This window comes from Streptomyces sp. NPDC059455 (assembly GCF_042750115.1).
In the GTDB taxonomy this organism is placed as follows: domain Bacteria; phylum Actinomycetota; class Actinomycetes; order Streptomycetales; family Streptomycetaceae; genus Streptomyces; species Streptomyces endocoffeicus.
On sequence record NZ_JBHYVB010000066.1, the window covers coordinates 1 to 48,292 of the forward strand.

General features: G+C 68.4%; 49 protein-coding genes and 5 pseudogenes. 13 read left to right on the forward strand and 41 right to left on the reverse strand.

Features of this window, described 5'->3' with window-relative positions; translation table 11 throughout:
* Positions 1-99: 99 nt before the first annotated feature.
* From ACFXB5_RS23610 to ACFXB5_RS23640, 7 genes and pseudogenes are all read right to left on the reverse strand, one after another.
* Entirely contained in the window at positions 100-615 is a 516-nt protein-coding gene (locus tag ACFXB5_RS23610; protein ID WP_385211143.1) for a cupin domain-containing protein, read from the reverse strand.
* Between the two features lie 31 nt (positions 616-646).
* Complete coding sequence (locus ACFXB5_RS23615; RefSeq protein WP_385211146.1) at positions 647-1,447, reverse strand: alpha/beta fold hydrolase; 801 nt, start codon at positions 1,445-1,447, stop codon at positions 647-649.
* Complete coding sequence (locus tag ACFXB5_RS23620; protein WP_385211147.1) at positions 1,444-2,268, reverse strand: aspartate dehydrogenase domain-containing protein; 825 nt, start codon at positions 2,266-2,268, stop codon at positions 1,444-1,446. Before ACFXB5_RS23620 ends, ACFXB5_RS23615 begins: the two co-directional genes overlap by 4 nt.
* Positions 2,265-3,194: a VOC family protein gene (locus ACFXB5_RS23625; protein ID WP_385211150.1), complete on the reverse strand. Its 930-nt coding sequence runs from the start codon at positions 3,192-3,194 to the stop codon at positions 2,265-2,267. Before ACFXB5_RS23625 ends, ACFXB5_RS23620 begins: the two co-directional genes overlap by 4 nt.
* A 125-nt stretch (positions 3,195-3,319) precedes the next feature.
* A complete protein-coding gene (locus tag ACFXB5_RS23630; protein ID WP_385211153.1) occupies positions 3,320-4,798 on the reverse strand; it encodes an aldehyde dehydrogenase in 1,479 nt (492 codons plus the stop codon).
* A 150-nt stretch (positions 4,799-4,948) separates the two neighbouring features.
* Positions 4,949-6,061: an integrase core domain-containing protein gene (locus ACFXB5_RS23635; protein WP_385211156.1), complete on the reverse strand. Its 1,113-nt coding sequence runs from the start codon at positions 6,059-6,061 to the stop codon at positions 4,949-4,951.
* Between the two features lie 79 nt (positions 6,062-6,140).
* Positions 6,141-6,377: pseudogene (locus ACFXB5_RS23640) on the reverse strand (LysR family transcriptional regulator); the annotation flags it as partial.
* 90 nt (positions 6,378-6,467) lie between these two features.
* Here ACFXB5_RS23640 and ACFXB5_RS23645 point away from each other — a divergent pair.
* The 3 genes from ACFXB5_RS23645 to ACFXB5_RS23655 all read left to right on the forward strand — a co-directional run bounded on the left by ACFXB5_RS23645 (position 6,468) and on the right by ACFXB5_RS23655 (position 8,363).
* On the forward strand, positions 6,468-7,220 hold the full coding sequence (locus ACFXB5_RS23645; protein ID WP_385211158.1) for an alpha/beta fold hydrolase: 753 nt from the start codon (positions 6,468-6,470) through the stop codon (positions 7,218-7,220).
* A gap of 493 nt (positions 7,221-7,713) precedes the next feature.
* Entirely contained in the window at positions 7,714-7,965 is a 252-nt protein-coding gene (locus tag ACFXB5_RS23650) for a DUF6233 domain-containing protein (RefSeq protein ID WP_385211161.1), read from the forward strand.
* A gap of 41 nt (positions 7,966-8,006) precedes the next feature.
* Positions 8,007-8,363, forward strand: a complete 357-nt coding sequence (locus ACFXB5_RS23655; RefSeq protein WP_385211164.1) for a hypothetical protein — start codon at positions 8,007-8,009, stop codon at positions 8,361-8,363.
* 14 nt (positions 8,364-8,377) lie between these two features.
* Here ACFXB5_RS23655 and ACFXB5_RS23660 read toward each other — a convergent pair whose 3' ends face one another.
* The 20 genes and pseudogenes from ACFXB5_RS23660 to ACFXB5_RS23755 form a co-directional block, all read right to left on the reverse strand.
* Positions 8,378-9,298 carry an IS3 family transposase gene (locus ACFXB5_RS23660; protein WP_385211167.1) on the reverse strand — a complete coding sequence of 307 codons (921 nt, stop codon included), beginning with the start codon at positions 9,296-9,298 and terminating at the stop codon, positions 8,378-8,380.
* A complete protein-coding gene (locus tag ACFXB5_RS23665; RefSeq protein WP_385211169.1) occupies positions 9,286-9,573 on the reverse strand; it encodes a transposase in 288 nt (95 codons plus the stop codon). Before ACFXB5_RS23665 ends, ACFXB5_RS23660 begins: the two co-directional genes overlap by 13 nt.
* 292 nt (positions 9,574-9,865) lie before the next feature.
* The gene (locus tag ACFXB5_RS23670) at positions 9,866-10,567 is read right to left on the reverse strand and encodes an alpha/beta hydrolase (RefSeq protein WP_385211171.1); all 702 of its coding nucleotides are present in this window, start codon (positions 10,565-10,567) and stop codon (positions 9,866-9,868) included.
* Complete coding sequence (locus tag ACFXB5_RS23675) at positions 10,564-11,106, reverse strand: RNA polymerase sigma factor (protein ID WP_385211174.1); 543 nt, start codon at positions 11,104-11,106, stop codon at positions 10,564-10,566. Before ACFXB5_RS23675 ends, ACFXB5_RS23670 begins: the two co-directional genes overlap by 4 nt.
* 195 nt (positions 11,107-11,301) lie before the next feature.
* Positions 11,302-11,994, reverse strand: coding sequence for a hypothetical protein (locus ACFXB5_RS23680; protein ID WP_385211176.1), 693 nt, complete (start codon positions 11,992-11,994; stop codon positions 11,302-11,304).
* Between the two features lie 71 nt (positions 11,995-12,065).
* Positions 12,066-12,359 (reverse strand): transposase domain-containing protein, encoded by a 294-nt coding sequence (locus ACFXB5_RS23685; RefSeq protein ID WP_385211179.1) that lies wholly within the window; start codon positions 12,357-12,359, stop codon positions 12,066-12,068.
* Between the two features lie 141 nt (positions 12,360-12,500).
* Positions 12,501-12,605: pseudogene (locus tag ACFXB5_RS23690) on the reverse strand (enoyl-CoA hydratase/isomerase family protein); the annotation flags it as partial.
* Positions 12,606-12,612: 7 nt separating this feature from the next.
* Positions 12,613-13,716, reverse strand: a complete 1,104-nt coding sequence (paaE, locus tag ACFXB5_RS23695) for a 1,2-phenylacetyl-CoA epoxidase subunit PaaE (RefSeq protein WP_385211182.1) — start codon at positions 13,714-13,716, stop codon at positions 12,613-12,615.
* Positions 13,716-14,231 carry a 1,2-phenylacetyl-CoA epoxidase subunit PaaD gene (paaD, locus tag ACFXB5_RS23700; protein ID WP_385211184.1) on the reverse strand — a complete coding sequence of 172 codons (516 nt, stop codon included), beginning with the start codon at positions 14,229-14,231 and terminating at the stop codon, positions 13,716-13,718. Before paaD ends, paaE begins: the two co-directional genes overlap by 1 nt.
* Complete coding sequence (gene paaC, locus ACFXB5_RS23705; RefSeq protein ID WP_385211186.1) at positions 14,225-15,055, reverse strand: 1,2-phenylacetyl-CoA epoxidase subunit PaaC; 831 nt, start codon at positions 15,053-15,055, stop codon at positions 14,225-14,227. Before paaC ends, paaD begins: the two co-directional genes overlap by 7 nt.
* Before the next feature lie 9 nt (positions 15,056-15,064).
* A complete protein-coding gene (gene paaB / locus ACFXB5_RS23710) occupies positions 15,065-15,364 on the reverse strand; it encodes a 1,2-phenylacetyl-CoA epoxidase subunit PaaB (RefSeq protein WP_385211187.1) in 300 nt (99 codons plus the stop codon).
* A complete protein-coding gene (gene paaA, locus ACFXB5_RS23715) occupies positions 15,361-16,326 on the reverse strand; it encodes a 1,2-phenylacetyl-CoA epoxidase subunit PaaA (RefSeq protein WP_385211190.1) in 966 nt (321 codons plus the stop codon). Before paaA ends, paaB begins: the two co-directional genes overlap by 4 nt.
* Before the next feature lie 24 nt (positions 16,327-16,350).
* Complete coding sequence (locus tag ACFXB5_RS23720; protein WP_385211193.1) at positions 16,351-17,157, reverse strand: enoyl-CoA hydratase/isomerase family protein; 807 nt, start codon at positions 17,155-17,157, stop codon at positions 16,351-16,353.
* On the reverse strand, positions 17,148-18,002 hold the full coding sequence (locus ACFXB5_RS23725) for a 3-hydroxyacyl-CoA dehydrogenase family protein (RefSeq protein WP_385211196.1): 855 nt from the start codon (positions 18,000-18,002) through the stop codon (positions 17,148-17,150). The genes ACFXB5_RS23720 and ACFXB5_RS23725 overlap by 10 nt, the downstream gene beginning before the upstream one ends.
* Entirely contained in the window at positions 17,999-18,745 is a 747-nt protein-coding gene (locus tag ACFXB5_RS23730; RefSeq protein ID WP_385211199.1) for an enoyl-CoA hydratase/isomerase family protein, read from the reverse strand. The genes ACFXB5_RS23725 and ACFXB5_RS23730 overlap by 4 nt, the downstream gene beginning before the upstream one ends.
* A complete protein-coding gene (locus ACFXB5_RS23735) occupies positions 18,742-19,965 on the reverse strand; it encodes a thiolase family protein (protein ID WP_385211201.1) in 1,224 nt (407 codons plus the stop codon). The genes ACFXB5_RS23730 and ACFXB5_RS23735 overlap by 4 nt, the downstream gene beginning before the upstream one ends.
* A gap of 692 nt (positions 19,966-20,657) precedes the next feature.
* Positions 20,658-21,347 carry an ABC transporter ATP-binding protein gene (locus ACFXB5_RS23740; RefSeq protein WP_385211275.1) on the reverse strand — a complete coding sequence of 230 codons (690 nt, stop codon included), beginning with the start codon at positions 21,345-21,347 and terminating at the stop codon, positions 20,658-20,660.
* Positions 21,254-22,366, reverse strand: coding sequence for an ABC transporter permease (locus ACFXB5_RS23745; protein ID WP_385211204.1), 1,113 nt, complete (start codon positions 22,364-22,366; stop codon positions 21,254-21,256). Before ACFXB5_RS23745 ends, ACFXB5_RS23740 begins: the two co-directional genes overlap by 94 nt.
* Complete coding sequence (locus tag ACFXB5_RS23750; protein WP_385211207.1) at positions 22,330-23,175, reverse strand: ABC transporter permease; 846 nt, start codon at positions 23,173-23,175, stop codon at positions 22,330-22,332. The genes ACFXB5_RS23745 and ACFXB5_RS23750 overlap by 37 nt, the downstream gene beginning before the upstream one ends.
* The gene (locus ACFXB5_RS23755) at positions 23,172-24,158 is read right to left on the reverse strand and encodes an ABC transporter substrate-binding protein (RefSeq protein ID WP_385211210.1); all 987 of its coding nucleotides are present in this window, start codon (positions 24,156-24,158) and stop codon (positions 23,172-23,174) included. Before ACFXB5_RS23755 ends, ACFXB5_RS23750 begins: the two co-directional genes overlap by 4 nt.
* Before the next feature lie 103 nt (positions 24,159-24,261).
* Here ACFXB5_RS23755 and ACFXB5_RS23760 point away from each other — a divergent pair, with 103 nt between their 5' ends.
* The 3 genes from ACFXB5_RS23760 to ACFXB5_RS23770 all read left to right on the forward strand — a co-directional run bounded on the left by ACFXB5_RS23760 (position 24,262) and on the right by ACFXB5_RS23770 (position 27,963).
* Positions 24,262-25,365 carry an alpha-hydroxy acid oxidase gene (locus ACFXB5_RS23760; protein ID WP_385211213.1) on the forward strand — a complete coding sequence of 368 codons (1,104 nt, stop codon included), beginning with the start codon at positions 24,262-24,264 and terminating at the stop codon, positions 25,363-25,365.
* On the forward strand, positions 25,362-26,804 hold the full coding sequence (locus tag ACFXB5_RS23765; RefSeq protein ID WP_385211216.1) for an FAD-dependent oxidoreductase: 1,443 nt from the start codon (positions 25,362-25,364) through the stop codon (positions 26,802-26,804). The genes ACFXB5_RS23760 and ACFXB5_RS23765 overlap by 4 nt, the downstream gene beginning before the upstream one ends.
* A 460-nt stretch (positions 26,805-27,264) precedes the next feature.
* The gene (locus tag ACFXB5_RS23770; RefSeq protein ID WP_385211219.1) at positions 27,265-27,963 is read left to right on the forward strand and encodes a GntR family transcriptional regulator; all 699 of its coding nucleotides are present in this window, start codon (positions 27,265-27,267) and stop codon (positions 27,961-27,963) included.
* Positions 27,964-28,026: 63 nt separating this feature from the next.
* Here ACFXB5_RS23770 and ACFXB5_RS23775 read toward each other — a convergent pair whose 3' ends face one another.
* From ACFXB5_RS23775 to ACFXB5_RS23785, 3 genes are read right to left on the reverse strand one after another with little or no spacing between them, the layout of a single operon-like run.
* A complete protein-coding gene (locus tag ACFXB5_RS23775) occupies positions 28,027-28,497 on the reverse strand; it encodes a fumarylacetoacetate hydrolase family protein (protein ID WP_385211222.1) in 471 nt (156 codons plus the stop codon).
* A gap of 8 nt (positions 28,498-28,505) precedes the next feature.
* Positions 28,506-29,318: a hypothetical protein gene (locus ACFXB5_RS23780; protein ID WP_385211225.1), complete on the reverse strand. Its 813-nt coding sequence runs from the start codon at positions 29,316-29,318 to the stop codon at positions 28,506-28,508.
* Between the two features lie 29 nt (positions 29,319-29,347).
* Complete coding sequence (locus ACFXB5_RS23785; protein WP_385211228.1) at positions 29,348-29,890, reverse strand: SigE family RNA polymerase sigma factor; 543 nt, start codon at positions 29,888-29,890, stop codon at positions 29,348-29,350.
* A 667-nt stretch (positions 29,891-30,557) separates the two neighbouring features.
* Between ACFXB5_RS23785 and ACFXB5_RS23790 the strand changes: the two genes are divergently transcribed.
* Positions 30,558-31,244, forward strand: coding sequence for an IS630 family transposase (locus tag ACFXB5_RS23790; RefSeq protein ID WP_385211277.1), 687 nt, complete (start codon positions 30,558-30,560; stop codon positions 31,242-31,244).
* 27 nt (positions 31,245-31,271) lie between these two features.
* On the opposite strand, the gene ACFXB5_RS23795 is transcribed toward ACFXB5_RS23790, so the two are convergent.
* Positions 31,272-31,793 carry an Lrp/AsnC family transcriptional regulator gene (locus tag ACFXB5_RS23795; protein WP_385211231.1) on the reverse strand — a complete coding sequence of 174 codons (522 nt, stop codon included), beginning with the start codon at positions 31,791-31,793 and terminating at the stop codon, positions 31,272-31,274.
* Between the two features lie 107 nt (positions 31,794-31,900).
* Here ACFXB5_RS23795 and pdhA point away from each other — a divergent pair, with 107 nt between their 5' ends.
* The 5 genes and pseudogenes from pdhA to ACFXB5_RS23820 form a co-directional block, all read left to right on the forward strand.
* Entirely contained in the window at positions 31,901-33,007 is a 1,107-nt protein-coding gene (gene pdhA, locus ACFXB5_RS23800) for a pyruvate dehydrogenase (acetyl-transferring) E1 component subunit alpha (protein ID WP_385211234.1), read from the forward strand.
* A 3-nt stretch (positions 33,008-33,010) separates the two neighbouring features.
* Positions 33,011-34,027, forward strand: coding sequence for an alpha-ketoacid dehydrogenase subunit beta (locus tag ACFXB5_RS23805; RefSeq protein ID WP_385211237.1), 1,017 nt, complete (start codon positions 33,011-33,013; stop codon positions 34,025-34,027).
* Positions 34,024-35,448: a dihydrolipoamide acetyltransferase family protein gene (locus ACFXB5_RS23810; protein WP_385211240.1), complete on the forward strand. Its 1,425-nt coding sequence runs from the start codon at positions 34,024-34,026 to the stop codon at positions 35,446-35,448. Before ACFXB5_RS23805 ends, ACFXB5_RS23810 begins: the two co-directional genes overlap by 4 nt.
* A gap of 44 nt (positions 35,449-35,492) precedes the next feature.
* Positions 35,493-37,190, forward strand: a complete 1,698-nt coding sequence (gene paaN / locus ACFXB5_RS23815; RefSeq protein WP_385211243.1) for a phenylacetic acid degradation protein PaaN — start codon at positions 35,493-35,495, stop codon at positions 37,188-37,190.
* Positions 37,180-37,979 (forward strand): annotated as a pseudogene (locus ACFXB5_RS23820) (thiolase family protein); the annotation flags it as partial. The gene paaN and the pseudogene ACFXB5_RS23820, both read left to right, overlap by 11 nt.
* Before the next feature lie 123 nt (positions 37,980-38,102).
* Here ACFXB5_RS23820 and ACFXB5_RS23825 read toward each other — a convergent pair.
* The 5 genes and pseudogenes from ACFXB5_RS23825 to ACFXB5_RS23845 form a co-directional block, all read right to left on the reverse strand.
* Positions 38,103-38,962, reverse strand: a pseudogene (locus tag ACFXB5_RS23825) (IS5 family transposase).
* Between the two features lie 441 nt (positions 38,963-39,403).
* Positions 39,404-39,994 (reverse strand): transposase, encoded by a 591-nt coding sequence (locus ACFXB5_RS23830; RefSeq protein WP_385211246.1) that lies wholly within the window; start codon positions 39,992-39,994, stop codon positions 39,404-39,406.
* Positions 39,991-40,506 carry a winged helix-turn-helix domain-containing protein gene (locus ACFXB5_RS23835; RefSeq protein ID WP_385211249.1) on the reverse strand — a complete coding sequence of 172 codons (516 nt, stop codon included), beginning with the start codon at positions 40,504-40,506 and terminating at the stop codon, positions 39,991-39,993. Before ACFXB5_RS23835 ends, ACFXB5_RS23830 begins: the two co-directional genes overlap by 4 nt.
* 10 nt (positions 40,507-40,516) lie before the next feature.
* On the reverse strand, positions 40,517-40,771 hold the full coding sequence (locus ACFXB5_RS23840) for a hypothetical protein (protein ID WP_385211252.1): 255 nt from the start codon (positions 40,769-40,771) through the stop codon (positions 40,517-40,519).
* Complete coding sequence (locus ACFXB5_RS23845; RefSeq protein WP_385211254.1) at positions 40,768-41,328, reverse strand: hypothetical protein; 561 nt, start codon at positions 41,326-41,328, stop codon at positions 40,768-40,770. Before ACFXB5_RS23845 ends, ACFXB5_RS23840 begins: the two co-directional genes overlap by 4 nt.
* 44 nt (positions 41,329-41,372) lie before the next feature.
* Here ACFXB5_RS23845 and ACFXB5_RS23850 point away from each other — a divergent pair.
* Positions 41,373-41,648: pseudogene (locus ACFXB5_RS23850) on the forward strand (MBL fold metallo-hydrolase); the annotation flags it as partial.
* A gap of 326 nt (positions 41,649-41,974) precedes the next feature.
* Here ACFXB5_RS23850 and ACFXB5_RS23855 read toward each other — a convergent pair.
* Genes ACFXB5_RS23855 through ACFXB5_RS23875 form a run of 5 tightly spaced genes read right to left on the reverse strand, consistent with a single transcriptional unit; the run spans position 41,975 to position 47,999 of the window.
* The gene (locus ACFXB5_RS23855; protein ID WP_385211257.1) at positions 41,975-42,829 is read right to left on the reverse strand and encodes a hydroxypyruvate isomerase family protein; all 855 of its coding nucleotides are present in this window, start codon (positions 42,827-42,829) and stop codon (positions 41,975-41,977) included.
* On the reverse strand, positions 42,826-44,430 hold the full coding sequence (locus ACFXB5_RS23860; RefSeq protein ID WP_385211260.1) for an FAD-dependent monooxygenase: 1,605 nt from the start codon (positions 44,428-44,430) through the stop codon (positions 42,826-42,828). The genes ACFXB5_RS23855 and ACFXB5_RS23860 overlap by 4 nt, the downstream gene beginning before the upstream one ends.
* Complete coding sequence (locus ACFXB5_RS23865; protein WP_385211262.1) at positions 44,427-45,344, reverse strand: fumarylacetoacetate hydrolase family protein; 918 nt, start codon at positions 45,342-45,344, stop codon at positions 44,427-44,429. Before ACFXB5_RS23865 ends, ACFXB5_RS23860 begins: the two co-directional genes overlap by 4 nt.
* A gap of 16 nt (positions 45,345-45,360) precedes the next feature.
* Positions 45,361-47,082, reverse strand: a complete 1,722-nt coding sequence (locus ACFXB5_RS23870) for a dihydroxy-acid dehydratase (RefSeq protein WP_385211264.1) — start codon at positions 47,080-47,082, stop codon at positions 45,361-45,363.
* A complete protein-coding gene (locus ACFXB5_RS23875) occupies positions 47,082-47,999 on the reverse strand; it encodes an NAD(P)-dependent oxidoreductase (RefSeq protein WP_385211266.1) in 918 nt (305 codons plus the stop codon). The genes ACFXB5_RS23870 and ACFXB5_RS23875 overlap by 1 nt, the downstream gene beginning before the upstream one ends.
* Between the last annotated feature and the right edge of the window lie 293 nt (positions 48,000-48,292).

Here is a 48,292-nt window from a genome sequence, read left to right on the forward strand (position 1 = left end):
GCCACCCCCCCGCCGCCCCCCTCCCCCCCCCCCCCCGCCCTCCCCCCGCCCCCCCCCCGGCGCCGGTGACGACGACGGTACGAGCGGGGTCGGCGGCCATCAGTCGCGGGTGACGCCGTGCATCGCCGAGGTCTCCGGGTAGGTGGGGACCTGCGGCTTCCGCGTGCCGATGATGACGCAGAAGAGCGCGTCGGTGTCGCCGGTGTTCTCCAGGCTCCGGGCGACCCCGGCCGGTACGACGATCATGTCGCGGTAACCGAGGGTGCGGTACTCGACCTCATCGCCCCGGTGGATGCCGACCTTGAGCGTGCCCTCCAGGACGAAGAACGCTTCCTCGGCGTCGTGGTGGGTGTGCTCGGGGCCCACGCCGCCGGACGGCATCAGCATGTTGGAGAAGGTGAAGCCGCCGGAGGGCAGGATGCGGTTGTCGTTCTCGTGGTTGCCGGTCGCGCCGGAGCCGACGTAGCGGATCTGGGCGCGGCGGAACTGGGGGCCGGCCTTCTCCTGGAAGGAGAGGGTGTTCCAGTCGGGCTCGCGGGACGCCTTGGTGGCGATAATGGAGTCGGTGAAGGCGGCGAGGTCGCCGGACTCGTATGCGGTGGTCTCGATGGGCATGGTGATGACTCCCTCTTTCGTTCTTCCGGTGTTACTCGGGGATGCGGGCCGTGATCCGCAGGTGGGACAGGACCCAGGCGTTGAAGGCCTGCGGCCGTTCCTGGTTGGCGAGATGGCCGGCTCCGTCGAGGACGACGAAGGCGGACTTGTGGATGGTCCCGGCGATGGACTGGCTCGCCTCGATGCCGGTGACCTTGTCCCGGTCGCCGCAGAGCACGAGGGTGGGTGCGGTGATCGAGGCCAGTTCGGGGCCGAGGTCGGTGGCGGCCATGGACTCCGCGGCGTATCCGTATCCGGGGTTGCGGACGGCGGCGGCCATGGTGTCGGTGACGCGCCGGACCAGCTCGGACGGCGCGGCCTCTGAGACCAGCCGGGGGGCCCGTGCCTCGGCGAAGGCGCGCGGGCCGAGCTCGGCGAGTTCGGTGGCACGCCGCCGCATCGCCGCCGCGCGCCGCAGGTCCGTACCCGAGCCCCGGCTGCTGTCGGCGACGACGAGGCCGGAGACCAGGCCCGGGTGGCGGGCGGCGAGGCGCAGCGCGATGACGCCGCCCCAGGAGACACCGAGTACCTGGGCGATGCCGCCGGTGCCGCCGTGCCGCCGGATGAGTGCGGCGGCGGTGTCGGCGTAGTCGTCGAGGTCCAGCGGGCCCTCGGGGTCGGCGGACTTCGCGTAGCCGGGCGCGTCCCAGGCGAGGATCCGGGTCCGCGCGGACAGTTCGGCGAGCTGCGGGGCGAAGGCGGCGGAGGAGGAGCCGATGCCGTGCAGGCACAGCAGCAACGGCCCGGTGTCGCCCGCCTTCTCCAGGTGCAGCCCGGCGATGTCGTACGTCACAGGATCTGTCCCGTCCGTCCGCTGATGGCGGCCAGGCTGCGCAGTACCGCGTGCGGCACGACCTGGCTGGTGGCGGGGTTGGCCGGGTCGGGTCGGTGCCGTACTTCGAAGCGGTAGCTGCCGTGGCCGCCGGACGCCTCGATGACATGGCAGGTCAGCTCGGCGGCGGGGTCGGCGACGACGATGACCTCGACCCGGTCGGGGTCCCCGGCGGCGAGCGCCACGGAGGCCGCGACGTTGGTCGACCGGGGGAACTTCACCGGTACGCTCCGCGCCGTGCCGCGCATCACTTCGACGGGACTGTCCGCCGTGCGCAGCCGGTGCAGCAACTCCTCGTCCATCCAGGGCTGTTCGAGGGTGGCGGGGAGCTTGGTGGTGGTGAGGACGACCCGGTCGAGGGGGCCCAGACCGCGTACGGCCTGGAGGAGGTCGAGGCCGCCGACCGCGCCGCCGGTGAAGTAGACCCGGCCGGGACCGGCCTTGAGCAGCCGGTCGGCCAGGGCCTGGTCGGTGAGCGCCCCGGTGGAGGCGACCAGCAGATCGGTGCCGGACTCCAGGACGCGCTCGCCCCATTCCCGTACGACCGCCTGACCGGCTGCCTCGACGATCAGGTCGCAGCGCCGCATCGCCTCCTCGAAAGGGAACTGAGGAGCGGGCGCGTCGGTGACCGGCCGGTTGTCGACGATACAGGCCAGCTCGGCTCCGGCGATCTCGCCGACGGCGAGGGCCTGGCCGACGACCCGCCCGATGGCGCCCCAGCCGACGAGTCCGACGCGACGCACCGGGACATGTGCGGGGACATGGACGGGGGCCTGGCTCATATCGAGGCCTCCTGGATCCGGGCGAGCGGGCCGGGGTCGGGCTCGCCCGCCATGTGGCTGCGGATCTCCGCCGAGGGCGCCCCGGCCGTGCCCCACAGGTCGGACAGCTCCGGGGTGCGCCGCCAGGTCCGGGCGATCCACGCGTCCTCGATGATCTGGTCGACCTCGGAGGTGTACTCGCACACGAGCCCGGCCGGGTCGGTGAAGTAGGAAAAGGTGTTGTTGCCGGGGCCGTGCCGCCCGGGTCCCCAGTGCGGGGTGATGCCGTGGTGGCGCAGCCGCCCGAGACCCCGCATGAAGTGGTCGATGGAGGTCATCTCGTAGGCGACGTGGTTGAGCGAGGCCCACTCGGCCTGGTTGAAGGCGATGCAGTGATGGTCGGTGTTGCAGCGCAGGAAGGCCATCTGGTGCTCGGACCAGTCGGAGACCCGCATGCCGAGCACCGAGGTGTAGAAGTCTACCGAGGCGTCGATGTCAGCGGTGTTGAGCACGGTATGGGTGACGCCGACCGGCACCGCGTTGTCCCGGCCGCGTGGTGCGACGGCGAAGACGTTGGCGCTGAGTTCGATGAGCCGGCCTTCGGGGTCGGTGAAGCGCAGCCCGTAGCCGCCGCCGACCTGGTTCAGCGGGCCCGGCCCGGCGACGGGCACGATGCCCCGGGCGAGCAGTCGCCGGGCGGCCTCGTCGATCTCGGCGGGGGTGGCGACGGCGAAGCTGATCCGGCCGAGTCCGTTGCGCTCGGCGTACTGGAGGCTGAGGGCGTGGTGCTCGGTGCCGCTGCCGCGCAGCCAGACCACGTCACGGTCGGACTCGACCACCTCCAGTCCCCAGACCTCGGTGTAGAAGTCGGCGGCCCGCGTGAGGGCCGGGGTACGCAGTTCGACGGAGCGCAGGGCTCGCAGCCTGGCCACCGGTTCGTGGTGCACGGTGTTGTCTCCTTGGGGTCTGGCGGTCGGGCGGGACTGCGGGGACTGGTGGGTCTGGGCCGCGGACTCGGACTCGGTCACGGACTCGGACTCGGACTCGGTCGGGGACTCGGGCTCGGACTCGGTCAGCCCAGGGCCCAGGGCAGGGGGGCGTTGTCGGTGGCCCAGTAGAGGCTCTTCTGCCGCTGGTAGGCGCGGATGCCGTCGCGGCCCTTCTCACGTCCGATGCCGCTGTCCTTGGTGCCGCCGAAGGGGGTGGAGATACTGAACTGCTTGTATGTGTTGATCCACACCGTTCCGGCGTCGATCCGTCGGGCGACCCGCCACGCGGTGCGGTGGTCGCGGGTCCACAGTCCGCAGGCCAGGCCGTAGACGCTGTCGTTGGCCTGGGCGACCAGGTCGTCCTCGTCGTCGAAGGGCAGCGCGACCAGGACCGGGCCGAAGATCTCCTCCTGGCAGACACGGGCGGTGTTGGGCAGTCCGTCCAGCACGGTGGGCAGGTAGTACGCCCCGTCGCGGTACTCCTCGCCGTCGGGGACCGCGCCGCCGCACAGCACGCGGGCACCCTCCTCACGGGCCAGGTCGACGTAGCCCGCCACGCTGTCCCGGTGCCGGTGGTGGACCATGGGCGCGACCTGGGTGGCGGGGTCGGTGCCGGGGCCGAGGCGCAACTTGGCCGTACGGGCGACGAGTTCGCCGACGAACTCCTCGTAACGGGACCGGGCCACGAAGAGCCGGGAGCCGGCTATGCAGCTCTGCCCGCTGGAGGAGAAGATCCCGAACATCACACCCGCCAGCGCCTGTTCGAGGTTGGCGTCCTCGAACACGACCGTAGGCGACTTGCCACCGAGTTCCAGCGACACCGGCATGACCTTGTCGGCGGCGGCATACGCGATCGTACGGCCGGTGTTCGTGCCCCCGGTGAAGGTGACCTTGCCGACGGCCGGGTGGCGGACGATGGCATCGCCGATGACACTGCCGAGCCCCGGCAGCACGGACAGCAGTCCGGCGGGCAGCCCGGCCTCGGTGATGATCCGGCCCAGCGCCAGAGCCATCAGCGGGGTCCATTCGGCGGGCTTGAGCAGGACCGCGTTACCGGCCGCGAGGGCGGGAGCCAGTTTCTGGGCGTCGCTGGCGATCGGCGAGTTCCAGGGGGTGATCGCTCCGATCACGCCGATCGGCTCGTGCACGCTCATCGTGACGTACGGGCCACGCGCCGGGGTGAGCACATCCTCGGCGGTCTCCAGCGCGGCAGCGGTGTACCGGAAGGTCCCGGCGGCGCTGTGCACCAGGGCGCGCGTCTCGGTGCGGCTCTTGCCGGTGTCCGCGGTCTGCAGCGCTGACAACTCGTCGGCGTCGCGCTCGATGAGGTCCGCGATCCGGTGCAGGACGCGTGCTCGCAGATGCGCGGGCAGGTCGCGCCAGGCGGGGTCGGCCGCGGCGTGCGCCCCGGCGCGGGCCGCCTCGTCCACGTCCTCGGCGGAAGCGGCATGGACCGTCGTCAGGACTTGGCCGGTCGCCGGGTCGACGGTCTCGATCGGCGTCCCGCGCCCCCGGCGCCACTCTCCCGCGATCAGCACCTCGTCCATCGGCAACCGTGGCATGGGCGGGCCTTCCTCGCATCCGGGCTTAATTGCTACAGCACCTAGAATCTAAGGGCTTAAATATTTTCTGGCAAGGCCCAATGCGCGGTACTCGGCCGGGCCGCAAAGGATTAACGTCTGCGAAACCCGTGAAGGGTGTCAATATTGCGATCAGGCAGCTGAGCTGGGCGTTTTCTGCGGATGATGAGGCAACCGGGGCGACGTGGTGCGGTACTCGTTGAGCAGCCCGCCAAGTACCTGGCGGCGTCTGACCGCGGCAGCGGGAAGAGGAATGACGTTCGGGTCGTCGTCAGGGGCACGTAGGTCCAGGCTGCGGTGGGCCCGCCCCGCGTTGTAGTGCTCGGCATACGTGGTGAGGACCGTACGCAGGTGCCGTTCACCAGTGATCAGAAGACGGTCAGTGCACTCGGTACGGACTGTGCGTATCCATCGTTCGGCAAACGCGTTGGACCGTGGGCTTTGCGGCGGAGCCGGGATGACGGCTGTGCCGTTGCCGGAGAAGACGGCGTCGAAGGCGGCGGTGAACTTGCTGTCCCGGTCGCGGATGAGGAACCGGAAGCATCCGGCCTTGTCGCCGAGGTCCATGAGCAGGCCGTGGGCGAGTTGAGCGGCCCATGCGCCGGTCGGGTGGGCGGTGACGCCCAGGACATGGACACGCCGGCTGGCGATCTCCATGACGAAGAAGACATAGAGGCGCTTGAGGAAGACGGTCTCCACGTGCATGAAGTCGCAGGCGAGCAGCGGGTGGGGCTGTGAGCGCAGGAACGAGCGCCAGGTCTGCTGGGATGCGCGCTGCGGCGCGGGCGGTAGACCGGAGCGGCGCAGGACGCGGCGGATCGTGGCGGCGGCGACCCGATGCCCGAGCCGCCGCAGCTCACCTTTAATCCTGACGTACCCCCAGGTTGGATTCTCTCTCGCCAAGCGCTGGATGAGCGCGACCGTCTCTCCCGGCAACGCTGGCCGACCGGGTCCGACCGCCGCCTGGCGCCACTTCCAGCGCACCAGACGCCGGTGCCAGGTCAGCAGTGTGCTCGGGGTGACCAGCCGATAGCGGCGCAAGGCGGAGGGCAGGTGCCGCGCGAGAGCGGAGAGCACGGCACGATCAGCCCATGAGAGCCGCGGCCGCTCGATCTGCCGACGAAGCACAGCGACCTCATGACGAAGCACGAGGATCTCAGCGTTGTTCGCTGCGGTCGACCGGCCCAGCAAGAGCAAGCAGCCCAGTAGTCGACAGAAGATCAGGTAGAGCAGTCGCAGGCCCACAATCACTGATCATGCCCGTACTCGGGCGATCCAAAGCCCCAGGTCAACCACCGTACGGCAATAAAGACACCCTTCAGCCGTGCACCAGCTGTTGCGCCTGTGGAAGGAACGCCGCGCCGGCGGCGGTGAGCCGGCTGCCCTGGGTGGTGCGCTCCAGCAGGCGTACGCCGAGCGTGTTCTCCAGCCGCTGGATCTGACGGCTCAGGGAGGGCTGGGCGACCCGCAGCTCCTCGGCCGCACGGGCGAAGTTCAACTGCTCGGCGACGACCGTGAAGTACCGGACAAGTCGCAGATCCAGATCGGGAAGCATGCCCATGCCCACAGCCTACGCGTTATGCAATCACCGCATGACGAGGTGCGAAACGGGTCTTGGACGGCCCGCTCCGACCGTTGTTGTCATTCACCTATGACCATTGTCTTCGTCAACGGCGTTCCCGTGACCTCCGCGGTGTGGACGCCGCTGATCAACGAGTTGCCCAAGTCTCAGCAGCAGGAGACGGTCCTGCTCTCACCTCCGGGCTTCGGCGCGCCGCTTCCCTCGAACTTCGGGGCCACGTTCGTCGACTACCGGGACTGGCTCATCGACGAGCTGTCCCGATTCGAGGCGCCCGTCGACATCGTCGGCCACGACTTCGGCGGAGGGTACGCCCTGGAGGTGGCGATGGCCCGTCCCGACCTGCTCCGCAGCTGGGTCAGCGACACCATCGGCGGTTACGAGCCGGACTTCACCTGGCATGAGACCGCGAAACTATGGCAGACGCCTGGCGACGGGGAGCGCCACATCGAGGAGATCTTCTCGGGAGACGTCGAGGAGCGGGCAGCGCGCATGGTCGACTGGGGCATTCCCGAGCCGGCGGCCGGCGAGGTGGCACTCGGTCAGGGCCCGCAGATGGGCAAGGCCATTCTCGCGCTGTACCGGTCCGTGCCCCAGGCAGTGCTGATCGAACACGGCCTCGATCTGCCCGCGGCTGCTGCCAGGCCGGGTTTGGTTCCCGTCGCCACCGAGGACCACACGGCTGGCAGCGTCGCCCTCCGCCACCGCGCTGCCCAGCGTGCCGGCGCTCGCGCCGTCGACCTCAACGGACTCGGTCACTGGTGGATGCTTCAGGACCCGGCGCAGACAGCCCGCATGCTGTCAGATTTCTGGAACAGCCTGTAGCAGACCACGACGCTCGCCACCCTCGCGGCGCTGGTTACCAGACAAGCGCTGAGCGGGCTGACCCGCCGGTGCCCCGCGGATGCAAAGGGGCGGCCCCGCCACACCCAGCCAGTTCACGCCCCATACGCCGCAGCGACCTTCAGCGGATGTCCCGTCTCATTTGATCTAGCTCGCGGTCAGCGCTCTGAGCAGGCATGATGCAGTGTGTGGCGAGATGTGCCGAGGCCGGCGTCTCGGTTCATCGTGTCCGGCGGGTGTGGATGCATGACGTTGTCTCAGTTCATCGTGTCTGCGGAGAGCCGGTTGGGTGCGGCTCTTCCGTGGAAATGATCGCGAAGGCAGTGGGTGACCGCCTCTATGGTGTGCATCGCGAACGTCCATGATCGACCCGGAGGTGTCATGCCCCTGCAGATGAAGCTGTGCGCGATAACACTCGACTGCTCTGATCCGCTGGCTCTGGCGGCGTTCTATCAGGCTGGACCGGTGGATCGCCATGGAGGAGCAGCGGGAGGCTGCCGAGCGGAGGGCCGAGGAGCGGCGTCCGCCTCCGCCCGAGTGGTTGATCGAGCGGGGCATCGGGGCTGGGAGCCCGCCCGTACGGGTCCACCGGGGCGGATGTCACATGGCGCAGGGCGTACGGGTCAAGGCGATCAGCGAGGACCAGGCGCGGCGGGCGCTGTACGAGTACGTCGAGGCCTGCCCGCACTGCAATCCGGACACGGCACTCCAGGTCATCCCGGAGTAGGCCGGCAGGCGCGCACCCGTTCACGGGCGGAGGCTGATCACGTGGAGTTCCCCGTGGAGGTCGCGCTGGCCGACCTGGTCCCGGCGCTGCCGGCCGCGCCCGGATGGTGGTTCGAGATCAAGCTCGACGGCCACCGGACAGTCATGTGGCGCACGACCGACGGCGTACGGCTCTCGGCGGGCAGACCTCGTCCCGGCCGTGGTGGCTGGCAGCGGGACGAGATCACCGGGCTCTCAGGCCGGTCGTGTCTGTTCCTCCACGCCGGCCGCGCCCGCCAGGAGCGACAGCCGACGACGCTTGAACAGCCATCGGCCGTTCTCACGGACGATGAGGTCGTCGTACTCACCGAGCGAGTAGGGCGCCCCGGCGATGCCGTCGGTGATGTCAATCCCCTCTGAACGTGGAGACCTTCCTATGCAGCCCGCTCCTCGGTGAGGCTGGCTCGGTGGTCGTGTTCGTAGTCGATCGGGCTCTTGAAGCCGCACACGCTGTGTAGCCGCCGCGCGTTATAGAAGTCGGTGATCCAGGTGGCGACCCTGATCCGGGCCTCGGTGCGGGTGGCGAAGGTGTGCCGGTGGACGTATTCGACCTTGAGCACGCTGTTGAACGCCTCGCTGACGGCATTGTCGAAGCACGATCCAACGCGGCCCATGGACGGGAAGACGCCCAGCCTGCGGCAGGCCCGCCGGAACCTGCGGGAGCCGTACTCGCTCCCGCGATCACTATGAAAGATGACGCCGCGCACGTCACCGTCGCGGGTGGCCGCGGCCATGTGGAGGGCGGCGACGACCAGGCCGGCGTCGTGATGCTCTCCCATTGCATAGCCGAGCAGGCGGCGGGAGAAGAGGTCGATGACCGTGGCCAGATACAGCTTGCCCTCGCCGGTCTCGATCTCCGTCATGTCCCCGCACCAGCCGAGATCGGGCCCCTCTGCGGTGAAGTCCCGCTTCACGCGATCCGGTGCAGCGGGCCGTTTGCCCGGCCGGGTCAGCCCCCTGCGTCTGCGGACCCTCCGGGCGACCAGGCCGAGTTCGGCCATGAGTTTGGCGATGGTGTTGACCGACACCCGCCAGCCCTGCCGCATCAGCGTGATCCAGATCTTCGGCGAGCCGTATGTGCCGCCGGACTGGGTGAACACCTCTTTCACCGCCTCGGCCAGCTGCTGCCGGCGGACCTCACGCCCGGTGGGCTTCCGGCTGCGGTGCTTGTAGAACCACGACTCGCTCACGCCCAGGGCGCGGCAGGAGACGCGGTGCGGGATGCCGTGCATGGTCCTTTGGTCGCCGATCGCCCCGACGACGGACGCCGGGTCCGCCACGGCTACTTCACCCACAGGACCATGCAGCGTTTGAGGACATCACGCTCCATCGCGAGTTCCTTGTTGTCCCGTTTGAGCTGGGCATTCTCCCGCCGCAGCCGCTCCAGCTCGTCATTCCCGCCGCCCGGCGCGGTGCCCGCGCGACGGGCCCGCGATGCCCAACTGGCCAGCGTGGTCTCGTTGATCCCCAGATCCTTCGCGACCTCGGCGACGGTCTTGCCGGTCTCGGTGACGATCCGTACGGCCCCCTCGCGGAACTCCGCATCGAACTTCCGTCGCTTCTCTGCCATGACTCCCAACTTCCCCTGCAGCCACGGTCTCTACGCTACGAGGGGGGGGACACAGACCCACGATCACTGATCATGCCCATACTCGCGCAATCGCAAAGCCCCAGGTCAACCACAGTACGGCAATAAAGACACCCTTCACCCCATTTGGCAGTGCCGAGCAGAGCGCCACGCCACCGTCACCCAGGCAAACCGACCCTCCGGACCCGGCCCGGTGGTGATCGCGGCTATGCCTGACACGGTGACACCTGGGCTGTCACAGGCGCGCCGGGCCGCCCTGCACGGGCACCGTGGCTCAGGGCCGGGCGAGCCGGGTCAGCAGGGCGACGGTGTCCGACTCGTGGGACACGAAGGCGCCGTGGTCGCTGTGCCAGGTGACCGTGTGGGTGGCGCGCTGCATGAAGCGCTGTTGCAGTTCCGGGTGGATGACCCGGTCGTCGGTGCAGCGGACGTATGTGCTGGGCCGTGAGCGCCACGCGGCGGTCATGGCGGCCTGGTGGCCGGCCGTCATGACCTGCGGGACCAGCTCGGTGACGTGACGGGATCGCCGGTCCACGTCGAGCTGGCCGTGGAACAGTTCCCCGGCCCGGGTCGGGTCGATCGTGGTGGTGCCGGCGATGTCACCGATCATGCACGCGCCCAGGTCGGTCGGCGGTGCCTGGGCGAGAAGTCCGAAGCTGGTTTCGCCGACGTCGGGCATCATCGCGGCCAGGTACACGAGATGCGCCAGCTTCCGCGGGGGCAGGCCGCTGATGACGGCGCCGCCGTAGGAGTGGCCGCAGGCGATGACGGGACCGGAGTCGGCGATGTCGTCCAGTGCGGCTTCGGCGGCGGCGACGTCCCCCGCCAGTGATCCTCGGTGCAACTCGGCGACGGCCACGGGAACGCCTCGCGTGCGCAGGGCTGCGGCGACGCCGTTCCACGCTCTGCCGCTGTGCCAGGCGCCGTGCACGAGGAGCACGCCCCGGGGCCTGGTCGGGAAGGTGTCCGTGCTCACTCCGGCTCACCCAGCCCCTCACGCACGGCGCGGCGGGCGCGGTGCAGCCGGGACTTCATCGCGGGCGTGCTCAACCTGAGCGCCGAGGCGACGGTCTTCCCCGGCAGTCCCTGGATGTCCCGCATGATGAGGACGCGACGCTGATCGTCCGGCAGGGATGCGATCACGTCGACCAGCCGCTCGATCTCCAGCCGGCCCAGCACATCGTCCTCGGCGGAGGACACGGTGGTGTCGGCGGCCGTTTCCGATCGGTGCGTAAGGCTCCGTGCGCGCCGCAAGCACTCATTGCGCACGATCCGGAACATCCATGAGGCGAGCGCGGCGGTGGCCCGCAACGTCCCGATCCTGCGGAACAAAACAATCATCGCCTCCTGCGCCGCGTCCTCGGCGTCCTGACTGCTGGCACACAGCGAGAACGCGAACCGCCGGACATGCGGGTACACGCCGGAGACCAGCACCCCGATCGACGACTCGTCGCCGCGCTGTGCGGCACTGACGAGTTGGTCACCGGGCCATGAGCCCCTGGTGAACTCGGTCATGGTCCTCCCACCTCCCTCGACTCTTCGGCCGTACGGCCGCTTACCCTCACGTTCATAAGAGCCGGGGCCGGTGCAAAGGATTCGGACGAGTTCGGTCGTGGCAAGCGGACCCGTGGAAACCGTTCACTCAAAGTTCCAGGATGGTTGCTACCAGTTCGCGGCGGCTGCGCACATCGGTCTTCGCGAAGACGCTCTTCAGGTGGTCCTCGGGAGCCCGTACGCGAGCAGCAGCACCTCGGCCACGTCGGCGGCCGGCGCCGGCTGCATCGTCACAGCGAGGGGCGCCGGGTACGGGCCACCGCTCAGCGGCGAGGCGTGGATCGAGAGCCACCGGCCCAACCGGCTACGAATCCGCCCGTAGGCCGGCAGCGCCGCTCCTCTTACCCGTGCGGCGACTTCCAGGACTGCGAGGGGCAACTCCGCCCCGGACGAGGCCAGTTCATCCCGCCAGAGTTTCGCGGCCGGATTCTCCGAAAGCAGCCGCAAGTCCAGGTCGAGCAGGAGGACCCCCGCCTCGGCCGGGCCGGAAGCGGCGTCGGCGGGTGCCCGGTGGACGGCCCGGCGCAGGGCCGCACCCACCGGGGCGGACAGCCGCCGCAGAACGTCGACGTCGGCCGGGGTGAAGTCGGACCGCCCACCGCCGCGGAACAGGGCGACGGCGCCCCAGTACCGGCCGTCCAGCACGAAGCTCGCCCGCAGCTCGTGGCGCGCGTCGATCATCGGGAGCACGGCCCGGTACCGATGGCCGGACTCCGGGTCACCGCCGGTGGCCGCACCGAGCGTGCCCGCCGGCACCTCGGAACGGGCGAGCGCCGCGAACTTCAGTACGTCGTCCACCAGATACTCGTTGTGCACGGCGGCCGCGGCCGGCGTGAGTCCGGCACTCACGTCGTCGTTGATCAGCAACGTTGTCGGGTCGATCGTGCCGAAACAGTAGGAGTCGGCCGGGACGAGCCGCGTCAGCCGCTCGGCGATCCGGCGTCGCAGCTCCCGGGAGCCGAGGCGAACAGGGTCTTCAGCGGTTCCGGGCCCAGCCGCAGCCGGGCCCGGCCGATGGCAGCGGTGGTCGGCACCCGCCACGTTCCCTTCCACCGGCCCATCCGTTGCAGCCCGTGTGTGAGCAGCCGGGCGACCTCCTCGTATCCCTGCCCCGCAAACAGGCACATGGCCAGCACGAAGTAGACGACCACCCGGTCCGGCAGCAGCCGCTGCCGCCACTCGGTTCGGCCGCACTCCGCGATCACCTCGTCCACCAAATCCGGGGGAAACGCCCGGGTCAGCACCCCAGCGCAATCCGATCCGACAACCGCTCGCCTGCTGACGACTTCACCTGTCCGGGCCTTGGCACACCCGGCTCAACGACCGGAAAGATCCAAAGTCACCGGTATCGCGTCTAGGTCCTTCAGGCGGTCCTGGATGGCGGTGTCCAGCGCATTCATTGGCGGGCGGTCCAGGCGCAGAGTTCCGACGCCGTCCGCAACATCGAGGCGGGGATTCATGGGTTCCTCAGCTGTCGAAATCGACGGTCAGGGTCTCGGAGACGGGGTAGGTCTGGCAGGTCAGGACATACCCGGCGTCCACTTCTGCGGCTTCAAGCGCATAGTTGCGACGCATCTCGCCCTCCCCGTCGACGACCAGGGCGCGGCACGTCCCGCAGACGCCGCCCCTGCAGGCGAAGGGCAGGTCGGGGCGGGTCTTCTGGGCGCCGTCCAGGATCGACTCCTGGTGTGAAAGGGCGCTGGTGGTAGTGCGGCCGTCGAGCGTGACGGTGACCTGGCTGACCGGTCCGTCGACGACGGCGTCCTCGTGGCGTACCTCGCGCACGGGTTCGTCGTCGGCGAAGAAGAGCTCCTGGTGGATGCGCTCGTCCGGAACACCGAGATCGTCGAGCACGCTGCGGGCGTCCCGGACCATGCCGTGCGGCCCGCACAGCCACCAGTGGTCAGCGGTGCTGACCTCGACCAGCTTGTCCACGAGCGCGGCGAGCCGGTCGGCGTCGAGGCGGCCGGAGAGGACCTCCGCTTCGCGGGGCTCGCGGGAGAGTACGTGAGCGAGCTGGAGGCGGGTAGGGTGCAGGTCCTTGAGGTCCGCTAGTTCGTCGGCGAACATCACTGAGTCGGTGCGGCGGTTGCCGTAGAAGAGGGTGATCCGGGAGCGGTCGTCAGCGGCAAGGACGGACTCGGCGATCGACAGCATGGGGGTGATGCCGGAGCCGGCCGCGATCAGCACGTGGTGACCGGACTCGTCGAGGCTCGGGGTGAACATGCCGGCTGGCGTCATGACGTCAATGACGTCTCCGGTCCGGACCTCATGGACCAGCCAGGAGGAGAACAGGCCGCCTGCCACTTCGCGCACGCCGATCCGCGGCCGTTCCCCTATGGGAGCACAAATGGAGTACGAACGGCGCTCGTCGCGCCCGTCGATCTGTCGGCGCAGGGTAAGCGACTGGCCCGGGGTGAACATGAAGGCGTCGGTCAGTTCTTCTGGGATCTCGAAGGCGACGGCGACCGCATCGTCGCACAGCCGCTGGATCGAGGCCACGCGCAGTGGATGGAAAGCGGGCCGGCGGCGGACCGCTCGGACCGGGGCAGGGCTCAGCAGGTCTGCCATCAGATCTCCTTGACGTATTCGAACGGCTCGCGGCAGGCGTGGCAGCGCCACAGCGCCTTGCACGAGGTGGCGCCGAACCGGGAGGTCTCCTCGGTGTCTCCCGAGCCGCAGCGCGGACACGGGGCCTGATGCCGCGTCGGTGACAGCACCAATGGCACGGGGCCGGGCGCGCGTCGCGGAGCGGGGCCGGGCGGGGCGATGCCGTGCTCGGCGAGCTTGCGGCGGCCCTCGGGGGTGATCCAGTCCGTGCTCCACGGGGGGTCGAGCACGGTGCGGACGTCCACGCGCGTGTATCCGGCGGCGCGCAGTCTTGCCGACACGGCCGCGCGCATCTCGGCCATCGCCGGGCATCCCGAATATGTTGGGGTGAGGCGGGCGACGACGGTGCCGTCCGTGTCAGCCTCGACACCGCGCAGCACACCGAGGTCGGCCAAGGTGAGCATGGGCAGTTCGGGGTCCGGCACTTGCTCCGCGATCTGTCGGGCGCGCCGGGTGTCCGCCAGCGCGGTCACCATGTCGCCTCCGGGTGTGCACGCGCCAAAGACTGCAATTCCGCCATGAGCGGCTCCAGGTGTTCTGTGTGGTCCCCGCTTCTGCCGCTCCCTGGGAACGGCTTGATCACGGGCAAGGACAGATCAGCTGTGTCGCACACCTGCCGCAGTACCGCGACGACCTCGCTGCGCACATCGTGTGCGGCAAACAGCTCATCCAGATAGGGGGCTACGTCCGACAGTGCTGCCTGCATTCGGCGGTGTGACTCCTCGGTGCCGTCGCCCAGGCGCACGCACCACTCGGCGGCGTACTGCCGGTGGTAGGCGAGTTCCTTGACACCCTTGGCGGCTATGGCGGCGAGGATGGGGTCCGCGGCGGCGGTCAGGCGCTCGGAGTGTGCGAGTCGCCAGCTGGCGAATACCAGCAGTCGCACCATGCTGAACGCGAAGTCGCCGTTGGGCAGTTCGGCCAGGCGGACGTTGCGGAAGTCCGCGGGATCGCGGAAGTAGGCATAGGCGTCCTCGTCACGGCCGGTACCGTCGGCCTGCCCGGCGCGGGAGTAGAGCAGCCGGGCCTGGCCGAGGAGGTCGAGACCGATGTTGGCGAGGGCGACTTCCTCTTCCAGTTCGGGGGCGCGGGTGGTCCATTCGGCCAGACGCTGGGCCGATATGAGGGCGTCATCGCCCAGCGCCACGCAGCTCGCGGCGAGCTGTTCCCGGTCGATGCCGGCCGGCACAGTGGTGTCGACGCCGTGCAGCGGGTCCTCGAAGCCGGTGCCGAACGCCCAGCGGGCGTCGCCGTCGTCGTGCCCTTCGGCGAGGGTCATGTAGACGTGGTCATCGCTCATGCCCTGCTCCTAGATGTGGGGGACGTCGTCGGGGATGTCGTAGAAGGTCGGGTGGCGGTAGACCTTGTCGGCGCTGGGGGCGAAGAAGGGGTCCTTCTCGTCCCGGGTGGAGGCGGCGATGTGCTCGGAGCGCACCACCCAGATACTCACGCCCTCGTTGCGCCGGGTGTAGAGGTCGCGGGCGTGGGTGAGGGCCATGGCGTCGTCGGCGGCGTGCAGCGAGCCGACGTGGACGTGGTTGAGTCCGCGCTTGCCGCGCACGAACACCTCGTACAGCGGCCAGGTTTCCTTCGTGCTCGTGTCGCTCATGCTGCCGCGCCTTCCTGGACCTGTGCCGTCTTCTTCGCCGCGTGGGCTGTGGCGGCCTCGCGTACCCAGGCGCCGTCTTCGTGGGCGACGCGTCGGCGGTCGACGCGCTCGGCGTTGCAGGGTCCGTCGCCCTTGATGACGCGCGTCAACTCGTCCCAGTCGGGGGTGCCGAAGTCGTGGTGACCGCTCTCCTCGTTCCAGCGCAGCTCGGGGTCGGGCAGGGTGACGCCGAGCTTCTCGGCCTGCGGGACGGTCATGTCGACAAAGCGGCGGCGCAGTTCGTCGTTGCTGTGCCGCTTGATCTTCCAGGCCATCGACCGCGCCGAGTTGGGCGAGGCGTCATCGGGCGGGCCGAACATCATCAGGGACGGCCACCACCAGCGGTTCACCGCGTCCTGGACCATCTCGCGCTGGGCGTCGGTGCCGCGCATCATCGTCATCAGCAGCTCGTAGCCCTGCCGCTGGTGGAAGGACTCCTCCTTGCAGATGCGCACCATCGCGCGCGCGTAGGGCCCGTAGGAGCTGCGGCACAGCGGCACCTGGTTGCAGATCGCGGCGCCGTCCACGAACCAGCCGATCACCCCGACGTCGGCGAAGCTGAGGGTCGGGTAGTTGAAGATCGACGAGTACTTCTGGCGGCCCTCGATCAGCCGCTGGGTGAGGTCGTCGCGGTCCGCGCCGAGGGTCTCGGCCGCCGAGTACAGGTACAGCCCGTGGCCGGCCTCGTCCTGGACCTTGGCGAACAGGATGGCCTTGCGGCGCAGCGACGGGGCCCGGGTGATCCACTCGCCCTCGGGCTGCATGCCGATGATCTCCGAGTGCGCGTGCTGGGCGACTTGCCGGATCAGCGTCTCGCGGTAGCCGTCGGGCATCCAGTCCCGCGGCTCGATGCGCTGGTCGCGCGCGATCGTCGCGTCGAAGTGACGGGTGAGCTCCTTTGATGGGTGCTGTTTGTCGTTCATGCGGGTGTCCCCTGTCATGTGGTGTCAGTGGCCCTGGAATTCGGGGCGTCGTCCGGCGAGGAATGCTCGGACGGCGTTGCGGTGGTCTGCCGTTTTGCCCAGTCGTTCCTGTGCCGCTCCTTCGCGGTTGAGGACAGCGGCGGTGTCGAGTGCGTCGCTGTCTTGCAGCAGTGCCTTGGCTTCGGCGTAAGCGGCCGTGGGTCCGTCGGCGAGTCGCTTGGCCAGTGCCAGTGCCTCAGTTGTCGCCTTGCCTTCCGGAACGACTCGGTGGACCAGACCCCATTGCTGGGCCGAGTGTGCGTCGAGGGGGTTGCCGAGCAGTATCAGTGCACGTGCTCGGGCTGGGCCGACTGCCTGAGCGAGCGCACGGCTCAGGCCGCTGTCGGCGGCCAGACCGATACCGGTGAACGCCGTCGCGAATTTTGCGCGTTCCGCAGCTATCAGCAGGTCGGCTGCGAGGGCGAGGCCGAGGCCGGCCCCGACACAGGCTCCTTCAACAGCCGCGACGACGGGCTGGGGCAGCGAGGTCAGTTCCTCGATCAGGGGGTTGTACTCGGTGCGGACGATGTCGAAGGCCGAGTCCGGGTCGGTTTCGAGGGAGCGCGCGTGCTCCTTGAGGTCCTGGCCTACGCAGAAGTGCCGTCCCTTTGCGGTGAGCAGAACGGCGCGGATGGACTCTTGGTCGGTGTGTACTCGGCGCACGGCATCGAGGAGACCTTGACGCAGGCGGTGGTCCAGGGCGTTGCCGGCGTCCGGTCGGCAGAGTTCAATGACTGCGACAGCGCCGTCGGTCCGGTAGATGGCCTGGTGTTCTTGTGCGTTCACTGCCATGTGTGGAACCCCTGCCCGGTCTTGCGTCCCAGCTCTCCGCGGGCGACTTTTTCACGGAGCAGTTGGGGTGGGGCGAACCGGTCGCCGAGGGTGGCGTGGAGGTGTTCGGCGATGGCGAGGCGCACGTCGAGCCCTACCAGGTCGGTCAGGCGCAGGGGCCCCATCGGATGCTTGTATCCGAGCCGCATCGCATCGTCGATGGCTTCGGGTTCGGCGACACCTTCCTCAACCATGCGGATCGCTTCGAGTCCCAGGGTCACGCCGAGTCGGCTGCTGGCGAACCCGGGTGAGTCCCTGACGACGACATCCTGCTTGCCGAGACTGTGAGTCCACTCAAGTGCTTTGCGCTTGGTGTCGGCGTCGGTCTCGGGGGCGAGGACGATTTCCACCAAGCTGGAGGCGGGCACGGGGTTGAAGAAGTGCATGCCGACGAAACGTTCCGGCCGTCGGAGGGACGAGGCGAGTTCCGTTACGGAGAGTGAGCTGGTGTTGCTCGCGATGACGGTCGTCTCGCTCACCGACTTCTCGGCCGCGGCTATGATGCGCGCCTTGAGTGCGGCGTCTTCGGGAACCGCCTCCACAACCAGATCGGCGTGGCCGGTCAGCTCCTCGACCGTGTGTACCAGGGTCACGCGGGCGAGAACGTCATCGGTTCGCTCGGTCAGCTGGTCCCGTTCCGCGGCCCGCTTCAGCCCGGTGGCGATACGGTCCAGTGCTGCGGCTGCGGCCTGGGGGCTGCTCTCCACTACGGTGACCGTTGAGCTGGCGGTGGCGAAGGACTGTGCTATCCCGGCGCCCATGCGACCGCCGCCGATTACGCCGACGGTTGCGGGTGCGGTGGTCATTGGCTGGTCCTCTTCTCCAGAAAGCGCGTCATGCGCTCCTTCTTGTCCTGTCCCTCGAACAAAACGGCCTGAGCGAGGTCGTCGGCGACGGGGTGGGCTCCGGGCGAGTCCACGACGAGCTTTGTCAACCGCAGTGCCGTGGCGGACGACCTGGCCATGCGGTCGAGGAGTGCGTGTGCCTCGTCCAGGAGCGTGTCGGCCGGGAACACGTGCATGACGAGCCCGGCGGCGAGTGCGGCATCGGCGTTCAGGTTTCGGCCGGCGAGCAGTACCTGCTTGGCGATCGATTCGCCAACCAGTGCGGGTAGCCTCCAGCAGGCACCGGCTGCCGCGAGGATGCCCAGGCCTGGCTCCGGGTTGCCGAAGATGGCGTCCGGTCCGGCGATGCGCAGATCGCAGGCGTAGGCCAGCTCCGCTCCTCCGCCCAGGGCCCATCCGTCCACTGCGGCGAGTGTGGGCATAGGGAGCCGCCGCACTCGCTCGAACAGTCGACTGTTGATTCCCTGCAGAGCCTCGGTGCTTCCACGCTGGAGCAGCTCAGCGATGTCTGCACCGCCCGCGAAGACCCGGTCATGACCGGTGAGCAGGAGCAGTTTGGGCCGTCGTTCCAGCTCGGCGCATACCTCGTGCAGTTCGTCGATCATCTGGCCGCTGATTGCGTTGCGGGCCTCTGGCCGGTTGAGCGTGACGACGATTCTGTCGTCCCGTTCGTCGACCAGCAGGGTGGCGAAGTCGGCGCTCATACCCGTTCCACCAGCATGGCGACGCCTTGGCCGACGCCCACGCAGAGTGTGGCGAGGCCCCTGCGCGCGTCCTCGCGTTCCAGTCGGCCCATCAGGGTGAGCAGGATGCGTGCGCCCGAGCAGCCCAGGGGGTGGCCCAGGGCGATCGCGCCGCCGCTGGCGTTGACCGTGTCTTCCTGCAGCTTGAGGCGGCGGATTACCGCCAGCGCCTGCGCAGCAAATGCCTCGTTCAACTCGACCGCGTCCAGATCGGCGGTTTGCCAGCCAGCGCGTGTGAGCGCCTTCTCGGTGGCGGGGACGGGACCGAGTCCCATGAGGTTCGGCTGCACTCCCGCGGAAGCCGACGTCACAATGCGGGCTTGAGGAGTCAGCCCGTACCGTTCGACGGCAGCTGCACTCGCTACGACAAGCGCGGCCGCACCGTCGGACAGGGGGGAGGCCGACCCCGCGGTCACGATGCCGTCCTTGCGGAAGATGGCGCGCAGTGCTCCCAGCTTCTCCAGCGTGGTGGAGGGCCGCGGCCCTTCGTCGCGGGTGACCTCGCCGTCCTTGACCGCGACTGACACTATCTCGCGGTCGAAGTGGCCTGCTGTCTGGGCAGCCAGCGCCCGCTGGTGGCTGCCCAGTGCGAATGCGTCGGACTCGGAGCGTGTGATGCCGTCGAGTGCGGCGACCTCCTCAGCCGTCTCCCCCATCGACAGCGTGACCTTTGACGTCCGTGGCCCGGCATCGGCGGGCACGGCGCGGTCGGCGGCGGCGAAGCGTTCATTGACGAAGCGCCATCCCAGAGATGTATCATGCGTTTCGCCCGGCTTGGCCCAGGGAGTGCCGGGTTTGGCCATGACCCAGGGCGCCCGGGTCATCGACTCCACTCCTCCCGCGATGACCAGGTCGGCCTCGCCGGAGCGGATGGTTTGGGCTGCGGAGGCCACGGCCGTCAGACCGGACGCGCACAGCCGGTTGACGGTGTATCCGGGTACGGCGTGCGGGAGGCCTGCCAGCAGGACCGCCATGCGCGCCACGTCCCGGTTGTCTTCCCCTGCCTGGTTGGCAGCACCGAGAATGACCTCATCGACGGATTCGGGCGGGATCGCGGCTCGGCGAACGGCCTCACCGACCACGAGCGCGGCCAGGTCGTCGGGGCGTACCGATGCCAGGACTCCGCCGTAGCGGCCCTGTGGCGTTCGCGCTCCGTCGATCAAGTAGACGTCCTGTGGCATGGCTTGCTCCTTGGCGGTGGGTGGAAGGCGCGCCGGGGATTGCGAAGCTCCCGGTGACGGGGGCGGAGGCCGGGCGAAGAGCCGCCGGCCTGTAGGGAGGGCCGGCGTTCGGAGCCTGGACGCACGGCTGTTTTCTTCGGACGGTCTATGGGGGTGGAAGACCGAGGGAGTTGAGGAGGCTGGGGTGGCCTCCGTGTCCGGGCCCGGGGCTGTCGTGACTAGCCCAACCGCAGACTAACCGAATGTTCGGTCGGGAGACAAGTGCGTTCGGTGCCCTTTGTGCGCCCGCATCCGTTCACCCCTTGGTGCGGTCACCGGCGTGCGCAGCGGGAGGAGGAATGTTTGTCTCAAGTGCAGTGAGTAGCAGGAATGTTGGCAGCACGGAGTCCCGGACCCATTCAGGTGAGGCGCGTGGACACCGGGGCAGGTCCGGGGCGGGATGTAGGGCTGGCAAGCTCAAGGCCCTGTGAGACCGAGAGGCGCCGAGGGTCCTCGCCGGTACGGCGCGACCGTGTCTCTCTTCCGAGTGAGGCGGGAAACGAGTACCGGTTCGAGGTCCTGGATTGCTCTCGGGCCCTGTTACGCGCCGCGGCTCGTCTGGCGTTATGCGAAGCGCCTGGCGGGAAGCCGACCGGGCGCACGGTCCCGGTGCGCCGTCGTGCTGCTGCCCTCTCTCCGTGCCGTCCGAGTCGTCAGCACTGCTGGATGAGCTTCAGCACCTGTGAGCGCAGCTCGGCGAACTCCGGCAGTGACTTGGTGTGCAGCTGGTCTCTGTCGGAGGGCAGGGGGACGTCGACGGTGGCACGTACGGTGGCAGGGCGGCCGGACAGGACAAGTACACGGTCGGCGAGGTAGACGGCTTCGTCGATGTCGTGGGTGACCAGGACGACGGTGACGCCGAACTCCCGGCGGACGCGAAGCGTCAGGTCTTCGAGGTCGGCACGTGTCTGGGCATCGACCGATGCGAAGGGCTCATCCATCAGCAGCGCCTCAGGCTTGTAGGCCAGGGCCCGCGCGATCGCCACTCGCTGCTGCATGCCGCCGGACAGTTGCCAGGGATATTGGTGCTCGCAGCCCTCCAGGCCCACGCCGGCCAGCGCGGTCAGACCGGCCTGCTCGCGCTCGTGGCGTGCCATGCCCCGCGAGCGCAGCGGCAGGGTGACATTGCCCAGCACGCTCATCCACGACATGAGTGACCGGCTGTAGTCCTGGAAGACGACCGACAGCTTCTCTGGCGGCTGCTCCACCAGGACTCCTTCCATGTAGACGGAACCTTCGGTGGGCGCCATCAGCCCGCCGAGGCAGCGCAGGAGAGTTGTCTTGCCGGCGCCTGACGGTCCGACGATGCAGACGAACTCGCCGCTGCGGACTTCGGCGTCGATGCCGCCGAGGACCGGTTTCCCGGCGTACGACTTGGTGAGTCCCTGTACTCGCAGTACCACCTTGTCGTTCGCGACGTGCGCATCCGAAGTGGCCTCTTGTGCGTCGTACCTGGTCGGGCCTGCCATGCCAGTTGTCTCCTCATCCGGTGCGTTCCGCCGGGCCTCACGGAAGGGCCGCGACCGGGTGGTGCGTGCAGGACCCATTGCTGCTCCATCCGTTGCGTGCCGCGGTGCCAGCGCAGCAGGTAGTTCTCCAGGCCGCGGAAGGCGATGTTGACGAGGTAGCCGATGATTCCCAGGAACAGCATCCCGGCCCACATGTCGGCGATGGCGAACGATCGCTGCGCCTGCAGAATGCGGAATCCGATGCCGTTGGTCGATCCGGCCATCTCGCTGAACACGATGACGGTGATACCGATCGACAGGGCGGTGCGGGCACCCGCGATGATCTGCGGGCTGGCAGCTGGGAGCACGACCCGCAGCACACGGTCACTGCGTCGGAGCCGGTAGCTCGTCGCGACGTCTCTCACGACGGGGTCCACCGAAAGAACACCATCCACGGTGTTGAGCAGGATGGGCCACACCGTGCCATAGGCGATGAGGCTCACCTGCATGTCCGCACCGATACCGAACAGCAGAAGGGCGGCCGGTACGAGAGCGACTCCTGGCGTTGCGCGCGCGAACTCCAGTAGCGGTGAGCATGCGTTGGCGAGGAAGGGCACCAGGCCCAGCACGAGGCCGGCTGCGACGCCGATGACGAGGGCTATGCCCATGCCTGTGGCCAGGTGGAGCAAACTCGGTACGGCGTCGGATGCGAAGTGGGAGAAGAGCCAGACTCGTTGCAGGGCCTCGACGCTGTCCGACAGCGGCGGAAAGTATGCCGAGGTGCTGCCGGAGCTGAAGAACCACCATGCGGCGACAGCCGAGACAGGCAGAATCAGTTCCAGGGCGACGTTCGACAGCAGCCGAAGAGGCCGGCCCTTCAGTGCGTCACGGTTGGACGGTAGGCCGAGTGCCATCGCAGTGCTCTCCTCTCCAGTACGAGCAGACCTCGGTTGAGCAGGACGCCGAGGAGCCCGGTGATGACGACCACAGCCCACATCCGAGGGATGTCACCGCCCTGTTCATATGTGGTCATCTGGGCGCCGAGACCCGGCGCTCCGCCGATGAGCTGGGCGCCGATGGCCAGCAGCAGGCTCATGGTCGCGGCGACCCGGACGCCGGTAGCGACGAAGGGAGCGGCGCCGGGAAGGACGATGAACCGGACATAGTGCTTGCGCTTGATTCCGTAGGTGCGGGCCATGTCCCTGAGCGACGGGTCGATCTGGTGCATGCCGTACATGCTCTGCAGGAGCACCGGCCACAGGGACCCGAAGACCACTAGGACCAGGGTCATCTTTGCGGTGGCTCCGTACTGCAGGAGGGCGAGCGGGATGAGGGCAATCGGCGGGATGGACCGCAGGAAGTCGATGGTGAAGCGGGACATCCGGTAGAGAAGTCCACTCGCACCAAGTAGCAGTCCTACCGGAATTGCCACCGCCAGAGAGATGCCCAGCCCGATGGCCCATGAAGAGGCTGTGTCCCCGATGGCCGACCACAGGGCATCGCCGGTCAGCATGGACGCAAAGGCTCCGGCGATGTCCCAGGGTGCAGCAACGCCGGACTCCGGCAGGATGCCGGCGACGACGAGTGCCTGCCAAATTCCGAGGGAAACGAGGATGCAGAGTACGCGCACACCGAGCATTGCCGTCCGCCCACTGGTGACGCCCTTCCCTTCCCTCCGGGTCGCAGCGGCGGTGTGCCGGGGCTTCTCGGTGATGGTGCTCATGGCTTCGAGGTCACGATGTAGGAGGAGAGGTCGATGCGGGCGTCGAGGGCCTTGTAGTCGACCATCACGTTCTGCAGCACGTCCAGGGGGGTCTGGCGCAGCGGCTCGTCCGGGAAGGTGGGGAGGGTGATCTTCGCGAGGACGTCGGCGCTGGTCTCTGTCGACCTCTGAGCAACCTCGCGGATCTTCTGGGGGTCCTTGCTCAGAGTGGCGTTCGCCTGGTCCAGCGAGGCGGCGAAGCGCTCGACCACCTCTGGGTTGCTCTTGGCGTAACGCTCGGACGTCAGGTAGACGATGTTCGGCACGGTCGGGATTGCCGTGGACATCACCGGCATCAGGTCCTTCAACCCTGCTTCCCGGGCCTGGGCCACGAAAGGTTCATTGAGAACCGCTCCGTCGACTTTTCCGTTTTCCACGGCGGCGACCATCTGAGTGAGCGACATTTCGACGAATCTGACTTCTTCAGAATCTCCGCCCTTCTTGTCGATGGCCGCCTTGGCAGCGATCTGTGCCAGGCCGTTCAGGGCGTTGACGGCGACGGTCTTGCCGGACAGATCACCCGGCGACTTGATCTTGCCGGACCCCACGACCATCACGGTGGAGTCCTTGTCCGGCGCGATGGTGTTCACGGGGCCCTGGCCGATGATCTTGACGGGCATCTTCTCCTTGATTGCCTTGATCGCCCCCATGGGGTCGGCAGCCGTGAACTGGATCTGCCCGTTGAGCAGCAGGGGCAGCGCCTGCGCGCCTGAGGTCACGACCTGCGGAGTCGCCTTGAGCTTGTGCTGCGTGAAGGTTCCGTCCTCCATGGCGAGATAGAGGGACGCGTCGGCCAGCGTGGGCGAGGTGCCGACCTTCACTGACGTGACGCCGTCAGCGGCGGACGTCGAGCTGGAATCAGTCTCCGAGCCGCATCCGGCGAGGAGCACGACTCCCGCCGCAAGCGTGGCGGCGAGAGAAGCTGAACGGCGGTGCTTGGTCATATGGACCTCTCGCGAGTCAGCCGGGATCGAATGCCGAGATGGTCATCAGATTTCACTACCATGTCAATAGTATTTCCTAGATATATCTGCTAATCCTCATGCCATGGCACTACACAACGACGCGCCCTCCCCCGGCGCACCACCGCCCATCGGCGATCTGTCCGATCTCGCCGCCCTCAGCACCTGGGCGGAGCAGAGGTGGCCCGAGCCCGTGCGAGCGATGATCCAGGACGGAGCCGGCTCCAATGCCACGGTCCAGGCCAACCAGCAAGCATGGCTCGACTGGTCTCTCCGTACGCGGGTACTGACCGACGTCTCCCACATCGACACTTCGGTCAGCGTGCTGGGGCGCAAGCTCGCGGCGCCGATCCTCGTTGCCCCGTCCGGCCTGCACACACTGGCGCACCCCCGGGGTGAGATCGCCACAGCGGAAGGTGCAGCCGCTTTCGGCACCACCATGGTGCTCAGCTCAGGCACGGGTACGCCGATGGAGGACGTGCTCGGCCTTGATGGTTCCTCGTGGTTCCAGTTCTACTGGCGCCGCGACCGGGGCACGCTGCGGGAGATCCTCACCCGTGCCGTCGCCCTCGGCGCGGAGGCTCTGTGCCTCACTGCAGATCTCCCGGTACGGCCGCTGCTGGGTGAGCGGATGCGGTATGCAGTCGGCCACCTCCCCGGCGGGCCGCCCCTCTACGTCCTGGACCGCAGCGCGCATCTGTCGGGCGGTGAATGGGATCACGACGCCCGGGTCACCTGGAAGGACTTGGAGTGGCTCCGGGGCATCACGGACATACCCATCGTCGTCAAGGGCGTGACAACCGCTGAAGACGCCGTGCAGGCGGCAGACAACGGGGTCAACGCGGTCATCGTGTCCAATCACGGAGGACGCGCCCTGGACCATGGCCGCCCCACTGCTCGGTGTCTGACCGAGGTGGTGGACGCCGTGGCGGCACGTTCCGACGCACCCGAGGTCCTCGTGGACGGCGGTATCCGACACGGGCGTGACGTGCTGATCGCGCTGGCGCTGGGAGCACGGGCGGTATTGGTCGGCCGTCCCGTCCTTTGGGGGCTGTCCGCTCACGGTGCGGCCGGAGTGCACGGCGTTCTCGAATTCCTGCGGCGTGAACTCGAGTCGTGCATGGGAATGACGGGGCGTCCCGAAGTGAAGGACATCGACAAGACCACGATCACGGAGGCAACCCGATGAACAGCGTGCACCACTCCGCTCCCGGCCCGGACCTCATCGTCATCGGCAGCGGAGTAGCCGGCCTGGCCGCCGCGGTGGAGGCGGCTGAGGCAGGACTTACCGTTCAGGTTCTCGAAGCAGCCGACACGGTCGGCGGGGCGTCCGCCATGAGCGGTGCCGCCTGCTTCCTGGTTGACACACCGCTCCAACGCTCACGGGGCATTATCGACAGTGTCGACCTTGCCCTGGCTGACTGGGAGCGGATGGGCGGACCGACCGCCGATCTCGAGTGGGCGCGACGGTACGCGACCGACAGCGCGCGTGAGGTGTACCAGTGGTGCGCTGACTTGGGTATTGAGTGGCACGCCCTAGACCAGCCGGAAGGGAACAGCGTGCCGCGTTGGCACCTTCCCGTGGGCTGGGGCCGTCGCATCGTCGAAGTGGTGGAGGCCCGCGCGCGGGAACTCGGGGTGACGATCCGGACCGGCATCACGGCCGAGGAAGTCTGCCTCAGCCAGAGCCAGGTCACAGGCGTACGGACACGGAGCGCTGGGGTAGCGGAGACTCTCCCCACGAGCTCCGTCGTCGTCTGCACCGGTGGATTCATCGGCAGCAAGGAACAGGTACTCAAGCACGCACCGCAGCTGCGTGAACTGCCCCGCATCCTCGCGGGCGGCTCTCCCACCGCAGTCGGCCTGGGGCACGGCTTGCTGGAGGCCTCCGGTGCTCAGTTCACACACCTAGACCACATCTGGGTATACCCCTACGGCACCCCCGATCCGAGTGACGCCTCCGGTGCCCGCGGCCTGGGGATCCGAGGTGTCAGCACGGAGATCTGGCTCAACGCGGAGGGCCGACGGTTCCACGACGAGTCTCTGCGCGGAGGCTACTCGGGCACCAAGGGTCTGCTCGCTCAGCCTGGTTGCACGGCGTGGCTTGTCCTTCCTGCGGCCGAGGCAGATCAGATCCTGCTGATCGACAACGAGTACTACGGGACGCCCGAGGGCCCCAATCCGGAAGCCATGAAACGGTTCTGGGTCGAGTCGCCCTACGTCAGTGCCGGCGACGGACCACAGGCGTTGGCTCGGGCCGCTGGACTGCCAGAGGAGGCCGTGGTCCATGCCATCAGCGAGCTCAACGCCGCTATCCGGTCAGGTGCTGCGACCGACCCACTGACCGGCCGCTCCTTGGTCGGCTTGCACGAGGTTACGGGTGATCTTCTCGCAGTTCAGCTCTTTCCGATGGCCCAGAAGAACCTCGGCGGTGTGCGGACTGGTCCTGGGTGCGAGGTGCTCACGCCCTCAGGAGATGCCGTGGCAGGTCTCTATGCTGCCGGGGAGGTGGCGGGGATGGCTGGGGGCCACATCAACGGCCGGGCAGCACTCGAGGGCACTATGTTCGGCCCCTGCGTGTACTCCGGCAGGGTCGCTGGGCGCACGGTGGCCCGACGGACACAATGAACGGACGCTCGGCCGTCGTGTCCGGCTCGGCTGAGTACAAGTTCCTGCAGGCCACCGTCGTACGCCATATACGTCTTCGGCTTCGAGAGCGTCTGGGAAGCGCCCCGCAGCCTGTGTGCACTGCCTGGTCCCTCGCGCACGGTGCTCCCACAGCGCTCGGTCTGGGGCATGACCTAGTGGAGCGCGGTGTCCAAGTGCCCTCCCGTCGAGTATCCGTAGGTCTGCCTGCTTCCCCCGGACGTCCGCACTGGCGCGGAGGTCCGATGACTGGCAAGTAGTTGGATCACGAGGCAGCATGTCGCGATGACACGGAGGAGGAACAGTGCTTCAACCGTGACTTACTCCGAACAAGACGGCGGGTCGCGCTGCGCCCAGGTGAGTAGACGCATAGTCCGGTTGTCTGAACTCGATCCACACAGATATACCTTTGGCATGGCTGACGAATGAAGTGGAGGCGTCCATGGCGCAGCGCAGGACCCTGGACACGACTGAGGTGGACGAGCCGCCCGCTCGCCAGCTCTCGTTGACGGAGCAGGTCTACCACCGGCTCAAGGAGGAGATCCTGCGAGTTCGTCATGGTCCTGGCGCCCTTCTCCTGGAGCCTGAGCTGGCCACGCGCTACGGCATCTCCAAGACGCCGGTGCGCGAGGCACTGCGTCTGCTGCTGCAGGACGGCTGGGTCGTGGTGATGCCCCGCAAGGGCTATCTGGTGCGGCCAGTGCGGCTCGAAGACATCCGAGAGGTGTTTGAGGTCCGTCGGATGGTGGAGCCGGTGATAGCCGCGCAGGCCGCTCAGCTTCGCGATGCCGATGACATTGCACGGCTGACGAGCCTTTGCTCCGAACAGAGCCGTGGTGCTGCGTCGATCGAGCCTGCGCTCGGCGCGGCGCGGGCCTTTCACACCGAGCTGGCGGCCATGACCGGCAACGGCAGAGCTCTGGCCATTCTGACCGACCAGCTCGACGAGGTGCGCCGGCTGCACCATCTGATGCCGAAGGTCGAAGGCCACATCACCTCGACAGCGGAGCTGGATGCGCATCAGGAGATTCTGGCTGCGGTCGAGGCGCGCGATCACCAGGCGGCCGCGCAGTTGATGACCGATCACCTGTCAGAAGTGGCTGAGGCGATGGTGGATGCCTTCGCCGGCATACGCCGCTGACATGCCGGGCTCCCCGCCGTCCGCATGCGAATGTAGGGCGGGGAGCCTGACTGCTCGCTCGGGTCAGCGCCGCTGTGTCACGCGCGACTTCCTCACGCAACGTCCAGCACGGCGTGACCGATCTTCTCGATGGTGCTCAGAACCTGATCCCCCGGACGCAAGTAGCGTCGGCAGGCAGCCGACCGGTATGCGGCCCGTTCCGCCCAACTCACTGTCCATGGACCAGCCCGTGCCTCCAGGGGTACCGGTGGCGATCACGTCCCAGGGGCGCAATGTGAGATGTCGGCTGACGAAGGCGACCAACTCGCTGACACTGAACAGCAGTGCGCTGGTGGTGTCGGACTGGCGCAACTCGCCATTCACGTGAGTGGTGACTGCCAGACTGTTGGGGACGGAAACCTGGGGTGCCGGTACGACAGTCTCGCCGAAGACAGTCGCGCCATCGAAGTTCTTGGCGGCATCGGCCGCCATGCGCCGGCTCCTGTCGGCTGCTGTCCTGATCTGACGTTCCCGGGCCGAAAGACCATGGACCACCAGGTCGTCTACTTCGTCACCTTGATCCCCTCGTACGCGGTGGACTTCGGCGCCAGGCAGGCGAACCAGTCGTAGGGCGAGTGCTTGGGGCTGTGGATGACCGGAACGGCGGCGTTCGTCTCGGTGGCCGCGGACGCACGGCCGACCTTGGTAGACGTGCCGTCCTTCCAGGTGCAGGTGACCTCCCGGGCGGTCTTGGCGACCTGGCCGATCACCAGGCGCTGCGAGGCCGTGCCGTTCCCGGGGGGCAGCGGGATCACGAAGCCCCCGTACTCGCCGCCGGACAGGACGTCGTCCTCAGGTACCACGTTGTCCACGATCTGGGTGGTCCTCGCCTCTTCACCGGTGACCCGGTGGACGAAGTGCGCGACCTTGCCCACCAGTTCGGAGGCCGTGGAGACGTCCTTCGGGTGCTCGCCGAACTTCGCCATCGCCGCCAGGGTGGCCTTGGCCTCCGCCGTGTCCGCCGGAGCCTTCCACACGTCGATGTACACCTTCCACGGCACTCCCGCGTCGGTGCCGCTCGCCAGGGTCGTCCGCATGTGCGGCTCGGGGGTCGTCCGCATGTGCGGCTCGGACGCCTCCGCGCTGGCGACCGGCCGGCTCGCCGGCGACACCCCCCGGTCCCCGTCACCGGACAGCCCCGTCAGCGCCAGAGCCCCCGTGGAGCCGGCCACGACCAGGGTGGTGGTCGCCACGACCGCCCAGCGACGGGCCTTGCGGCGGCGACCGCCGCGAATCAGCGCCTGGGCGGGGGCTGTGCCGATCTTCACCTCGTCGGCCGCGTCGGCCAGCAGGAGTGCGATGTCGTGCTGTGTCATGTTGTGGCTCGTCTCCCAGTCCGCGCTTTTCACTTTCGTCCTCCCTGCGTCACTGTCTCCGCCAATCCCGATATGGCGCGCAGCTTCGCGATCCCCTTGGCTGCGTTGCTCTTCACCGCGCCGACCGAACAGCCCATCGCCTCGGCCGTCTGTATCTCGGTGAGGTCCTCCCAGTAGCGCAGGACCACTGCTTCCCGCTGCCGTGTCGGCAGTTCGGCCAGCGCCTTCAGCAGCGTGTGGCGGTCGTCGGCCTGGGCGATCCGGTCACCGGTGTCGGCCACCTCGTGTGTCAGGCCCGCGTCCTCGCTCCTGGGCACCAGGAACTCCCGCAGTTTCCTGCGGTACCTGCGGGCATGAGCGTTGATCATCACTCGTCGTACATACGCCTCCGGGTGGTCGGCCGAGGCGACCCTGTGCCAGGCCACATAGACCTGTTCCAGCGTCGACTGGACCAGATCCTCCGCCGCGTGCTGCTCCCCCGTGAGCAGGAATGCCGTGCGCATCAGCCGCGGCCAGCGGCCGACGACGAAGGCCTGGAACTCTATGTCCCCGGCCTGTTTTCGAACCCCCATGAGCACCTCCTAGATGTTCAAAAGAGGCCATGAGAGGCCGAGACCGTTGCCTCACCGCGGAATCTTTTTCCGCGTTCCCGTCGGAGCGGGGGGGTGCCTGTTGAGTCGGCACGGAGGGCGGTGCCGGTGTTGCCACCGGTCCGTTCCTCCGTGCCGCTCGCCGAACGCGGCGTACCCGTATCCGAGTACCGGGCTCTCCACGGACTCTGCCGTTCGCGCGGGGTTGGGGTGGGTCCAGGGGTTGGAGGTCGTGTGGCCTGTGTAGCGGTAGCGGGTGACTGTCACCGCTTGGAGGTCGAACAGGTCGATCCCGTCTGCCGAGGGCTTTTGCCACTGTCCGGTGTGGTCGGTGAACCGTCGGCGGACGTCCTTCCACTTCCAGCGGCGCAGTGCCATCCACCAGCTGATCACCCGATGCCGCGTGAAACTGGCCAGGGAGCTCAGGGCGGCTTTGCAGACCGCGTGCTTGAAGTAGTTGAGTCGGCGGCGGCAATCTCACGCACCGCCGCTCGCAGAACCGTGCGGGAGCCCATCGGCTCACACGGCTCCCGTCATCCAGCCATCAGGCTTGAGACCGAACCACCAATGGGCGAAGAGGTTCGGGCGCTGGCCGAGGACATCCCCGATCTGGACCACTCCACCATCGGGAGGGTCCTAAAAAACGGAACTGCGTCCTCACCCGAGAAAGTGCTGGACCATCCCACCCCGGGCGAACGCGCAGTTCGCAGCCCGGATGGAAGACGTGCCGGCTGTCTACGCCCGCCCCTACGACCCGGCACGTCCGGTGGTGTGCATGGACGAGAAGCCCTACCAGCTCCTCGACTATGCCCACGACCCGCTCCCGGTCCGCCCCAGCCGCGACGCCCGCCAGGACAGCGAGTACATCCGCCGCGGCACGAGCTCCATCTTCGTATGGGTCGAACCCTTATGCGGATGGCGTCGCGTTCAGGCACTGTCCCAGCGGACCCGGATCGACTGGGCCGGCCAGGTCAAGCGGTTACTGAACGTGGACTATCCCGACGCCGAGGCCGTGGTGCTGGTGATGGACAACCTCAACACCCACACCATCGCCTCACTGTACGAGGCATTCGAACCACAAGAGGCGTTCGCCCTGGCCCAGCGCCTCGAGATCCACCACACGCCCAAGCACGGGTCATGGCTCAACATCGCCGAGATCGAACTCTCCGCACTGACCCGGCAATGCCTCGACCGCCGGATCAGCGACCTCGACATCCTCAACACCGAACTCTCGGCCTGGCAGAACGCCACCAACACCGACCGACGTCAGGTGAACTGGCAGTTCACCACCCACGACGCACGCATCAAACTGCGCCACCTCTATCCCAAAAGTTAGCCGCGACAATCCGCTAGGGCCCTCGTCTCAGGAGTCCGACGCTTCCCACTGTGTACCAAGTCCTCGTGCTTCTTCGAAGACGAGCCAGGTGCGGGTGGCACGGACTCCTGGGATGTCCTGGATCGACTCCAGAACCACGCGCCGCAGCGCGGTGTTGTCGGGAGCCCGCACGAGTACCAGGACGTCGTAGTCGCCTCCTACCAGGGCGAAGTGCTCAACGTGCGGGATCTCCTTCAGCTTGACGGCAACCGACCGCCAGGCGTTCTGCTCGATGGTGACCGACACGTAGGCCGTGGTGCCAAGGCCCAGTCTCTGCGGATTCAGCTGGGCGGTGAACCCCGAGATGATGCCGTCGTCGGTCAGCCGTCCGATGCGCGCGTAGGCGTTGGCGCGCGAGATGTGCACGTGATCGGCAAGGGCGCGGATGGACATCCGGCCGTCGCGCAGTAGCGCGGCGATGATCGCGCGGTCGATTTCGTCGAGAGCGACGGCAGAACGTCCGGTCTCGAGACCCCCAGGGCCCTCTGGGTTCGACACTTTGCCCTCCATACCCGGAGAGATCGGCAATCTCTCTCCCCTTCAGTCAGATATCTTGAACATATATATCGAACGAGGCCACGATTCGCGTGTCAAGTGTCAAAAGAAAGCGGTGCAGGATGTCCGTCAAGGCGCTCCGCCACGCGGTCGACAGCCTCCTTCCCTCCCTCTCTCCGGTGCGCTTCGTCGCGCCTGACGGCAAGCCCGTGAAGCCCCCGTCGGGTTACACCGAGCCCTCGGACGAGCTGCTGCGGGAAGCGCACCGCCGCATGGTCATCGGCCGCCGGTTCGACACCCAGGCCACAGCCCTCACCAAGCAGGGGCGGCTCGCGGTGTACCCGTCCAGCCGCGGCCAGGAAGCCTGCCAGATCGCCGGTGCCCTGGCCCTGCAGGATCAGGACTGGTTGTTTCCCACCTACCGCGACTCCGTGGCCCTGGTCACCCGCGACATCGACCCGATGGAAGTGCTGACGCTGCTGCGCGGCGGCTGGCACTGCGGCTACGACCCGGCCGCGACGCGAGTGGCCCCCCAGTGCACTCCCCTGGCCACGCAGACCATCCACGCCGCCGGCATGGCCGAAGCCTTCCGCCGCAAGGGCGAAGACGGCGTCGTCATGGCCTTCATCGGCGACGGCGGGACGAGTGAGGGCGACTTCCACGAGGCGCTCAACTACGCCGCCGTGTTCAAGGCGCCCGTGGTGTTCTTCATCCAGAACAACCAGTACGCGATCTCCGTACCACTGTCCCGGCAGACCGCCGCGCCTTCGCTCGCCTACAAGGGCGTCGGCTACGGCGTGGCGTCCGAGCAGGTCGACGGCAACGACCTAGTCGCCGTCCTGTCCGTCCTGCAGACGGCGATCGAACACGCCCGATCCGGCAAGGGGCCCTTCCTCGTCGAGGCACACACCTACCGCATGGAGTCGCACACCAACGCCGACGACGCCACCCGCTACCGGGAGCGCGAGGAGGTCGATGAGTGGGAGAACGCGGACCCGCTGACCCGGCTGGAGACCTATCTGCTGGGCCGGGAGCTGCTGACCGACGAGGACATCGAGACGGCCAAGCAGGAGGCCGAGGCCTTCGCGGCTCGCGTCCGGGACGGGATGAACGCCGACGTCGAGGCCGACCCGATGGAGCTGTTCGACCACGTCTTCGCCGAGCCCACCCCGCAACTGCTCGAACAACGCGCCCTGCTGGCCACCGAGCTCGACCCCCAGGAGGACTGATCCATGGCCTCGATGACGATGGCACAGGCGCTCAACGGAGCCTTGCGGGACGCGTTGCGTGCCGACGAGCAGGTCCTGGTCTTCGGCGAGGACGTCGGCGCGCTGGGAGGCGTGTTCCGCATCACCGACGGACTGACCGAGGAATTCGGCGAGGAGCGCTGTTTCGACACACCGCTGGCCGAAGCCGGCATCGTCGGTCTCGCGGTGGGTATGGCGATGGGCGGATTCCGCCCCGTGGTGGAAATGCAGTTCGACTCCTTCGCCTACCCGGCGTTCGAGCAGATCGCCTCGCACGTGGCCAAGCTGCGCAACCGCACCCGCGGCCGACTCGCCCTGCCCATGGTGATCCGTATCCCGTTCGCCGGCGGCATCGGCGGCGTGGAACACCACTGCGACTCCAGCGAGGCCTACTACGCCCACACCCCCGGCCTCAAGGTCGTCACCCCGGCGACGGCCGAAGACGCCTACTGGCTGCTGCGGGACGCCATCAACGACCCCGACCCCGTGATCTTCATGGAGCCCAAGCGGCTGTACTGGTCGAAGGAAGACACCGACGTCGTCACCCGTCAGGCCGCCCCGTTCGGGCGGGCCGTCGTCCGCCGAGAGGGCCGGGACGGCACGCTGGTGGCCTACGGCCCCTGCGTCCCTGTCGCCCTGAAGGCCGCGGAGGCGGCTGCCGAGGAAGGCATCAGCCTCGAAGTCGTAGACCTCCGTACCGTGGTGCCCTTCGACGACAAGACGGTCGCGGAGTCGGTGCGCAAGACCGGCCGCTGCATCGTTCTGCAAGAGGCACAGGGCTTCGCCGGCGTCGCCGCCGAGATCGCCGCACGCGTTCAGGAGCGGTGCTTCCACTCCCTGGATGCCCCGGTGCTGCGCGTCACAGGATTCGACATTCCCTATCCCCCGCCGAAGCTGGAGCACGCCCACCTCCCCGGCGTCGACCGCGTCCTGGACGCCGTCGACCGGCTGCAGCTCGACGGCCAGCCCGACACCTACCACCTCGCACGGGAGGGATCGTGACGACGACCGGTACCACCACCGACCAGCTGTTCCTCCTGCCCGACCTCGGTGAGGGCCTGACCGAGGCAGAGATCGTCGAGTGGAAGGTCGCCGTCGGCGACACCGTCACCATCGACCAGGTCGTCGTCGAGGTCGAGACCGCCAAAGCCGCGGTCGAAGTACCAGTCCCCTTCGCGGGAACGGTCGCGAAGCTGTTCGCAGAGGTGGGAGAAGCGGTCGCCGTGGGCACGCCTCTCATCGCCATCGGCAGCGCGGCCTCAAGCACCGTCGAGCAGGTCCCGCAACCCGCCAACCCGAAGGAAGCCGCCAAGGCAGCCGCAGCGGAGCGATACCGCGAGGAGGAGCAGGCCGGCTCGGGCAACGTCCTGATCGGCTACGGCACGGGGTACGCCCCGCCGTCGCGACGCCGTCGCAAGCGCGCCGCCGCCAACAGCGCACAGGCGGCCCCGGCAGCCCCGGCAGCCCCGGACCAGAGCGTGCCGGCGCCCACGCAGGCCAGCGAGGCGAGCAAGAGCGCCGTGCCCGGACATGCTCTCCTGGTCATCTCTCCGCTGGTGCGCAAACTGGCGCGCGACAACGACATCGAGCTCACGGCCCTCACGCCAACCGGCTCGTTCGGTGTGATCCAGCGGCGGGATGTGGAGCAGGCCATCGCCCAAGCCACACCCGTCCAGCAGCCGGCCGCCGCAGCCGCGATGACGCCGGCACCCGCCCGCGCGGGAGCGCCCGAGATCACGCGCATCCCACTGCGCGGACTGCGCCGGGCCGTTGCCGACAAGCTCTCCCGCAGCCGCCGTGAGATCCCCGACGCCACCACGTGGGTCGATGCGGACGCCACCGGGCTGCTCGAGGCGAAGGCTGCTCTCCAGACAGCCCGCCCCGACGGGGGCATCGGCCTCTTGGCCCTCCTCGCCCGCATCTGTGTGGCAGGTCTGCAGCGCTACCCCGAACTGAACTCGACCGTCGACACGCAAGCCGGCGAAATCCTTCAGTTCCCTCATGTCCATCTGGGCTTTGCCGCCCAGACCGACCGCGGCCTCGTCGTACCTGTCGTCCGGGACGCCCACCTGATGACCACGGTGGAGCTGGCGGCCGAGTTCAAGCGTCTCACCGGCCTGGCACGTTCGGGAAGCCTGCCGCCGGACCGCCTTACCGGCGGGACCTTCACCCTCAACAACTACGGTGTCTTCGGAGTCGACGGCTCGTCGGCGATCATCAACCACCCGGAGGCAGCCATCATCGGCTTCGGCCGCATGATCGACAAGCCGTGGGTGGTGGACGGCGCTCTGGCAGTGCGCAAGATCGTCCAGATCTCTCTCAGCTTCGACCACCGAGTGTGCGACGGCGGTGCAGCGGGCGGTTTCCTGCGCTACGTGGCCGACCGCGTGGAGAACCCGACGACACTTCTGGCCGACTTCTAAGCCGGCTGCGCCGAACGACCAGCACGATCTCAAGGAGTAACCCCATGACAGAGTCGACTCCCGCCGCACACGAGTTCTTCGACATGCACCGCGCCCTTCTGGAGCGCGCCGCTGTCGCCGTGACGGAACGCGACTACTGGACCCCCTTCCCCGAGGCTCCCAAGGACCCCTCCTATGGGACCCAGGCCGAGGACGGGGAGAACGCCTTCAAGGCCCTGCTCAACAACGACTTCACGCTGCCCGGTCACCCCGGCAGCGGCACCGTCGTCAGTGGTGAAGTATCGCCGTACGGCTTCCCCCTCGGCCTGCACTACCCGCACGTCTCGCCCGAGGAGGCCATCCAGGCTGCCAAGGCGGCGGGCACCGCATGGCGCGAGGCGAGCCCCGACACCCGCGCCGGCGTGGCTGCGGAGATCCTGCTCAGGCTCAACGCCGCCAGCTTCGAGATCGCGCACGCCGTCCAGCACACCACCGGACAGCCCTTCCTCATGGCCTTCCAGGCCGGCGGGCCCCACGCGCAGGACCGCGCCCTGGAGGCCGTCGCCTACGCCTGGGCCGAGCAGCGCCGCCACCCCACGACAGCCCGTTGGACCAAGCCCCAGCGCAAGGGCGACCCCATCACCATGGAGAAGACCTTCACGCCGGTGGGCCGCGGCGTCGGGGTGCTCATCGGCTGCAACACCTTCCCTACGTGGAACGGCTATCCGGGACTGTTCGCCAGCCTCGCCACCGGCAACCCCGTGGTGATCAAGCCGCACCGGCGGGCCGTGCTGCCCCTCGCCGTCACCGTGCGCATCGCCCGCGAGGTGCTCGCGGATGCCGGCTTCAACCCCGACGTGGTGATCCTGGCCGCCTCTTCCAGGACCGAGCGGACAGCGCCCGCACTGGCCACCCACCCCGACGTCCGCCTCGTGGACTTCACCGGCTCCACCGAGTTCGGCACCTGGCTGGAAGACAACGCCCGCCAGGCCCACGTGTACACGGAGAAGGCCGGCATCAACTCGGTGGTGCTGGACTCCACCGACGACTACAAGGGACTGCTGCGCAACCTCTCCGTATCCCTGTCCCTGTACAGCGGGCAGATGTGTACCACTCCGCAGAACCTGCTGGTGCCTGCCGGCGGCATCGCCACGGACCAGGGAACGAAGACCCCGGCTGAGCTCGCAGCCGATCTCGCCGCGGCCGTCGACGGCCTGCTGTCGGACGCCCAGCGTGCCTGCGGCACGCTGGGAGGCATCGTCAGTGACGGCATCCTCACGCGCCTGGAGGAAGCGGCCACCGTGGGCCAGGTCATCCTGCCCTCACGCGCACTGACGCACCCGGACTACGAGAACGCGGTGGTCCGCACTCCGCTGATCGGTCTCCTGGACGCGCACGCCGACCGTGCCGCCTACTCGCAGGAGTGGTTCGGCCCGGTTACGTTTGTGATCAGCACCGACTCCACCGAGCACAGCCTGGAGGTCCTGGGCTCGACGGTGCGCGAGCACGGCGCCCTGACGGCGACCGTCCACTCAACGAACGAGGACGTCCTCAGCGGTGCCCGCCTCACCGCCCTCGATGCCGGAGTCCATCTGTCCGAGAATCTGGCCGGGCCCGTGTTCGTCAACCAGTCAGCCGCCTTCAGTGACTTCCACGGAACGGCAGCCAACCCCGCGGCGACGGCGGCCCTCACCGACCCAGCATTTGTCACCGGCCGGTTCTCGATCCTGCAGTCCCGCCGCCACGTGACGGCTGACCGTTAGTGAAGAGGTCTACCTCGTTGACGGGGCACGCACGCCACAGGGCCGCCGCAAGGGCGGACTGGCCAAGGTCCGTCCCGACGATGTCGCCGCGCTGGTCGTCGCGGAGGCGGTTCACCGCTCTGGCGTGCCCGACGAGGCGATCGACGAGGTGATCCTCGGCGCTGCCAACCAGGCGGGCGAGGACAACCGCGACGTGGCGCGGATGGCCGTGCTGCTGGCCGGCCTGCCCCACACGGTGCCCGGTTATACCGTCAACCGCCTGTGCGCGTCCGGACTCACGGCAGTGGCCAGTGCGTTCCAGGCCGTGCGCAGCGGACCGGGTGACATGATCGTGGCCGACGGTGTCGAATCGATGACCCGCGCTCCCTGGGTCATCGAGAAGCCCGGCACACCCTGGTCGAAGCCCACACAGATACACGACACCGCTCTGGGTTGGCGGTACGTCAACCCGCGGTTCACTGAGGCCGATCGCGCCGTGCGGGACGCGGATGACCCCCACACCGTCAAGACCGCCCTGTCCATGGGGAAACGGCGGAAGAGGTTGCCCGGCTCAACGGCATCACCCAGGCACAGTCCGACCCCTTCGCTCTGCTCAGCCACCACCGCGCCTTGCGTGCTCAGGCTGCCGGGCACTTCGACCGGGAGATCATTCCCGTGCCCGTGGGCGACGGCCAATTGCAGCGGGATGAGGGTCCTCAAGCGGACACCATAGCTGAGAGGCCGGCTAGGCTTCGGACGATCTTCCGGCCGGACGGCATCGTCACTGCTGGTTCCTCGCCACCCCTGTCCGGCTGTCCGAGGCCATCGACGGCCTCGCCGCCCCAGGGCCGCGCTGAACCACCTCATCGAGGACAACCACGCGTACCTGACACGGTCGGCGGACGACGAGGCGTGAACTGGGCGGCGTTCGGATCAGCGTGCGGACCAGAGGAAGACACCTGCGACGTGGAGTCCGGCCAGGTAGATGGTCGCGGTCTTCTCGTAGCGGGTGGCAATGCCGCGCCACTGCTTCAAGCGGTTGATGCACCGCTCGACGGTGTTGCGCTGCTTGTACGCCTCCCGGTCGAAGGCAGGCGGTCTGCCACCGGCCCGTCCGCGGCGCATCCGGTTGGCCCGCTGGTCGGCCCGTTCCGGGATCACCGCGCGGATACCGCGCCTGCGTAGGTGGTTTCGGATCTCGCGGGAGGAGTACGCCTTGTCGGCCAATACCATGTCCGGCCTGGTGCGGGGTCGTCCACGGCGGCGGGGAACGCGCAGGCGGTCCATCACGTCCGTGAAGACGGGTGCATCGCCGGCCTGCCCGGCGGTGAGGACGAACGCCAGTGGCCGGCACCGGCCGTCGGCCGCGAGGTGGATCCTCGTGGACGATCCGCCGCGGCTGCGGCCGATGGCGTGGTCGTCCGGCTCGCAGTCCGGGGCCCCTTTTTGCGGGCCCCGGCCACGTGCTGGTGAGCGCGTACGATCGTGGAGTCCACCGAGACGGCCCAGTCCGGGTCCTCGTCCGCGGCGGACTGGGCCACCAGGGCAGTGAACACCCGCTCCCAGGTGCCGTCAACGGCTCACATCCGCAACCGGTTGTAGACGCCCCGCCAGTTGCCGAACTTCTCCGGCAGGCGCACCCACTGGCTCCCGGTCTGGAACTTCCAGGCGATCGCGTCGATCACCTCACGGTGATCCCGCCAGCGACCACCCCGCTTCGGCGTCCGATCCGGAAGCAACGGCTCGATCCGCACCCACTGCGCATTAGTCAACGGCACAACCGGACCAACGATCAGATGATCCGAACGAAACGGCCTCGTCGCCCGAACGAACGCTGACGCCGGCCCATCGGACTTCTCCGACGCCGCGTCAGCATTGTGAGCCAGCGGCTGCCGCCGCCCTTCCCCAGGGGCCAGCGTCGGCGACAGCCGCGAGCTGTTGGACTACTCACGGCTGACACTCTCTGCGGCCATGCCATGGGCAGCCAACACATCAGAGGTCGGCGGCCTCCTTGTAAGGAATGTTCCGCGCCCGTCTGCGTGAGTGCTGCTGTGACCACCGCTCATGGCCCTGCGCAGCTTCCGTGCCGTTGCAGGAAGGGGACGCAGAGCACGGCCGAGCGCCGTGGCGAGCTGCGGCTCGGCTTCGCGCAAGACCGGTGTAAGGGGTCCTTGCACTATGCCCGCCCGGGTCGCGCGGCCTGGCACCGCACCTCGCCGCGTTGCCGAAAAGCCCTACTGAGGTTTTCGTTGGTTCTGTGGTGAGTGGTTATGAATTGTCAGTCCCGTGTGGGTGAGGAAGGACCATGGGAGATGTTTGTCGGAGCAGACCCGGTGGATGGCGCGTTCGGTGGCATCGGCGACGTCGGCGAGGTGGTCGCCGGTGAGGTTGGCCAGCTCGCGTGTTTTGATCGCCGACCACAGCAGTTCCACCGGGTTGAGTTCGGGCGCGTAGGCGGGCAGCCGTTCCAGCGTCAGCCAGTCCTGTCCGGCCACCCGGGCTCGCATGTCCCGGCTCCAGTGCGCCGACAGCCCGTCCCACACCAGCACCACCGGCTCACCCGCATAGAACGCTTTGACCTGCCGCAGCACTTCGATCAACGCCATGGTGTCGTAGCTGCCCGGCTTGAGGTGGAAACACAGCCGCGGACCACGGTCGGCGTCCGCGGCGTGATATCCCAGAGCGGCGGCCATCGAGGCGCGTTTCCAGTTCAGCCGGTGCCGCAACGTCGGGGTCCGGCCACGGGGCGCGTAGGTCCGGCGCACCCGGGGCAGCAGCGACACACCCGACTCGTCGAAGAACACGATCCAGGCACGTTTCTTCACCGCCCCCTTTTGATGCGGGGCCACTCATGGGCGATCCACCGGGCGATCTCGGACTCGTCCCGCTCGACCGCCCGGCGCTGGGGACGCTGCAGACTCCACCCCAGCCGCCCGGTCAGCAGCCGCCACACCGACGCCCGTGCCAGCTTCACCCCACTCACCCGCTCCACCACCAGCCCGACCCGCTCCAAGGTCCATAAATCGGCCTCGAACCCGTGCGCCTGGGCACCCTGCTCCAACGCGGCCCGCACCTGCTCGACCTGGGCGTCATCAAGCTTGGGCGGCCGCCCCGTGGCCGGAGACCGCCACAGCGCCGGGGCCCCGCCCTGTTCCCACTGGCGCTTCCACCGCCGCACGCTCTCGGGACAGACCCCCAGCATTCCCGCGATCTGCGCATGGGGGCGTCCCTGCTCGAACAACTCCACCGCCCGCATGCGTCGGGCCTCGGCCAACTGCGGTCGCGTCAGCGGCGGAGCGGAGACTTCGGAAACAACGGACTGAGACTCGGAAGGCACGCCAAGATACTCACCCCCCCAAGCGCCCTACACCCACAGAACTAACGAAAACCTCAGTAAGGCGCGCGGCGATGTCCTCGGGCACCGACTCCTGGTGGTGCTCGATGAGCGCGCCGGTCAGCTGCAGCCCGTCATTGCGGGCACGGTCGACCAGCATCGCGACCAACTGCTCGTCCGACACCGCCTCCGCAGCCGACTCGACGACTGGCGCCTCGACGCCTCGGTGCCCACGATGGTCTCGCTCATCAGACGTCTCCTTGATCATCGGATCCGCCGTCTATTGGACACTCCCCCGATGTACGAAGCTGCCCGGGTGACGTTGCTTTGGTCTTCGGTCATGAACGGCAGGACGTGAGCCCAGAGGGTGGCTGGGTCGCTGACTTCCGCGATCGCCGCAGTGGCAAGCAGAGGCGTCCAGGCAGCCTGCTCCAGTCGGTTGTCGAGGTAGCGCATGACTGCCTTGTCGAACTCTGGAGCTTCCTTGATCAGAGTGAGTACGTCGTCTGCGTGTTCGTCGGCTTTGACAAGCCCGGTGGCCAGAAGGTCCGCATCTGCCCCGTTGGCGCAGCGAGCCAAGTCTGGGCAGCGGTCGTGAGCGTAGGTCAGCATGCTGGCTTGCTGGTCCGTGGTTGAGTAGTTCCACAGGGCGTCCGCATACTGCCAGGATTCGGTGTCGTCGGTTTCCAGCAGATGCTGGACCAGGTAGTCGCGCAGGGACGGAATGCTCTGGAGTTCGGGGCGCTCGGCCGCGGCCACGGACAGACTTCGGGTGGCTGGCGAGAGGGTCGGCCAGTGCGAAGCGAACCAGTTCAGCCAGGTCACACCCGGACCACACCGGTGTCCTCGCCCATCTCCAGGAAGCCGGGGTGGCGATCTGGGCCCATGAGCGGGAGAAGGCCACCCTCGCCGGCGGCCCGCACAGCGCGATGCGCAACGCCGCGGCTGAGCGTTCCTCCCTGCCCTATCTTCTCCGACGCCCGGCAGCGATCGGGGCCTTCGTGACGATGGTCCGCCAGGGCGCGTTCGGGGCCCGGACCGTGACACGCGTGCACACGTTCACCGAAGGCCAGCGCCTGGACGCCGTTCCGGGGCGGCCGCAGGCGCTTGTCCTGCCCGGCCACAGACCGGGCAGCAGCGGCTTCTATTTCCCCGGCCTGCAGGTGTTGTTCAGTGGCGATGCCTTGGTCACGCGCGATGCCCGGTCATGTTGGCCCGGGACTTGTCTGCCGCGGATTCACGCACGACTGCAGTGCCGCCACCGCTTCCCTGGACCGTATCGGCACTGCCTCAAGGCATGGTGCTGCTGCCGGGGCACGGGGAGGCATTCGCCGGTGGCCTGCAGGAGGCAGCCGATCTGGCCCGGCAGTGGGGCGTTCATGAGAACACCCCCTAAATGCTCTGGGCAGGAGAAGTGTGCATCGGGCACCGCCGACCCGGGCCCGATGCGCATGTATGAAGGGCGGCCGTGTCAGCCGACGGTGTCACCCGCCAGCGGGTGGCGTGCAGCGAAGGAGCGCGCGTCCACGGGGGTGTGACGGTGCCCGGGGCGGGAGTTGAACTCCAGGCCTATCAGGCCGCCGTACTCGACGTCGCGCAGCGCCGCAACGATGCGGGCGAAGTCCAGGTCTCCTGTTCCCGGGCAGGTCCGGCCCGGGGCGTCGGCGAACTGCACATGACGCAGCGACTGTGCATGCCGCCTTATGGCCTCAACGGGGTCCTGTCCCATCCGGGCCACGTGGTAGACGTCCAGAAGCAGTCCGGTGTTGAGGCATCCTGCCTGCCGTGTCCGGAACACGATGTCGGCCGCCACGTCGAGGTCGGTCAGCAGATACCCCGGGTTGTCCAGCGAGTTCAGGGCTTCCACCAGCACGGAGATGCCGTGGCTGTCGGCGTGCTTGGCGGCGAAGAGCAGGTTGTCGAGGGCTGTCTGGTGCTGTTCCTCTTCCCGTAGGTGCGGCAGGCGGTTGCCGTAGGGGAGGTTGATCAGACGGCAGCCGACCTCGGAGGCGAACTCCACCGCTGTCACGATGCTCGACCGGCAGGCCTGTTGCCGACCGGGATCGCTGAGGATGCCCCGCTCGCCCGACGCGTAGTCGCCCGCGTCGATGTTCATGCAGACCAGCTGTGTGCCGGCGCTGGTCAGCGCCGTGCGCAGTTCTTCGGTCTGCGGCCGGGCGGGGCGCCCGGTGGAGAACGGCCACCAGGTCTCGACCAGCGAGAACCCGGCGGACGCGGCGGCGAGTATGCGCGGAGCCAGGGGCTGCCCCCGCAAGGGGGGCAGCGAAAGGTTCAGCGCGTAGTGGTCGCCCGCGGCGGTGGTCACGGCCGGTCCCCGACCAGTGTCCGGCGCAGGGCTTCCGTGAGGAGTGTGCTGTGATCGCCCGGCTGTGCGTCGCCGTGCATCCAGGCCACGTGGCCGTCCGGCCGTACGAGGATCGCTCCGCCAGCCGGCAAGCCGTAGAGCCGGTCGAACTCCTCGGGGTCCACATCGCATGCGGCGCTGGGCACCTCGTGGGTGTGCAGAGGCAGGTGCAGGTGTGTGCTGATGTTCGCGGCGGCTTCGTGCCAGTGGTGTCCCTGCGGCCCGTACAGGAGGGTGAAGTGGCCGTCGAGGAGGTCGATGAGGGAACGCTCTCCTGCGGAGCGCAGCCACAGGTGCGGTGCGCGTCTGCCGACGGCGACGGCGAACGGGTTCGCCTCCGCGTCGGGCTCCGGTCCCCCGGCCAGTGCTCCTTCGGTGTAGCGGAAGGCGAGGTCACGCTCAAGGGCGGCGAGGTGAGCGCGCTGGTGGTCGATGGGGTCGCCGGCCGGGGCCTTGGTGATGATGGGTTCCCAGACGGCGTCGAAGCGCTCGGCGTTCTCCTTGCTCCACTGGGCGTTGGACTGGGCCACGGGGCGGCGTTCGCTCTCGTAGGTGTTCAGCAGTTCCTTGGAGGCCAGGCCTTTGAGGACGAGGTCGAGCTTCCAGATGAGGTTGTGCACGTCCTGGACGCCGGTGTTGAGGCCGAAGCCGCCGGTGGGCGGGAAGACGTGGGCCGCGTCACCGGCGAGGAAGATGGAGTCGGCACGGTAGCGGGAGGCCACACGGGACTCGACGGAGTAGGTGGCGGCGTTCATGATCTCGACGCTGCAGGGTCGGCCGACGGCTGCTTCGATCAGGCCCTGGGCCTGGTTCTCGGTGAGCAGGCCAGGGTGACCGCTGTCCTTGCCGCGCATCCGGAAGGTGAGCCAGCGGGTGTGGCCGTCCACCGGTGCAACGGTGACGAATCCGCCGTCCTCGGCGGCCGTGAGGAACTGGATGGCGGTGCGCTCGCCGATGACGTCGGAGATGTCGCCGTGCCAGTAGACGCTCTGCCAGTAGCCGACGGTCTCTCCTTCCATCTCGATGTCGAGCGCGGCACGGATGGGGCTGGCCGCTCCGTCACAGGCGATGACGTACTGCGCGGTGATCAGACTCTGCTCACCGCCGGCGGTGGGCTCGATGAGGGCGCGGACCTGGTTGCCTTCCTGGGTGAGGCGGTGGACTGTGGTGCCGAAGTGGGCTTGGACGCCGGGGGCGGCCGCTACTCGCTCGCGCAGGATGCGCTCCAGGGAGTCCTGCGGGATGCGGCAGGTGCCGGCCGGTCCCAGGGTGGTGTCTTCCTGGCCGGGCGGGGTGCGGCCGAACTCCTCGCCGCTGAGCGAGTCGCAGTAGACGAAGCCGTGCCGGGGACTGTGGGTGGCCTCGGCACGGATTTCCTTCTCCAGGCCGAAGAAGCGGAACAGTTCCATGCCGCGGTCGCGGACGCCCCGGGCTTTGGGGTGGGCGAAGGGCTGGGGGAATTTCTCCACCAGGATGCACGGGATGCCGTGCTGGGAGGCGAGCAGCGCGGCGCTGAGGCCGACCGGGCCGCCTCCGACGATCAGGAGTTGGGTATCGATCACTGCCCCGCTCCGGTCGCGTCGGCGATCGGGGTCTCCATGACGCCCAGACCGGTGATCTCCATGCGGACCACGTCACCCGCGAAGAGGAAGGTCGGGGGGGTCTGGAAGGCGCCGCAGCCGGTGGTGGTGCCGGTGTAGATGATGTCGCCGGGCGAGAGCTCCAGCACCTTGCTGAAGTCGGAGATGAGGCCGGGGATGTCGACGATCATCTCGGAGCTCCAGCCGTCCTGGCGGAGTTCGCCGTTGACCCAGCAGCGCAGGTGCAGGTTGTGGGGGTCGGGGATCTCGTCCTTGGTGACCAGCCAGGGGCCGAAGGGGGCACCGGTGGGGATGCCCTTGGCACGGGTGATCTGGGAGTACAGCGGGCTTAGCTCGATGTCCTTGAAGGCCATGTCGCGTGCGGTGACGTCGTTGCCGATCATGTATCCGGCGACGTGGTCATAGGCGTCCTCGCGGGCGATGCGGTGTCCGCCGCGCCCGATGACGACCGCGATCTCCGTCTCGTAGTCGAGTTGTTCAGTCTCCGCGGGGCGCACGAGGGCGTCCTTGGGGCCGATGACCGTGTTCGACGGCTTGAAGATCAGCAGGGGCTCGGAGGGCGAGGGGGCGTTCTTCTTTCCGGAGGCCTCGTCGACGTGGGACTGGTAGTTGCCGCCGGCCACGATGATCTTTTCGGGCTGCGGTACGGGCGGGCCCAGGCGCACCGAATTGAGCGCGACCGTGTACTTGGGGTCCTTCGACGCTTCCTCGATGATCGGCTGGAGGAAGGGGAGGAAGGCGAGAATGGCGTTGGTGTCCAGCGTGGGCAGGCCCGCCCGCGCCAGGACCGGGGCCAGGGGCAGGATGTTCTGCTCGTCGTCCAGCAGGACGCCGGGCTGCTCGCTGCGGGGAGGCCCGAAACTGACGATCTTCACGGCTCTTCTCCTCTGATCAGTGGTCGTTGGGTCGGCGGGCCACGGACGGCTCTCCCGTGGCGGTCAGGAAATCGAAGTCGCAGCCCTCGGGTGCCTGGGTGATGTGGCGGCGGTAGAGGGCGGCGTAGCCGCGCCGCGGGGTGGGGGCCGCGGCCGCGGGGGTGCGGCGGCTGAGCTCGTCGGCGTCGACGTCGAGGTCGAGGCGGCCCTTGACGGCGTCGAGGACGATGGGGTCGCCGTCCCTGACGAGGGCGAGGGGGCCGCCTTCGGCTGATTCGGGGGCGACGTGCAACACGACGGTTCCGGTGGCAGTGCCGCTCATGCGGGCGTCGGAGATCCGCACCATGTCGGTGACGCCCTGGTGGAGCAAGGCCTTGGGGAGGGGCAGCTGTCCCACTTCCGGCATGCCCGGTCCGCCCACGGGGCCGGCGCCGCGCAGGACGAGGACGGAGTCTTTGGTGATGCCCAGGGCCGGGTCGTCGATGCGGGCGTTGAGATCGGCGACTCCGTCGAAGACAACGGCGGGTCCGCGGTGCTGCCACAGCCGGGGGTCGGCTGCAGAGCGCTTGAGGACTGCTCCGGCCGGGGCCAGGCTGCCTTGGAGCATCGCCAGGCCTCCGGCGGCGAAGACGGGGTCGGCGGCGGAGGCCAGCGCGGGGTGCTCCTTGGGTGTCACCGTGTCGAGGACCTGCGCCCATGTCTGGCCCGTGCCGGCGAGGGCGTCGGTGTTCAGCAGGGGCTGCAGTTCCTTCAGGACGGCGGGCAGGCCGCCTGCGTCCTCGAGGTCCTCCAGCAGGTGGGGTCCGGAGGGACGGACCTGGGCCAGGACTGGGGTGGACTGGCTCAGCTCAGCCATGGTGTGCAGGCCGAGGCGGTGGCCGATCCGGCCGGCCATGGCTTCCAGGTGGATGACGGCGTTGGTGGAGCCGCTGACGGCGCCCAGCATGCGGAAGGCGTTCTCCAGCGCTGCCGGAGTGACGAAGTCGGTGGGTACCTGTCCGCTGCGGGCCAGTTCCACGGCACGTCGTCCGGTGTCCTCGGCGAGGGCGGCCCGGGCGCCGCTGGTGGCGGGCAGCAGGCTGGATCCGGGCAGGGACATGCCGAGGGTTTCGGCGATCATGGCCATGGTGACGGCGGTGCCCAGGACGTTGCAGGTCCCGATGCCGGGCACGATGCTGCTCTCGATGGCCTGCCATTCCTCATCGTCGAGTTCGCCGGCGCGGCGGCGGTCGGAGAGGGTCCACAGGTCGTCGATGGTGAGGGGCTCGCCGTTGAGACGGCCGGTGGCGCGGGGACCGGCGGTGACGAGTACGGCGGGTTTGCCTGCGCTGATGGCTCCCATGAGCTGGGCGGGGACAGTCTTGTCGCATCCGCCGAGCAGCACTACGCCGTCGATGGGAGAGGCGGCGATCATCTCCTCGACGTCGATGGCCATGAGGTTGCGCAGGTAGAGGGTGCTGGGCCGGATGAACGGCTCGGCCAGGGAGATGGTCGGAAACTCCAGCGGGAAGCCACCGGCGGCGATGACGCCCTGCTTGACGGACTGGGCGAGGTCGCGCAGTCCGGAGTTGCAGGGGTTGAGTTCGCTGTAGGAGTTACAGATGCCGATAACCGGCCGCCGTCGGATCGCTGCGGTGCTGTGCCCGGCTCCGCGCATGAATGCGCGGTGGATGAAGCCGTCGCGGTCGGGCGAGGAGAAGACGTCGCCGTTGCCTTGTTTGGTGTCGTTCTGCGACATCAGTGTGTCTCCGCCGGTGAGGATGATGTAGGTGCGACGGGCCCGCGGTCGTAGATGCGGGCGAGCTGTGCGATGTCGTGGGCGCCGGCCCCGGCGGCTGTCAGCCGGGCGAAGGCTTCACGCGCTGCGGGGAAGACCTGCAGGGCCAGGTCGTGGGCCGAGGTGAGTTCGGCGACGGTCTCCTGGACTGTGGACAGACCGCCGATGGTGGCCCCGGAGGGCGCCGCGCTGGGCCTCAGTGCTGCGGGCAGGCAGTAATCCAGCATCGCACTGGCAGCCCAGCCGGACATCAGGACGTACTTGGCGAGGTCCGGGGGCAGCTTTAGGCGTTCGATCACGGCAGCGGCTTCGGCAGCTGCGGCAACGTGGACGGTGACCAGCAGCTGGTTGACGAGCTTGAGCTCCAGCCCGCGGCCGACGGGACCGACGTGTACGACATCGCGGCAGTAGTGTGCCAGGAGGCTCTTGGCGGCCTCGATGTGCTCACTCTCTCCGCCTGCCATACAGGTCAGCTCGCCTGAGGCCGCACGCAGGGGGCCTCCGGTAACCGGGGCGTCGATGAAGCCCGCGCCCCGGGCGGCGGTGCGTTCACCGAGCTCGCGGGCCACGCGCGGGGCGATCGTCGCGTGCTCGACGAGCAGGTGGCCGCCGCGGACGGCGTGGATGATGCCGTGAGGGCCCAGATAGACCTCGCGCGCTGCTCTTTCGTCCAGGAGGCACCCGACGATCACGTCGCTGTCGGCTGCGAGCTGGGCCGGACTCTCGGCGAGATCGGCTCCGGCCTCCTGCAGTTCCGTCACATTTGCCGGGGTGCGGGCATGGACTATGAGCGGGTGGCCGGCGGCCTGGAGGCGCCGGGCCATCGGCAGTCCCATGACGCCAGCTCCTACGAAGCCGACCCTGGGCAACGAGCTCACTACTGCTCCTTAGCTGGTGGCGCGGGTGGTGCCGGAGCGGACCGCCCGGTGTCGCGCGGACCACGGGCGCGCCTTCTGGCATGCCAAGAAGATCGCGGAGTATTAATAAGATGTCAATAGTGTCTTACAGATATATTTCTGTGCCGTATGACAGGCCCGGCCGCCCCAGCCGGCTCGGGGGGGGGGCCCCCCCCCCGCCGGGGGGGGGGCCGCCCCCCCCCCGCACCCCCCCCCCCCCCCCCCCCCCCCCCCCCGACAGCCACCCGCGGGGGCACAAAAGGACCCCCCCCCCG

Excerpts from the sequence above, each read along its gene's own strand:
- paaD (WP_385211184.1), bottom strand. The coding sequence starts at position 14,231 with ATGGTGACCGCGCTGGCGGACACCCGGCGCGCCCGACAGATCGCGGAG.
- ACFXB5_RS23735 (WP_385211201.1), bottom strand. The coding sequence starts at position 19,965 with ATGCCACAGGACGTCTACTTGATCGACGGAGCGCGAACGCCACAGGGC.
- ACFXB5_RS23840 (WP_385211252.1), bottom strand. The coding sequence starts at position 40,771 with ATGATCAAGGAGACGTCTGATGAGCGAGACCATCGTGGGCACCGAGGC.
- paaE (WP_385211182.1), bottom strand. The coding sequence starts at position 13,716 with ATGGCAGACCTGCTGAGCCCTGCCCCGGTCCGAGCGGTCCGCCGCCGG.
- ACFXB5_RS23630 (WP_385211153.1), bottom strand. The coding sequence starts at position 4,798 with ATGCCACGGTTGCCGATGGACGAGGTGCTGATCGCGGGAGAGTGGCGC.
- ACFXB5_RS23770 (WP_385211219.1), top strand. The coding sequence starts at position 27,265 with ATGGCGCAGCGCAGGACCCTGGACACGACTGAGGTGGACGAGCCGCCC.
- ACFXB5_RS23785 (WP_385211228.1), bottom strand. The coding sequence starts at position 29,890 with ATGGGGGTTCGAAAACAGGCCGGGGACATAGAGTTCCAGGCCTTCGTC.
- ACFXB5_RS23780 (WP_385211225.1), bottom strand. The coding sequence starts at position 29,318 with ATGACACAGCACGACATCGCACTCCTGCTGGCCGACGCGGCCGACGAG.
- ACFXB5_RS23620 (WP_385211147.1), bottom strand. The coding sequence starts at position 2,268 with ATGAGCCAGGCCCCCGTCCATGTCCCCGCACATGTCCCGGTGCGTCGC.
- ACFXB5_RS23725 (WP_385211196.1), bottom strand. The coding sequence starts at position 18,002 with ATGACCACCGCACCCGCAACCGTCGGCGTAATCGGCGGCGGTCGCATG.
- ACFXB5_RS23645 (WP_385211158.1), top strand. The coding sequence starts at position 6,468 with ATGACCATTGTCTTCGTCAACGGCGTTCCCGTGACCTCCGCGGTGTGG.
- paaC (WP_385211186.1), bottom strand. The coding sequence starts at position 15,055 with ATGAGCGATGACCACGTCTACATGACCCTCGCCGAAGGGCACGACGAC.
- ACFXB5_RS23750 (WP_385211207.1), bottom strand. The coding sequence starts at position 23,175 with ATGAGCACCATCACCGAGAAGCCCCGGCACACCGCCGCTGCGACCCGG.
- paaA (WP_385211190.1), bottom strand. The coding sequence starts at position 16,326 with ATGAACGACAAACAGCACCCATCAAAGGAGCTCACCCGTCACTTCGAC.
- ACFXB5_RS23755 (WP_385211210.1), bottom strand. The coding sequence starts at position 24,158 with ATGACCAAGCACCGCCGTTCAGCTTCTCTCGCCGCCACGCTTGCGGCG.
- ACFXB5_RS23650 (WP_385211161.1), top strand. The coding sequence starts at position 7,714 with ATGGAGGAGCAGCGGGAGGCTGCCGAGCGGAGGGCCGAGGAGCGGCGT.
- ACFXB5_RS23665 (WP_385211169.1), bottom strand. The coding sequence starts at position 9,573 with ATGGCAGAGAAGCGACGGAAGTTCGATGCGGAGTTCCGCGAGGGGGCC.
- ACFXB5_RS23675 (WP_385211174.1), bottom strand. The coding sequence starts at position 11,106 with ATGACCGAGTTCACCAGGGGCTCATGGCCCGGTGACCAACTCGTCAGT.
- ACFXB5_RS23745 (WP_385211204.1), bottom strand. The coding sequence starts at position 22,366 with ATGGCACTCGGCCTACCGTCCAACCGTGACGCACTGAAGGGCCGGCCT.
- paaN (WP_385211243.1), top strand. The coding sequence starts at position 35,493 with ATGACAGAGTCGACTCCCGCCGCACACGAGTTCTTCGACATGCACCGC.
- ACFXB5_RS23720 (WP_385211193.1), bottom strand. The coding sequence starts at position 17,157 with ATGGCAGTGAACGCACAAGAACACCAGGCCATCTACCGGACCGACGGC.
- ACFXB5_RS23805 (WP_385211237.1), top strand. The coding sequence starts at position 33,011 with ATGGCCTCGATGACGATGGCACAGGCGCTCAACGGAGCCTTGCGGGAC.
- pdhA (WP_385211234.1), top strand. The coding sequence starts at position 31,901 with ATGTCCGTCAAGGCGCTCCGCCACGCGGTCGACAGCCTCCTTCCCTCC.
- ACFXB5_RS23795 (WP_385211231.1), bottom strand. The coding sequence starts at position 31,793 with ATGGAGGGCAAAGTGTCGAACCCAGAGGGCCCTGGGGGTCTCGAGACC.
- ACFXB5_RS23760 (WP_385211213.1), top strand. The coding sequence starts at position 24,262 with ATGGCACTACACAACGACGCGCCCTCCCCCGGCGCACCACCGCCCATC.
- paaB (WP_385211187.1), bottom strand. The coding sequence starts at position 15,364 with ATGAGCGACACGAGCACGAAGGAAACCTGGCCGCTGTACGAGGTGTTC.
- ACFXB5_RS23765 (WP_385211216.1), top strand. The coding sequence starts at position 25,362 with ATGAACAGCGTGCACCACTCCGCTCCCGGCCCGGACCTCATCGTCATC.
- ACFXB5_RS23730 (WP_385211199.1), bottom strand. The coding sequence starts at position 18,745 with ATGAGCGCCGACTTCGCCACCCTGCTGGTCGACGAACGGGACGACAGA.
- ACFXB5_RS23870 (WP_385211264.1), bottom strand. The coding sequence starts at position 47,082 with ATGTCGCAGAACGACACCAAACAAGGCAACGGCGACGTCTTCTCCTCG.
- ACFXB5_RS23610 (WP_385211143.1), bottom strand. The coding sequence starts at position 615 with ATGCCCATCGAGACCACCGCATACGAGTCCGGCGACCTCGCCGCCTTC.